Below are 55,861 nucleotides of genomic sequence, written 5' to 3'. Positions count from 1 at the left end.
AGGCAGCCGCCGCCTCGCGGGACGCGGGATGTTCAACGTCCCCCGCTCCACGGTCTACCGACACCTCGACCGCGAGAAGACCGTGCCCCGCCAGCCGAAGAAGACCGCCGCGGCAAAGCCCTGAAAGCTACCGGCGGGTTACTTGCTTCCTGGTGTCCGAGCTAGGACTACGGGGCCGACCGGGCCCGCGCCCGCCGGCCTTCGCCAGCACCCAGCCGGACGGGCGGCGCGGCCCCAGCGCCTGCTGGACGACCGTGGGCGGCTCCAGGTACTCGGTGGGCACGGCGTCGTACAAGACGCCGTCCACGGGCAGTACGTGCTCCGGCGCCCGCACCCAGACCGGTACTTGGCAGGCTCCACACTGTCCCCGGCCCCGTTGCGGTAGGCCGGGAGACCGACCTCGTACAGCCAGTCGTCGCGCAGCTGGCGCCGGGACCACAGGTGCGCAACGACCGCCTGGTCCCCGGGCAGCAGCACCCGGATGGGAACCGGCACCGGCTCGGGGGTGGAGGACGTCGTCATGCCTCCCACCGTACGGACGGACGCCGATGTGTCTTTGCACGGTAGTTGGCCAGCCGTCCGCCGAGCGGCACAGGTCTGAGTCGAAACGTTGACTGCTATCTGGCCAGAACGTTGATCGGTAGTTGGCCACTCGGGGCCCCGGACCGCGGGGTTTCCCACAGAAGACCGATGGAGTGACTGAGCGGTCGAGGTCGGCTGATGAATTGCTCCGCCTGGCGGGAGGGACGAGGAGCAGCCGGCCCGAGTGCGAAGGAGCCCTGACGGCTCGTGTAGGCCGTCAGGGCTTCGTGTCGTGTGCCGCCGGGGTGAGGCCGGCTGGGGCGTGGGGGTCAGGGTTGCGGTCGCAGGACCTTCCAGAAGGCGACGTCGGCGTTGGCGCGGTTGGAGTAGGCGCTGGTGTCCACGTCGTACCGGGCGCCGGTCGCGGTGCTGACGTCGTTGGTGTCCAGGAAACCGCCCCTGTTGTGGTAGGTGCTCCACAGCTGGACGGTGTCGTTGAAGCGGACGAGGCCGTCCAGGGGCGCGGAGGTAGTGTCGAAGATCTGCCAGCGGCTGCTGTTCTCGTCGCGGTCCTTGCCCCAGGCGGTGGTGACGTCGTAGATGCCGCCGGAGCTCTGTTGGGCAGCGCTGGCTGCGCCGTTGACGTCCAGGTAGCCGCCGTTACCGTCCCAGAGATTGCGCAGGTAGATGATGTCGCCGCTCTTGACCGGTGCGCCGGCGGCCTGGCAGGAACCGGAGACGATCTCCCAGGTACCGGTGCCCGGCGCGCGCGTGGCGGTGGGGGCTGTGGAAACTGCCAGCTTGGCCCCTGGCGCGCTGGAAGTGCCGTTGGTGTCGAGGTAGCCCCCGTCGCCCTGATAGAGGTTCTGCAGGTGCAGTCGGTCGCCGTAACGCAACTCGTTCGCCATCACTGGTTCCTCTCTTCGGTGGATCCGCGCTGAGCCGGTTCCCGCGCTGGTGAGCAGGCGGGGCCCGACACTTCGGATGGTGTCGGCGGCAGCGACGGCGCGCCCGGGCGATACATGCAAAGCACACCTTCAGATGAATTGCACTGATAGCGTGCGTACTGGGCGAACGGTCTTTTCAGGACAAAGGTGCGAGCGGGTGCATCCTCTTGTCGGCCGCGTGCGGACACGGAAGAGGTGGCGGATGGGACCCGCCCCGCGCCCTTCGGTGTATGTAGAACTGGCCAGCCAGAGGTCCAGGAACCGGAGTCATGTGTGGGATAGCGCGAGTTCATAGGCCCCCAATCAGCTCACCAACTGCGGTGCATAGCACCACAAGCAAGGCGCTACGCGTCAGCAGGCCGGCACCACCGGCTGCGGCCGGTGAACATCGGCTCCCGCCGCGGGCAGCGGGACACGGGCGGCCTGTTGAGGACGTCGCCTCAGCGAAGGTCGGGGAGATCCGGTGACCGCCAGAGACCCGTCTTTCGTCCTTCGGGTCTCCTTGAGTGTCAGTTGTGGAGAGGAGAAGAGCAGCGCACTGCTGTGGTACAGCTCGTACTGATACGACGTGGTCCGCTCCAGGTCGCGCCGCTGCATTCACCCCAAGGCGGCGGAGCGCTGGGCGGCTTTCGCCGGTGGGAGTTGGACCGACTACTTGGCCATCGTCCGAATGAAGGACTGTCAGGAGAAATCCGGGTCGTCCAGGTCGGAGGCATGAACCGGCACTCGTGTCGATCCCCCCTGGGCGGGACAGCACTTCCAGCCGAAATGCTCCGGGCCGAGCCGCTCCAGCTCTCCACCCCGCAAGGCGACAAGAAACGAAACATTGATTTACTGGCTTGTTTGGTAATAGAGCAAGCATGCACCCGCCTTATCAGCTCATCAAATCCTCGAAGATGGAAGCCAACACCGGTTCGATGAAGGGGATTTCGGCATGGCGGATTGGGTGAAGGTCGCAGGCAGTCTCACCGCGATTTCGGCGGGGTCCAGGACAACCGTGTGGGGTGTGAACGCGGCGAGCAGCATCTTCCGGTACACCAACTACGACGCCAACCCGTGGATCAACATCGTGGGGGCGCTGAGTGACATCGGCGCTGCGGCGGACGGCACCGTGTGGGGTGTCAACGGCGGCAACCAGATCTTCCGGTACGCCGGGGACCAGGGGGCTTCGAACCCGTGGGTGAACATCTCCGGCAGCCTGGTCCGCATCGACGCGGGATCCCGGACGAATGTGTGGGGGGTCGACTCCGCCAGCGCCATCTACCGGCACACCAACTACGACACCAGCCCGTGGATCAAGATCCCCGGGGCGCTGAGTGACATCGGCGCGGGCGCCGACGGCACCGTGTGGGGTGTCAACGGCGGGAACCAGATCTTCCGGTATACCGGGGACCAGGACAGTTCGAACCCGTGGGTGAACGTCTCCGGCAGCCTCAAGCGCATCGCGGTGGGCTCCCGGACGAATGTGTGGGGCGTCGATCCCGCCGGCAGCATCTACCGGTACACCAACAACGACGCCAGCGGCGTCAACCCGTGGATCAAGATCCCCGGCACCGCCACCGACATCGCCGCTGGTGCCGACGGCACCGTGTGGCACATCAACAGCGGCGCCGAGATCTACCGGTACACCGGAGACCAGCCGAGCTGATTCCCGCTCCGCCATCCTTGCGGGCCCCTGCGTCTCCAACCCCACCTCGGCACCGATCGAGGTGTCGGTCATGGCCAATCCACACATCGCCGAGGCGGCGCTTCCGTCCAAGTGGGAGTGGGATCCCCCACGGCCTGCCGCCAGGCCATGGGACGGCGGTGGGCCCCCGCAGTCAGCCAACCGCACCTTCACCGGGCACGTTCTCGGATCGAACCTGCTGATATCGGACAGCGACTCTTCGGGGGTGACGGCATTCGCGTTCCGCCCGCCGCCCACGTTCACTCGACATCGTCATGGAGGTGGGCGAGACCTCGTCGGGGAAGCCGCTGGAGGACGTCTCCGACGGCAAGAAGGTCGTGGACGCCTGCAACTCCACGCTGAGGGCTTTCGGAGCGACTTTCAGCACCGCCCGGGCCCTGGACGCGCTCGCGAGCGCTCCGGCCGACGAGCGGGCCACGGCCCTGCTCCACGCCTCGTTGTGGGGCAACCGTGCGGATCTCGGCTTCCGCGTCTCGGCGGGGGAGCCGGCGATCGGTGACGCCGCTGCCTCCGCGTTGGTGGCCGATGACAGCGCGGTGGTGTGGCAGCTCCTGCCCGCCGGAGCGTCCTCCACAGTCGCCGTTGTGGCGGACAACGCTGGACGAGAGCTCATCCCGGATCTGCTCCTCATCGACCACCTCCTTGAACACCGGCATGCCGAACGGGTCGTGCTTCACGTCAAGCCCTACCCCTACTACGTCTCCGACGCGATGACGGCTGACGTCGTCGACTGCCTCCATCGCCTCACCGAGGCGCCCGGCGAAGCCGGCCGGATCGGCGGCCGACTGTGGAAGGCCATGACGGCAGGAAGCCTGGAGGTCCGCACCCACCCTTTCTTCTGCGCTCCGCTGCCGTACAAGGAGATGCCCGAGGACCTTCGCGGCGAGTTGGCGAGCGTCACGCTCACCATCCTGAAGGGCGACCTCAACTACCGTCGCCTGGTGGGCGACCAGCTGTGGCACCCCACGGTGCCCTTGGCCGATCTCGCCGCGTACTTCCCGGGGGCCGTCGCGGCGCTGCGGACCCTGAAGTCCGACGTCATCGTCGGCCTTGAGCAGGGAACGCTGGACGCTCTCGAACGGTCCGGAGCTGCCTGGCGTACTAGTGGAACTCACGCGCTGATTCAGGTGCGACGGTAGGGGGAATGCCCGTGACGATAGAGGCCCAGACAGCAGTCGCCGCTGCCATCGTCGTTCAGGACGAGCGAGTCTTGCTCGTGCGGCGACGAGTCGCGGAAGGCGTACTCTCGTGGCAGTTCCCGGCAGGGAAGATCGAGCCTGGCGAAGCTCCCGAAGAGGCTGCAGTGCGTGAAACCCAGGAGGAGACGGGGCTCCTGGTGACCCCGACCAGTGTGCTGGGACAACGGGTTCACCCTGTGACGGGCCGGGAGATCCACTACATCGCATGCCGACCCCTCAGCGGCACGGCGTTTGTCGCGAGCGTCGAAGAGCTCGCCGAACTGGCGTGGGCCACTCACGGCCAAATCCCGCAGTACGTTCCGTATGGGCTATTCGAACCAGTGCAAAACTACCTCGACGAGGCTCTGCTCTCGTGAGCACCCATGGGTCAGCTCCCTTGAGCACACGAGAGCGCGTTGTCGTTGTGGGTGCTGGGGTGGCAGGGCTCACCACCGGCATCGTTCTTGCCGGGGCCGGGGAATCAGTGCACGTGATTGCCGAGCAGGTGCGGGGCGTCACGTCGCTGGCGGCCCGGGGCGATGTGGGGCCCGTACCTGCCTGGCGTGAGTACCCGCGACGCCGGGGAATCCGGCACACGATCCCGGAGAAGACCGACAGCCGGGCCGCCCGCCTGCGCAAAGGCTCACGCGGCGGACGGCCACCCTTCAAGAGCCGTCAGAAGCGGTCTGGGCATGCTGCTGGCCATCTGCCGGGGAGAGCCAGGTGGGGCGGATCCAGCGGGCCTTGAGGAGTGAGGTTCTGACAAGGGTTTCCCGAGGCGTGAATACTGGGGCCTCAGACCCGCAACCATGGTCGTGTTGCTCAAGTCCTTCGTTGTACACGGGAGATGGATCCTCGCACGGGCGAGATGACAGGAGGGGTGCGTGGTGGCGGCGTTCGCACCGTTGACTTCGGGGGACCCCGAACAGGTCGGCCGATACCGGCTGGCGGGACGGCTGGGCCAGGGAGGCATGGGCCGGGTGTACCTGGCCCGGTCGCCAAGCGGACGCATGGTCGCGGTGAAGGTGGTACGGGCCGCCTTGGCGGACGACCCGGGGTTCCGGCGGCGGTTCGTTCGGGAGGTGGCAGCGGCCCGCCGGGTATCGGGCTTCTTCACCGCCGCAGTGGTCGACGCCGCCCCGGAGGGCCGCCCGGCGTGGCTGGCCACCGAGTACGTCCCCGGACTGTCCCTGGCGGACGCTCTGGCCAAGCACGGGGTCTGGCCGGAGCAAGCAGTGCGAAAGTTGGGGGCTGCGCTGGCCGAGGCGCTGGGAGCCATCCACCGTGCAGGCGTGGTGCACCGGGATCTCAAACCGTCGAACGTGCTGCTGGCGGCGGACGGACCCCGGGTGATCGACTTCGGAATCTCGGTAGCGGCCGAGGACACCTTGCTCACAGAGGCGGGCGTGGTGATCGGCACCCCCGGGTTCATCCCGCCCGAACAACTGCGTGGCGAGAAGACCGGCCCGGCCGCTGACGTATTCGCTCTGGGTGCGGTGCTGGCGTATACGGCGACAGGCACGGGCCCGTTCGGAAACGGCGCGGGGCATGCGGTGAACTACCGGGTCATGCACGAGGAGCCCGACCTGGGCGGCCTGCCGTCCGGACTCGCCGAGGTGGCGGCCCGATGCCTGGCGAAGAACCCGGACAATCGGCCCGCAGTGCCAGAGCTGCTGAAAGAACTGGCGCAGGTCCCGGGCCACCGGCCCGACGGCCATTTCACGGAGGCCGACTGGCTGCCCGGACCAGTGGCCGATGCCATTGCCCACATCCAGGCCGCCCCGCTGCCGGACGCCGCCGCACCCGCCCAGGAGGAGAGGGCCGCCCTCAAGCTCGCTCCCGCGACCGCCCCGCCCGCGGCGGAGCCCGCTGACGCATCTGCCGCTGCGCCACCTGCCCCCAGCGGCCCGAGACGCCTGGCCCGGCGCCGCGTTCTGGCGGGCCTCGCCATCGCCGCGACCCTCGCCATCGTCACTACGACAGCACTCCTGAACGACTTCGGGCGTGGCGACGACGAGAAGTCTCCCAGCACACCGAAGGCGAAGGCGAAACAGCTATGGTCCCGCCCGTTGGACGGCAAGCTGACGCTGGATGCTGTGGCGGACGGCGCGGTCTACCTCAGCAGCGGAGACCAAGGCACCCTGCGGGCCCTGGACGCCAGGGACGGCAGCCGGCTGTGGCAACGGCAAGCGGAAGGGGACGACACGAGTGTCGTCTCCGCCTCCGGTGGGACGCTCTTCTACATCAGCGGCCGTGCCCTGTACGCCGCGGACGCGGACAGCGGCGAGACACGCTGGAAGGCCAAAAGCATCCTGACCTCCCCTGCCACCCTCGACGACGCGGCGTACTCCGTCATCGTCGGCTTCCTACTGGCCCAGGACCTCGGCACCGGCAAGATCCTGTGGACCTACCAGCTCGGCGCCGGGGCAGTAGAGGGGGATTTCGCCGTTGCCGGCAGCAGGGCCTACGCCCATGGCGACCAGGAGCTGTTCGCCGTGAACACCGGCACCGGCAAGAAGCAGTGGACGTTCGAGGCCGACAGTGCCCTGATCACGGCACCGGCCGCGGCGGGCAACACGGTCTACTGCGGTGGCCGGAACGGCACCCTGTACGCCGTCGACGCCCGAACCGGCCAGAAGGTGTGGCAGCGCGGCTTCAGCGGGAAGCTGTGGAACCCCCGGATCGCGAGCGGGGCGGACACCCCGGTCGTGGCCGATGGGGTCGTCTACTTCGAGAACGACGCCTACGTGTCGGCCTTCGACGCCGGCACCGGCAAGCCGCTGTGGCGCCACCGCCAGGACACGGATGAGATCGACACCTTGTCGGTGGCCGCCGGCACCGTCTACTTCACCGACGAGACCGGGACGCTGTACGCCCTGGACGCCCGCAGCGGTCGACCGAAGTGGCAGGAGAACCTGATGACCTCCAGCGGTCAGTGGCGCCCGTACATCGTCAACGGAACTGTCTACTTCGAGGACGGCGACCGACTGCGCGCCGTCTCGCTGGTGAACTAGCCCTCAATGAGCGAGGGTGCTGTGGAGCGACGTACCCAGTGATCTGGCACCGGTCGGAGCGCGCACCTGCGAGCCGTCGCCAAGTCGTCGGCGTACCAGCGAAATCGGACACGTCGATCCGTGCCGCGCACGGGACAGTGAGGGAGGACAGGTGGCGGCGTTCGCACCGCTGGAGGCAGGAGACCCCAGTCAGGCCGGCCCGTACAGGATCGTCGGCCGGCTTGGCTCGGGTGGCATGGGCCGGGTGTACCTGGCCCGGTCGCCGGGCGGCCGGACGGTCGCGGTGAAGGTCGTCCGGGAGGAGCTCGCGGACGACCCCGGGTTCCGGCGACGGTTCGCCCGCGAGGTCGAAGCCGCACAGCGCGTCACGGGCTTCTTCACCGCCGCCGTGGTCGACGCCGCGCCGGAGGCCGACCCGCCGTGGCTTGCCACTGCCTACGTGCCCGGCCTGTCCCTGACCGAAGCAGTCGCCGCACATGGCGCCTGGCCGGAGCAGCCGGTGCTGACGCTGGGCACCGCGCTGGCCGAGGCACTGGAGGCCATCCACAGCGCCGAGGTGGTGCACCGCGACCTGAAACCCTCGAACGTGCTGCTCGCCGACGACGGCCCACGCGTCATCGACTTCGGGATCTCGGTGGCCGCCGACGACACCAAACTCACCCTGACCGGCACTGCCGTCGGCACCCCCGGCTACATGCCGCCCGAGCAACTCGTCGGTAGAGACGTCGGGGCCGCCGGCGACGTGTTCGCCCTCGGCGCGGTCCTGGTGTACGCGGTGACCGGGAGCGGACCCTTCGCAGGCGGCGCCGCGCACGGCGTGGCCTATCGGGTCGTCCACGAGGAACCCAACCTCAGCCACGTACCGGTCCGACTCGCGGATGTCGTCGCCCGGTGCCTCGCCAAGGATCCAAAGCAACGCCCGTCGGTGCCGGAACTGGTCGACAAATTGGGCCAGTTGTCGGCGGCTCGCCCGACGGAAGGTGTGATCAGCGGTTCGGGCTGGCTTCCCGCGCCGGTGGCCACCGAGGTCACCCGCATTCAGGCGACGCCGCTGCCGGAGACGGCCACCGGCACCGTACCCCTCACAGCGCCTCCTGCCGGCGCCCCACCCGCCGCCGAACAGTCCCCAGCCGGTGGCGTGTCCCGAACCGCCGTCGACACCGCGGCAATCGGGCCCGCCCCGGCGGCCGGGCTCCTCGCGCCGCCTCCTCAGCCGGTTTCCGCCGGCCGACTGCTGGGCCTGCCCCGGCGCCACGCCCTGATCGGCCTCGCCGTCGCCGCGGTCCTGGCGGTCCTCGCGGCCACACTGCTCCTGCCCGACGGCCTCCCCGACGGGGACCAGAGCAACGCCCAGGGCAAGGAACCCACCGCTGCGGCAACGGAGCTGGCCTTCCAAGAGCTGTGGTCCTACGAGGAGGATCCCGCCGGCCCTCCGTTGATCGTCGACGGGAAGGTCTACTTCGGCGACCAGGGCGGCACCCTGCACGCCCTCGACACCGCCGGCGGCACTCAGATCTGGAAGTACGACGGGTTGCAGGGGGCACGCCCCGTCACCATTGCCGACGGGGCTGTCTATGCCTTCAGCGGAGCCACAGGCGCGCTGCACTCCGTGGACGCGGACACCGGTGACAGACGGTGGAGTTTCAAGATTGACGACGCCTCAACTGGCGCCGCTCCCAAGGGAACCGAATACGGGATCACCAATGTCGCTGCTGCCAAGGGAACCGTCTACCTACTCACCCTCCCCTGGCCGAAGGGGCAGCCCGCCCTCTACGCGCTGGACGCCGAGACCGGTGAGGAGCTGTGGAATCGCCCGGTCAGCCCCGGCCTGTCGACCGCGCTCACCGTGGCAGACGGAGTGATCTACTGCGGCCTCGGAGGAAAGGACTACGAGAACTACCTCTACGCCCTGGACGCGGACACCGGCGACCAGTTGTGGCGGATCAAGACCGGCGGCAGCAACAGAGGCAAGGTCACCTCACTCTCGGTCGCCGAAAGCACCGTCTACTTCGGCAGTGAGGAGGGCACGTTCTACGCCGCAGACGCCTCCAGCGGCGAAGTGCGCTGGAAGTACCAGTCGAAATCCAAGGACGCGGAATGGAACGGCCCGCCCCTCGTCGCCGACGGCGTCGCCTACGCCAGCGTCAAGGCCAGATTCAACACCGCCGACAGCGCCGGCCGCGTGTACGCGTTCACCGCCAGCTCCGGCAAACGGCTGTGGGAGTATGGAACGACCGGCGCGGCCTCACCACCTGTACTCACCGGCGGCGCGCTCCACTTCAGCGACGCCGGCACCTTGCGGGCCCTCGACCCCCGCACCGGAAAATCGCTGGGAGACGCCCCCCTGACCACCGGCACGGACCCGCTCCTCACCATCTCCGGTGACCGCGCCTACTTCGACGGCGGAGACGAACGCCTGCACGCGGGGAGGATCTCCCTGACCGAAAGCTGAGTACCCTCGCACCAGCTGAGTCAGTCTGCCGTCGCGCCGATGTCGTCGGGTTCTTCCCCGACCGGGGCGCGGTCCTCCGCCTGGTCACCGCGGTCCTGGCGGAGTAGACCGACGGATGGACCGGACAGCGCCATATCAGGCCGGACGTCCTCGCCGAGTGCCTCTCCGGCAAGTCAGCCGAGCGCGGCGCACCCGAGTCCGAGGGTCGGCCGCCCCGCCCTCGGGCATTGAGCGATGTGGGGGGATCGCCTCCAGCGGCCTTCACGTCCTCAGCCGTACACCACGTCCGTGGACGTGAACGACTTCGGCTGCCCCTGCCAAGCAACCGCGACCTAGCTGACATCGCCCGTTGGGGTAGCCGGCGATCGTCGAAGCTCACCCCGCACCCCGGAACTTCCCGCAGAGAACATGGAAGACGCGTCCTTCCTGAACCCCGACGGCCCTCGACACCAGGGCCCGCTACCGGCGGTGACTACCACTCAGAGCCTGGCAGGCGATTCTGCCCATGCTCAGCCGACGCGTGCGCTGCATCATCAGATGCGGATTCTGGTGTTTCCGCAGGAGTCCGTGCTCACGAAGTCGCGCTCCCTACAGCGGCGACGCCTGGCCTCGCTCGCGGACGCCGGCCCGGCCCCGTGATCGTCAACTGCGTCGGTCTCGGCGCCCACGAGCTGGTCCCGGTCCCGAACCTCTGGCCCATCCGCGGGCAGCACGTTGTCGTCACCCACCCGGGGCTGACCGAGTTCTTCTCCGAGGACACCGGCCTCCCTCCAGATCTGCTGTGCTTCTTTCCCCACGGCGACACCGTCGTCCTGGGCGGCACAGACATTGACGGCGAGGGTGGCCTCGCCCCCGATGACAAGGCGGCAGCCGGCATCCTTGCCCGCTGCTCCGAGCTCGAACCCCGCCTCGCCCAGGCCCGCGTCCTGAAACACCGGATCGGCGCCCGGCAGACCCGCGCCACGGTCCGCGTGGAGGCGGAGCGGCGGGAGGACAGCACCGTGGTCGTGCACAACTACGGGCACGGAAGGGGCGCCGGTCACGACCAGGGAGCCGTCGGCCGTCCTCCGGGTCCCACCGAGCATCAGGAACGGGGAGCGGTAGAGCAGCGCACCGTCGCAGTACAGCTCGTACTTATACCCCCGACTGCCCTCCAGATTGCGCCGCTGCTGTGGACCGGCGTCCGGCAGGGGCAGCTCGACGGGTCCGCGGCCCTCACGCAGGACGCCCTGGGAAGCGATGTGCCCTGTGAGGGTGCATCAAACGATGTCCTCGCAGTTGGGAAGGATTTCTGCCTGGGGCCGGACCTGGTCGAAGATCTCGGCATCGGCATGCATCACGTCGGTGTTGGCGTCGGCAGCAGCCGTGGCGGCGCCGAGGAATTCCCTGGCCCCGCGGAGTCTGATGCTCAGCCGACGTTGCGTGGCCTGGCTGTTGAGGCGTACGTCCAGGGCTCCCAGGAGGTGCGTGTCCGCGCGGCGGCCGGCGGGCAGTAGGGAGGGGTCGACGCCGTCGCGTCGGGCGATGAGCACGCCGAGTGCGTAGCGGCTGAGGGCATCGCATCCAGCCAGGTGGAAGACGCCGGCTGCGTCGGACACCGCAAGCTCCCACAGGGCAGCCGCCAGGTCGGCGACATGCACAGGGCAGCGGATGTCGTCCGTGAACAGGGCTCCCTCCCGCGCGCCGCCGGCTAGCTCGTGCACTACTCGTTCGTGCGCGGATCGGCCATCGCCGATGATCAGCGAGGTGCGGGCGACGACCGAGGCCGGGTGGAGGAGTCGCACGGCGGTCTCAGCGGCGGCCTTCGCGGCCCCGTAGGGGGTGATCGGATCGGGGAGAGCCGTCTCGTCGTAGTGCACGTGGGACCCGGAGAACACGGCGTCGCTGGAGACATGCACGAGGCCGATCCCCCGCCTCGCCGTCGCCTCGGCGAGGCGGACGGGGCCATCCGCAGTGACTGCCCAGTCGGCCTCCCCGCTGGACGCGTTGATCACCATGCTCGGTGCCACTGTGTCGATGATCTCGTCGAGTCGACGGGGATGCCGTAAGTCCAGGTGGTGCCACGAGGTGCCGGAGGCGTCGCCAGGGCGTGAGTTGAACGTCGCGGCCGTGACGCGACCTGCGGACGTCGCCTGGTGCACCAGCTCGGTCCCCAGAAACCCGCTGGCTCCGATGATCAGCACAGTCATGCCGGTACACGGTAGTTGCTGCCCCGCGGTGGAACGGGGAAGCACGCGAAGAGGCGACCTACCGGCATCCGTCACGTGGATCCGCAGAGGCATGGCCGGAGCGCCCGCGTAGCCAGCGGCGCTTCCCCCGGCGCGTGAGCGTCAAGGAAGTCGTCGAGGAGGACATCGTGGTCGCCAGCATCGGCCGCGTACGCCGGGACAGTTTCCGGTTCTGGGCGTGCGGGTTCAGGCTGGACCGCGGGTATGGCGAGCGGGGTTCGGGCTTCGGCGGCGGCGTGCTCGGCGTTGGTCATGGGCGCCGGGCCGGGGCGCATGTCGGCACTGTGGAACTTCTCGAAGGCGACCAGGGCTTGGGCGGGCGAGTCGAAGACGTCAGCGACCTGCCGCAGGTGGTTTTCGCCGTGGTAGACGCTCTTGCCGCTGCCGAGGTAGGTGCCGACTGCGACGGTGGTGTGGCTGTCCTTGGTGTGGGCGGGGATGAGGAGCTGGACGTGGCGGATGTCGTCGTGGATCTTCTGGGCCTCGTTGGAGACCTCGCGGATCTCGCTGCGGGTGCACCAGGGCATCGGGTAGTCGGCCCAGGTCCATTCCTCGTCCATGGCTTCCCCGGAGCCGGGGGGTGATCTCGACGGTGATCCCGTCAGCGGTCAGTTGCTGGGCTGCTTTCTTGACCCAGTAGGGCTCCTCGTGATCGATGCGGGCCTGGGAGCCGGTCAGCCTCGCCGTTTCACTTGGGTACGGCGGCTGGGGGGCGAAAACGCGAAGGTGCTGCGTCGGACCAGCTCGCGTGTTCAGGTCGAGAAGTACCGGCAGAGGACCTGGTGCAGGTAGTCCGCGCCTGAACCGAGGCACGCAGCCTGCTCGGCCGACGACACGAAGGCGATCTCGTCGAGCTCGGGTACGTTTCCACGCTCCGTCTCCGACACGGTGAGATCCGCGTGCCGGCGACGCACGAGAGCGCTGGGCACGGACGGGGCGAGGAAGTGGAAGCCAAGGCTGCCGAACCGTGCTCCTCGGGTGAGGTCCCACAGCCGCAGCTTCTCGTCGGCGGCGTGGATGCCGAGTTCCTCGGCCAGCTCGCGGGCGGCATGCCGACGGAGTGACGCCATGTCCAGGGGGCGGCCGGCCGCAGGCGGTTCCGCTGTGCCGCCGGGGAGGGTCCAGCGGCCGGGCGTCGCGGTGGTGGGGGAGCTGCGTCCGAGCGCGAGTCCGTCCTCGGTGGGCAACAGGACGGTGACGAAGACGGCCCCGGGGACTTCTTCGGTCGGCCGGAGCTGCCCCAGGGCCCGGTGCCGGTACGTCATCCTGGCCCACCGCACCACCAACGGGCCGGGCCCGGGCAGGTCGATGCCCAGGCTCGCGACGAGGGGGCCGTCGAAGGTGGTGGGGTTGTGGGCCTTCGTTTCCTCCCAGAGACGGTCGACTTTTCCCTGTTCCTGCGGTGACAGGGCGGGGGGAGGGTGCTCGATGAGGTTGATCTGGTGCGCGTCGAGGAACTCGACAGGGAGATGTCGGGGCTGCATTGGAGGTCCTTCCCGTCCGTCCGGGCGTTCGGCTCGGTCGAAAGTGGCCGGTACGCGCTCCTCGCTTCCTGAAGATTGCCAAGGCCGTCCCTACCGGCAGGTCCAGGTCATGGCCGGCGCGGGAATGGGACGGAAACCGAGTTGGGCGTAGAGGGGGAGCCCTTCGGGGGAGCGCGTTGAGGCGGACGGAGGAGCAGTCCTGGGAGGCGAGCCACTGCATGGGGGCGGTCACGACGGAGGCCGTAGCCGCGTCGGCGCCAGGCGGGGTTGGTGGCGACGGAGTGGATCTCGCCGTGGAACACGGAGCGTTGCTGGGTGGGGGCTGGGGAAGCGGGGGACGTAGGTGCCGACCGCGCAGGAGGCGAGACCGGCACCGTTGGGCGCGTTGACGACGAAGGCGACGAAGCGGGGTGCTCAGAGGAGGTCGGCGAAGGCCGCCTCACGGGGTGAGCCATTCGCCGTCCGGTGCGCGCCGCGTGGTGTCGAGCATGATGCGGCGCAGCCTGGTGAGCTGGGCTGCGTCATGGCGGTCGGCACGGCGGACATCCAAGGTGCTCCTCCTGCATCATGAATCGGGTTGACGACGGGGTGGTGGGCCGAGCGGTTCGCGGCCTGGCGCCGGGGCTACGGGGCGGTGAGGGCGTGGATGATGTCGTAGAGGTGGGTGCCGTGTGCCCATCTCTTGAGGTCCTCGCGGCCGATGGTGATGAGACGGTGGCGGGCGGCGAAGTCGAGCGCGGGCTGGGTGAATCCGTTGAGCCCGATAATGATGGCGTGGTCGGCGCCGTGCTCCGGACGGGCTGTGCCGTTGAACTGCTGCATCGCCGGTGAGTTGACGGGCCGGCTGAGCTGCTTGCACTGGACCACGACGGTGAGGCCGTTGGGGTCGCTGGCGATGACGTCGGCGCCGAGGTCGCCTGAGCCGCCCACTCGCCGGGAATGGAGGAAACCGTCCCGGGCGAGGAGTTCGGCGCAGGCGTGCTCGAACCCGGTCGGGCTCATGGCTTCGAGCTGCTTCATCCGGTAGGTGAGCAGGGTCGGCTCCGGCTCAACGGGTGTCGCATCCACGCTGACCGCGACGGCGCGTGTGGTGAGAAGGCCGAGGACGGCACCGGCGAGCCGGGCGAGGAGCAACAGTGTAGTGAGGGAGCCGAGCACGACGAGCGTGGTCCACCAGGGGTGCTCGGTGACCGCGCCCCACAGGTCCACGGTGATCCAGTCGATGACGGTGCCGGTCAGCCACTCCCAGAGCATCTTCCCGGCGGCCAGGACCAGCACGGCATACAGCAGGACCTTCAGGAAAGGGTCGAGGGAGCCGTCTTCATCGAACACCGTTCGTCCTCCCCTCTGAGGTTGTCCGTCCGTACGGAGCGGGGAACGGTTGCGTGCCGGGAAGCCGTCGGCGCACGAGGGTGGGCAGTCGCAGGATCTGATGGAGTGGCACGCCCAGCTCTGCCCACGAACGCAGTCGCTCGCGGTCGGCCCAGCCGATCGTATGCCGGTCTCCCCACTCCCTGGCGTCGCGGGTGAAGCTGCCGTTCGTCACGACCACTGCCGAGTTCGCCCGGTGGACGGGGCCGGCTGTCCCCTTCACCTGATACATGACCTGGGAGCCGACCTTCGCGGCGACCTTGGTGTGCTTGGCCTGGACGACAATCCGCCCGTACGTGGGGTGGCCGGCGATGACGTCGGCGGCCTGGTCGCCCTGCTGCCCGACCTGCCGAGCCGACCAGCCGTCCCGTATCAGCAGGTCCCGCAGCGCGAACTCGAACTGCCGGTCGTCCATCGCGTCGATCTCCGCCAGGGTGAACCGCAGCACGGACAGACGCTGTGCTCGTGCCGTGCGCTCGCGCGCGGCTGCCGCAGCGCGCCAGGCGCCAACCGCGATACCAAGCAGGGCGAGCACGGCCACGACGGGCCACCACCGTACGAGCACCTCGCCCACCCACACGAGCAGCCGCACCACCAAGGAGACCGCTGCGGCGGCGACCAGGGCCGCCGCCCCGTACTCGACCACGCCACGCGGCCGACGGATCGTAAAGCGTCGCCGGCTCATCAGCGGCCGGCCGACGGCGTCGCCGTCACCCCGGGCGTGGCGGGCTGTGCCGGCGCGGCCGCCTCGAACCCGAAGAACTGCCCCCACAGCACCACCACGGCGGCGATCCCGGCGATCAGCCACGGGCTCATCTTCTTCGCGGACCGCCGGGTCGGATTCCGGCGAATGTGGCCGCGCACCCGGTGATAGCCCTCAGGCGTCATGAACTGTCCCCTCCCGGAACTGACGGCCGCACCAGCGCGGCCCTTCTGACATGGATGTAGCAGCGACCACCGACACCAACTCGGCAGAACCGCACCGCGATCACTCCAAACCGGCCACCACCGTGCACGGCCTTCCATCCGCAGCCGAACGTGAGGTGAATGACCAGGTGACCATGGAGAACCGAGCGCCGCGACCGCTGAGTGCGCCCGACCAGGCACCGCACGGCAGCCGACGAAACCGCTGGTCGGAGCGGATCTGCCGGGTGGGCCGAAGTTGGCGAGAAAGACAGGGGGTGCGCTCCCGCGTATGCGCCCGTGCGCCCCCACGCGACGTCGCCCGGATGCGGCGCCGCGACGCTTCTCGACTACCCGCCGGACACAGCAGACCTCCGATACGGAAGAGTTCGGTGATCGGTCGGCGAGGGGAACGGGGCAGGCCGAGCCGGGCGCGTTCCTCGTGGAGGGCGCTGAGCTGGTTGGCCGCGCTGGGGCCCCAGTTGGACAACTCGGTGCCCGAGACCAGCCAGTCGGCACGGGCGGAACCCGCCCTTGTTCCTCTTCCCTCGAGGAGGAGCGGGGGCACCCTGCACCACTGTCCCAATCCCGTCCTACTGCCATGCGGTGGACACGGGTTAACTCAGAAGTTCGCCCGGAGCCGGGTGGGACAACCGAAGGGAAGGGCACAAGATGGCAGATAGGGCATCCACGCAGGCGGGGACCAGCCCCGAGCTTCTGATCGCCGTGGAGGAGCTGGCGACCGCGCACGACCGCAGCGAGTCCGAGCGGTCCGACGTCACCAGCTCGCAGAACAGCGCGGGCGATGACGGCGACAACCGCGATCTGAACCTCCCGAAGGAGTAAGGGGAACCCATGGAGCACCGGCTCGTCACCCACATCGAGAAGGCTCTCGGCTGGGACGGGCCGGGTTCCGTGGGGACCGCGTTCGCACGCGGCCGACTCACGGACCCGGAGCTGCCCGCCCGCCTGCTGACACCGCACAAACTGCTGGACCTGATCAAGCGCCGCCACCTGGCCAACCCGCAGCTGCGCTGCTACGCCGAGGGCGACGAAATTCATCCGTCCACGTTCCTGTCCACCAACGTCAACCGGCGCAGGCAGGCCGTGAGTCAGGCAGACATGGCGGCCCTTGGACGGATCCTCAACGACGACGGCACTGTGGTCCTGGACCACGTCGACTTCTTCGACCCGACGCTGGAAGTCGCCTGCCGGGCCCTGGGCTGGTGGTGTGGCGAACTGACCTCTGCCAACGCATACCTCGCGGTCGGTGACACCGACGGATTCCATCTGCATTGGGACGATCACGAGGTCATCGCCGTGCAGCTTTCGGGCGAGAAATCGTGGGAGGTGCGCGGACCGTCCCGGCCGGCGCCGATGTACCGCGACGCCGAACGCAACCGCACGCCCTCCGAAGATGTGCTGTGGAAGGGAACTATGCGGGCCGGGGACGTCATGCACATCCCGCGCGGCTTCTGGCACACCGCCACCCGCCTCGGCTCCGGTAGCGGCGGACACTCGCTGCATGTGACGTTCGGGTTCACCAAACGGACCGGCGTCACATGGGCCAACTTCCTCTCCGACGCCGCCCGCGCCGACGAAGCGTTCCGCCGCGACCTGGAGGGCGCCGAAGAAACCGCGCACAAGATGCTGACGGACAAGCTCAGCGCTCTGGCCGCCACCCACAGCCCCGAGCGGTACCTGGACGAACTGCGGTCCAACACCCCGCCCGCACGCCACATGCCGCATGTGGCTGCCTTCGGCCGCCCGGAGAAAGTCGCGGCCGTCACCGAGTTCGCTCCCTCCATCGTCCGCTCCGGCGCCACGGTCCAAGTCTGCGGCGGTGGCAAGCGGCTGACCTTCCACGAACGCGCAGAACCGGGCCTCCGCGCGCTCCTGTCGGGCCACCCGGTCTACCTCGACGGCGCCCCCGACGACATCACCACCCTGGCCGACCTGCTGATCACGGAGGGGCTGTGCGAACCACTGACGGAAATATCGTCCTCGGGCTATACCGGTCTGGTCACGCCCGTGACCTACTCGAAGCAGCCGCCGCTTTCGGCGTAGCACGCCTCGACACCGCGTCCAACTACCTCAGCCATCGCTCCCACGAGGTGCTGAAGACGACGGCCGGCGATCTCCTGCCGAAATTCTCGGTCTCCACCAAGGTCGGGTATTTCCCCGAGGGCCACAGCCTCGCTCCCACCCGGCTGCGCGCAGCCGCCGAGCAAGCCATCAAGGACCTCGGGCAGGAGCCGGATCTGGTACTCCTCCACAACCCGGAGCACTCGGCACCCGACGCCGAGACGCTGGCACAGGCATGCGCGGTCCTGGCCGACGCTGCACAGGCAGGGCTCTGCCACTCCTGGGGCGTCTCGACCTGGGATCCGCGCCCGCTCATGGACCTCGACGCTCCGCGCCCTGATGTCCTCATGGTCCGGGCGGGCCTGCTGGTCGGGGTCGACGTCCTCGAAGCCGCCGAGGCCCTGGCGAAGCGATGGTGTCCGTCGCAGGTATGGGGCATGAGCCCCTTCGGCGGAAGTACGGCCAAGGCAGTGTGGGAGCGCTTCGATCCGCGGGTATTCCTGCGGAATCCCCCATCAGCCACGAAGGTCCAGGCTGCGTTCCGCTCCTCCTACGGCCTGCCCCGGGTTGACGCGGTCGCGGTCGGCACCGACAACATCAATCACCTGCGGGAGCTGACCGAGGCCCTGACGTACGAGGTCGACGAGAAGGTAGTCCGGGAGTACCGACAGCTCCTCAAAGCCCGTCAGCTCGCCTGAAGCTCCCGCAGCAGCTGCTCCGCAGCCTTCCTCGCGGGGCCCAGGCGGGGGTCCTCGGGATCGGAGTAGGGGCCGAGGATCTTCGCGGCGACGAACAACGTCATCAGCTTGCCGTCCCGGCTCTCCAGATCCTCACGCCGCTCGCTGCGGACGCGATCGGCCAGAGCCGGGACGGCGAGGGAGGCCCCCCACAGGTTTGCCGCGTCCAGGCCGCACGGGGCCATGCCCCAGTCCTCCCAGTCGAACACGCAGAACTCCGGCGCCGTGATATTCGCCCAGTTGAAATCCGCATGGGCCGGACGCCATTCGGTCACGGACGTATCGACGCCGGGGAAGGTGCTGTGGACCGTTCCCGTGACCAGTTCCTGTGTGAGGGTCTCGGTGTCCGGTGTAGCGATGCGGTTGGTGTGCTGCGCGGCGAGGGCATCCAGGGACGCGTTCAGCGCGGCCCACCACTCATCGGACAGCTGCGGACCCTCCGCCACCACGGCGCTGCCCACCGGCGGCCCTGGCAGCAGCTCCGTCTCGTCCGCCCGCCACATCACCGCCTCCGTCTCGTCCCGCCATGCGACGCCGGCGAGCCAGGCCGGTTTCGCGATCCCGAGCAGGGCCTCGGCGGACGCGGTGCCGTCCCCGCCCTGGACCCCGATCCGGTCGAGTCCGCGACGCTCGATGCGCACCCATGTATCGCGGTCCGTACGCGCGCCCAGAGACCGGCGCTTACGCACCACCGTCCCCTGGTCCAGGCGCACCCCCAGCGACCGCTCCACACGGTTCAGTACGGCTTCCACGGGTTCCTTGCGTAGATCCACCGAACGCAGCGTCATACGCCTGAACGTACCAAGTCCCAGTTGCACTTTGAAGGAGATCTGGGGCAAGGCATAGCTCTCGCCGGGAGCGGGTCGGCAACCCGCTGTCAGAATTGTCGGTGCATGGGTCTTGACCGACGTGGAGGGTGCACGTTAAGGCTTCCGGGTGGTGCAGGCGAGCCGCCGAGGACTCCAGCCAGCCGTCGGCCGAGGCCGTGGTCATGTCGGCGTGTAGCTGGCGGACGCGCTCGACCCCGATGAAGACGGGCAGGAACTTGTGGGCGTCGACGCCTATCCCGGCGGCGAGCGGCGGGGCCTCGCTGAGCCCGCCAAGGGCTTCGGCGAATCGCGCTTTCGCCTCGTCCGGCGAGCGGGCCAGAGCGGTGTCGAGGACGGCCTGTGAATCGGGACGTGGGTAGTAACTCTCCCCGCTGGCACCCCACTTCGAGACTGTGCGGTCGCTGATGCCCAGGTGGGCGGCGAAGTCGGGGAGACTCATCTGCATCGCTTCGCGAAGCATCCGGGACTCCCGGCCCGACCGCCACTGCACCCTGACCGCCACCGAACCTCCGTCCGCCGTCTCGCGTGGATGCGCAACACCCGGCGTAGCTACGGATGTTCGGCAGTGATGCGGTGTTGGTGCAGCGCTTGTACGTCACGCACAGCACGTGCGGTCCACCATGCTGAGTCCGCAGGCCCGGAGTGCAGCCCCGCGAACTCGGAGGCGTTCCCCTCCCAGTGTCACGACCAAAAGGAGCAATCGGCATGACCGACATCGTCAAACGCAACGCTCGCGCGATCCTCCTCGACGGCGACGAGCTGGTCTTGATCAAGCGCACCAAGCCAGGCAGGGAGCCGTACTGGGTGTCGGTCGGCGGCGGCGTCGAGGACGACGACGCCACCATCGAGGCGGCCCTGCATCGCGAAGTGTTCGAAGAGCTCGGCGGCAAGTTGGAGCATGCCGAGCTCGTCCACCTGATCACCGACGAGTTGGAGGGCGGCATCGGCGTCCAGCACATCTTCGCCGCGCGCCTGGAGTCGATGGACCTGGCCGCCCGGACGGGCACAGAGTTCGCCAAGCCGGAGCGGGGCGGGTACGAGGTGGTCCGGGTGCCCTTTACGGCCGAGGCAGTCCGCGAGCTGAACCTGATGCCGCCGGAGCTGGCCGATTTCATCGCCGCCAACGCCGACGCGATCGTCTCCGTGCTCGACACCCCGATCCGCGAGGCGTGAGTGGCGATGCAGGGAAGGATGCCGGATTTCGTCAGCCTCAACGGCCCTAGGGTCGGTTTGGCTGTCCAGGGAGCGTAGCCTCGCTCAGGCTGCTCCATGCCAAGCGTCGGCGAGGGCACGCACGGAGGGAAACCTCGCCGGTGGATCTGCTGCCGTCGCTCGCCGGATCACGGACAGCTGGTGGGGGGTGCCGCGCCACTGGTCCTCCACGTCGCCGGCGTCGAGGAGGAGACGGAGGGCTCTGCTGAGGTTGAACACTGTTGTCCGGATGTCGATCACTGAACCGCGTACGAACTCCTCCGGCGCCATGTATCGCCGGGAGCCGGGAAGCCGGTCCGCCCCCAAAGTGAACGGACCTGGTCGGTACTCATCCAGGTCGCACAGCATCATCCGGTGATCTTCGAAGTCGTACAGCATGCAGCCGTCATAGAGGTCAACGGCAACGAACCCTGCCTGTTCCACGGTGAGGTGGGCGTCCAAGATGGCACCCAGGGCGGCGTGGATCAAAGGGAGAGGCAGCCGTCGGAAACATGCCATCGGGCTATCGGGCGCAGCCCGGCCTCCGTGATGGGACACGGTCGGGTGGTAGAGAACCTGGCCAGGGACCCATGGGTAGACGAGGACCAGTCCGTCCTGCGTCGAGAAACTGTGCAGCAGTGGCACGATGGTCGAGTGGGTGACGGCCTGGTGCACGGACTCAGCGCGGTGTAGCGACGACACGGCTTCCGGTGTTGAGGCCGTTTTCACGAACCAGCTCTGCCCGTCGACCAGTACTCCGTATGAGGTGCACCCGGAGTCCTGATCGGCGAACGTTCGGAAGATCGTTCCAATGTCTCCAACGTAGGTCTCGAACGCGGCCACGTGGGTGACGTCTAGGAGTGGGTGTGCCGTCATGCTCGGGATGGTGCCACTTCTGGGCCGACTCTGCGGGCCGATTGGGGACGTGATCGAGGGAGCCCCGGGACGTGTGGCTCGGAGGTATGGCCGGAGGCCCCCTGCGATTCCCCCACGGCCGACGTGGCCCTGGGTGTGGCTGACCATTCGGTCAGCAGGATGTCGGTAACTGCTTCCTCGTAGACGGCCCGGTCTTCCCTTTCCATGGCTTCGGCGAGCTCTGGGTCCCAGACGGTGGGTTGCTGCCGTCCGCTGAGGTGGACGTGATCGCTGTCTGCGCGAACTGCGCTGAGATAGTCCGAGGCGGTCATCCGCCAGGGTTCCGCCTGGTAGCGGATGCGGAGCTGGTTCGTCATCTCGATGCCGGGCCAGTCGAAGTCTCCGACGTTTCTCCGGGGCGCCGCGAGCGCGCGATTGGAGTTCACGCAGCTCAGAAGCGGTCGGGACGACCATAGCGGGTGCAACAGGTGTGGTGCACGGAACCTGGCGCAAGATTCACTCGGCGGGAGGTTGACCGGGGTCGGCTCGTGCTCAACGCTCAGGTGTTCGTGGATCGCGCGTCGTTCGACTTCTTCACGGGCGGGTGCCTGTCGATGGACCTCAAGGGGGCGGTGGACCTCGATGGCCTCACGCACGATGGCGCCAGGATGTCGGGCGGCATGCCTCGGCCTGGGTGGTGGCGGTGCCGGAGAACGAGCGCCGGCCGGTCGCACCACTGGTCCCGGCTGCGAAGCAACGGGCAGGGACCAGCGGTTGGCTGGATGTCAGCTGCTGCTACGGCCGCGGTGGACACACAGCAGGTGGTCCTGGGTGCCGTTCTTATCGCGGTACGCGATCAAGGCGGGCCCGGCACCGGTCAGATGGGTGCCGTTGAACTTGTCGTCCGGGGTCCAGGTGCTGCCGTCGAAGCGGGTCAGCCACAAAGGTTCAGGCACGGATTCCGTGAAGTGGATCAGGCCGCCTGAGGGTCCGTCACGGTCTGTGGTCGGCCCGATTCTTCCCCGGACGCCGAGACCGGGCGACTCGCGGTGAGAGAGAATGCTCGGCATGACGACTTGAAGAGCACCGGCCGGGCGACAGCATTGGCGAAAGGTCGGGGGCTGGGACACGATTCCCGACGGCGATCAACTGGTCTGCGCCGCCTGCCGAACGTCCGCCTGCTCGTACCAGTATCGCTTCCATCCGCCCGGGTCCTCCATGTTCGAGCGCTGCATCGGACTCGCCTGGTGTGCAGGTTGCAGGATCTACTCCGGCAACATGGTGTACGTCCCGCGGAAGCGAGTCCTGGTCGACCTCCTCGCCTCTCTTCCTCCTGAGCAGCGAGAGCGGCTTCTACGTTCGGAAACGCGAGTGATCGAGTTCCTGGACCGCCAGGCCCGAGGCGGCAGAGGTTAGGGTCGGCGGCTGGCCGCGATCAGGAGGAGCCGCTTGCGCAGCAGCGGTGGTTTCGCTCTGCCGAACATGCTGCGCTTGAGGGCTTTCAGGTCGTTGACGCGGCCCTCGACGGGCCCGGAGGACCAGTCGGTGCTCATGCCGTAGACGACGGCGTCGAGGTCGGGGATCAGTCCGGCGGCGAAGCCGGCCAGGCCGCACTGCTCGTCCGCGCAGACGTCGGCGATCCAGTGCCGCAGCCGGTCTCCTTCGCGGTTCGTCATGATGGTCGCGAAGGTGCGGACGTGACCTGCGGCGGCCGTGAGCTCGGGTGAGCGAGCCAGCAGGTTCTTGAGCTGCTGCTGGTCGTCTTGGCGTAGGTGGTCCGGGTGGCGCATGATCCAGCCGGTGGCCTCGCGGGGTGAGGGCGGCCTCGCGATCGGTGGTGGGCTCCCGGCAGCCCGACGGTCGGAACGTAGCGGCCGGACGTAGTCGCGCAGAGTGCTGTAACTGCAGCGTGCCCCGCGTTCTTGCAGCTCGCGATGGAGCCGGGACACGTTCGTGCAGCCCTCGGCGATGCGCTGATCGAGGTAGGGCTTGAAGGCGTCGAGCTTGCTGGTCCGGTTCTGCCACTGGCTGTGCAGCATCGCCTCTGGACTGGCCGCGCGGGCGTACTTGCGGACGGTGTTGCGCCCGAGACCGAGGCGTCTGGCGATCTCGCGCAGACTCAGGCCCTGCTCTACCTGGGCCCGGACGGCGGCGTGGGTGTCGCGGAGCCGGTCGAGGAACTTCCCCTGCGGGTAGGGCTCGGACGGTTCCTCGGCCGCTTTGACCGTCTCGACCTGTGCGGGCTCTGGTTCCGGTCGCTCGGGTTCAGGGGAGGTTTCGACCAGGTCGCGCAGTAGGGCGCGGTGGCGGGAGACGAGGCGTTCGACGGCCTCGGCGAGGTTGTGCCAGACGTGCCATTTGTCCGCGCAGTGCTGGGCGTTTGGGGCGCCTGTGCGGGCTCCGTCGGCGAAGACCTGCGCGCGGTCGCGGCAGATGATCTCGATGCCGGGGTGCTCGCCTAGCCAGGCGGCGACGCTGTCCGCGTCGCGGTCGGGCAGCAGGTCCAGGGGCTGGTGGGACTCGCAGTCGACCAGGATGGTGCCGTACCGGTGGCCCTTCCTGGTGGCGAACTCGTCGATGCCCAGCACGCGCGGGGTCGTCCAGGCCGGGTCCGGCAACGCCATGACCAGGCGCAGGACGGTCGTCCGGCTGACCACGATGCCGAGTAGCAGCGCCAGACGGGCCACGGCGCGGGCGGCCAGGACGACGCCCAGCGCGGCGAGCATCCGCTGCAGGACGGGCGTTCGCCGACCGTAGCGGCTGGTCAGCCCGTCTATCTGCTCGGCGAACGTCACCCGTCGGCACTCGCCGTTGTCGCAGAACAGCCGGCGCACCGACAGTTCAATCACCACGCCCCGCCCGCCGCACGGCGCGTCCGCCAGGCGCCGTCCGTACCGGCTGTGCACCCGGCCAGACGGTGCCTGGCAGCCCGGGCAGAGTACGGGGACGTCTTCCGGCGTCGACGCTTCGATCACCACGCGGCCGTCCCGCACCTCCATGCACTCGACCTGTATCCCGGCGAGATGCGGAAGCAGAAGGAAGAGTTCTTCACACGCGGCCAGCATCCGCCCGAAGATGACGGGGCGTCACCGGCGCACAGGAGCACGATCGACTTCACGGAATCCGTGCCTGAACCGGTGAACGGGAGCCACTGCATCGGCGAGTTTGGGAGCCACTTTGCTCCATCTGTGACGAGGATGGGCCCGACACAGGTCCATGATCGTCAACGGGTTCGGGAGCCACCCCTGTCGGGTGACATCACGCCTGTGGATGTGGAGTGTCCGCCGTGGTCCGGAGGTGTTTGGCGATAGTTTGGTTGCCCCGGGTCCTGCTGCTCCGTGTCCCTGACAGGCGCGGTTCGGCAGGGCCCGGCCTCGCGTTCGGCCGGCTATTGGTCGGCGGTGTGCTTAAGGACGTGCGCTCAGCCGTCTACGGGGATCGGCCGGTTCGGTGGGCCGTCGGTCAGCAAGGACGCCAATAGTTTCGGCAGCTCAGCCGGCCGCAGCACATCCGAGGTCGCGGCCAGTTCCGCTATGGTCCACCAGCGGTGCCCGGTGATCGCGGCCTTCTCGATCTCCTCGAAAGCCGAGGTATCGACCTGGAACGCAGGCGTCCGGGCCATGTAGTAGCGCTGGCGAACCTCATAAGCGACGCCGCCCCGGACCGCTGTCCACGGACGCCCTCGCCAAATCTCCGGACCCAGCGAGAGGTTCGTCAGCCCGGTTTCTTCTCGCAACTCCCGCAGGGCTGCCTGCTCGTGGCTTTCGCCTGGCTTGAGTCCGCCTCCAGGGGTGAACCACCGAACGGAACCGTCCCCCTTGTTCAGGGCAGAGAACAGCAGTAGCCGACTGGCGTCGTCCAGCAACACCACGCGCGCGCTCGGGCGCGGCACCAGGCTCCCCTCCGGTTTCATCACCTCGTCAGATTAGAACCGCGGGCACTGTCACGTTGACTGACCGGGTGGGATGATCTTCGGGTTGGTCATGCTGGGAGGGGGCGTCCGTGGACAGCGCACCGCCGTCGTACAAGGGGCACCGGTACCCGGTTGAGGTCATTGCGCACTGTGTGTGGCTGTATCACCGCTTCCCGCTGTCGTTCCGCGAGGTCGAGGAGCTGATGTTCGAGCGCGGTGTGATCGTCTCGTACGAGACGATCCGACGCTGGTGCGCCAAGTTTGGGCAGGCCTACGCCGGCGCCCTGCGCCGCCGGCAGCCCCGGCCCGGGGACAAATGGCACCTGGACGAGGTCTTCATCAAGATCAACGGAGAACGGAAGTACCTGTGGCGGGCCGTCGACGCCGACGGCACCGTCCTGGACATCCTCGTACAGTCCCGCCGGGACAAGGATGCGGCGCAGCGCTTCTTCCGCAGGCTACTGAAGACGACCCGCACGGTGCCACGGGTGATCGTCACGGACAAGCTCCGCTCCTACGGCGCCGCCCACCGCGAGGTCATGCCCTCCGTCGAGCACCGCTCACACAAGGGCCTGAACAACCGGGCCGAGAACAGTCATCAGCCGACGAGGCAGCGTGAACGTGCGATGAAAGGCTTCCGTAGTGTCGGCGGAGCCCAGCGGTTCCTGGCCGCGTTCAGCGGCATCTCACCCCACTTCCGGCCCCGCCGCCACCTGATGACCGCCCCCGGCTACCGCACCGAGATGACCATCCGCTTTGCGATCTGGGACCAGATCACCGGCGCCGCCGGCCAGCCCGCCGAGGTCTGAGCACCGGCCCGAAACCCGGCCCCCACCACGCCCCGAAGCGCCGTCAGAGACCCACGCACCCAATAATGTGACAGCGCCCTCGCCAGCGTTCGGGAGACTGATTGCGTTGCAGGCGCAGCATCGCGTTGCGCACCACGTCGTGGTAGAGGCAATGGCGCTGTCCGCTCCCGCCCACCCGTACCTGGCCCGCGACTGCGAGCGGGCCGTACGGGAAGCCGCAGGCATCACGCCACGCGAGGGCGGGATGCGCGAGGCACTTCAACAGCAGGTCGCCAAAGGGCTACTGATGTCCGTACTCACCGTCGGCCGCCAGACCATGGTCGAGCCCGAGGAATGGCCGGACGAACTGCCAGCCACGGTGCTCGGCGCAGTGCGGAACTCGAAGCGCATCAAGGCCGACCCGACCATGGCGAACCTGCGCGATTAAGGGCTCGCGCAGATAGGCGCGGTGGGGCACTCGGGAGTAGAGCAGGCACAGGGCCTAGTGATCATGGAGTTGCGACGCTCTGTGATCACCGGGAGACCTGTGCCTGCGCTGCCATCATGGCTGACCGAACTCCTCTGGGACCAATTCGCGGCGCTGCTGCCCCAGCGGCCGGTCTACGATCCGGCCCACCCACTGGGCTGCCACCGCCCGCGGATCAGCGACCGGATCATCTACGACAAGCTGCTCCAGCTCCTCCGCTTCGGCTGCTCCTACCAAGCCATAGCGGACACCACCTGCTCAGCCACCACGATCCGCAACTGCCGTGACGAGTGGATCCGGCTGGGCGTCTTCGCCCGGCTTCGGCACATAGCCCTGGAGGCATACGACCGAATCGTCGGCCTCGTCCTGGACCAGATCGCCATCGACGGCTCGATCGCCAAAGCACCCGGAGGCGGAGAAGCCGCCGGACGCTCACCGGTCGATCGAGGCAAACAGGGCCTCATACGCTCCGGAATGACAGACGGTTACGGAATCCCGCTGGGCCGGGTCCTGGCCGGAGCGAACTGCCATGACTCGCCACTGCTCGCCCCGACCCTGGACCTGGATGAGGGCTCCCGAACTGAAGAACGCCGCGACCGTGAGGAGCACCAAGAGCTTTGCTCAGTTCATGGCAAACAGGGTAGGGCGATCAGGTCTGCCAGAGGAACGCTGCCGCTCCCTATCGCACCCCAGGTCGTTACCCACCGGTGCCCGGCCCGGTACCGGAACGTGCACTTCTCGGCCTCCGCGATGGGTAGGATCACGCCGCACGCTGAGCGGGCGGGTCGAGCCGCGCCGCGCACGGCACAGACCGAAACATCGGGGGTGCACGGCATGAGTACGGACGGCAATGGTTACTGGGGTCCGACGGGCGGACCCGGACCCGGCCCCGGTGGACAGCCGGGCCCAGGTCCCGGCCATCAGCCCTACCCTGGGGCCGGACACCACCCGTACCCCGGCGGTCCCGCCGTGGGGCCCTACCCGCCGCAGCCCGCGCCCGTGCCGCCGCAGGGGTACCCGGGACATCCGCAGGGCTGGGGCCCGTACCCGCCACAGCCGCACGGCGGTGGCCCGCAGCCGCCGTTCCCGCGCCCGCCCCAGCCGCCGCTGACGCGCAGGCAGCGGATCCTCAAGTGCGTCTACAACCCGTTCTACGCCGCCCAGCGGGCCTTCCGCCCCTCGCGCCCGGGCGCCGTCGAGGACCTGACGGTGCGCAAGATCCAGATGTGGCGGACCGGGCTCGGCATCGCCGCCTGGCTCGTGCTGGTCATGTCGTACAAGCCGGTCAACACCGCCAAGGGCGTCGAGACCGTCGCGGGCGACAAGTTCGACCAGAGCTGGATCAGCACACTCGTCCTCGTGTGCGCCTTCCCCTTCGTGATCGCCCTGTTCGCGTTCGCCGCGCAGGGTGCGCTGCGCGGGCTCTACCTGCGTCGGTCCCTGAAGTCCTTCGGGTCGGTGGCGGCTCTGATGGGGTCCATGGCCACGTTCCCCCTCGCCGTCGCGCCCGATCCGGAGACCGCCGGCTTCCGTGACGCCATCGGGACCCCCGGCATGGTCGTCCTCATCACCCTCTGCGCGTGGTCGCTGGGCTTCGCCCTGTACGGGATCGCGCTCTGCCTCATGCACGTGTTCCGCACCGCCGACATCCACGAGGTGCTGCCGCCGATCCTCGCCACCTTGCTGGTGTGGGTGATGGCCGCCCTCGACGTGATCAACAACGAGAACGCCGAGGTTCCCGTCCTTGCCCAGATCGTGTTCCTGCTCGGCGCTCCGGTGTCGGTGACGGTGTTGTCATGCTGGGAACTGTACCGGCTGCGGAAGTACCACAACCTGACCGTGCGACAGGCCCTCGGCCGCTAGGTCATCTCCGCGTCGCTAAGAGGTGGCGCGGATAGGGGTGCGGTCATGGTCGGCGGTTCGGGCGTTCGTCCCAGCGGTGAGTTATCCAGGCCCGCCGGATCAGGCTGCGCACGGTGATGATCGTGTCGGTGAGGTCGAAGAATGCGTCGACGACGGTGGGCCGCGAGGCTGCCGCCGCCTTCATCGCCGTTATGAGCGCAAGCCGGAGCACTTCCTCGCGTTCGTCGGTATCGCTGCCGTCCTCATCGGCTACCGGCGACTTTGATGCAGACTCGGACCTAAAGATCCACGCACCGGGGCCGGGCGTCTTCTCGCCCGAACGCCAGTACTTGGACGAGCACGTCGCGCATCCGCTCGATGTCCTCGTCCGGCACATCGAGCTTTGCTTCGATTCTGGTGTCCTCCAAGCCCAGATTGTCCAGCGAAGCGGGGTCCAGTGACACGGTGAGCAACCCGTTCGACAGGGTCACTTCCCGGACACAGCCGTAGGCCGTCCCTTGGTCCTGCGTCACCAGGCAGTGGGTGTCGTGCCCCAGAGTCACGTCTTGACGGGACGGCTCGCCGATATTGCTCATGAAGAGCAGGAAGAAGCCATCGCCAGCCTCATCCTCGGCGACGCCCGCTTGGATCACGTCGTTGTCGAGGTCAACCCCTGCCGCTACTACACGAGCGGTGAATCTGTGTGTCATGGCCGGGTTCTAGCAGGTGCTCCAAGCCAGCCAGCAGGCAGGGCCCACGCCATAAGAAACGACGTCTAAGGATCAAGTGGAGCCAGGGGGCGGGTGACGGCTGCGGTCATAGGATGCGTCCGAGACGGCGGAGGGGGACCATGGACGCTGGTATTGCCTCATTGCTCAGTGGACTTGCTGGCGCAGTGGCCGGAACAGGCGGCACCCTCATCACAATCCGCGGCCTGAAGAGGCAGTCGGACCAGCAGCATCGTCGCGAGCGTATTGAGAAGCAGCGCGAGGCATATGGCGCTCTGAGCCGTGCAGCTCACGAGTTCGAGACCGCAGCCCTCAAGGTGTTATTGCAGCTCAGAGGCCTTCCGTCGATGCCCGACCCGGAGCCGGAGTTCATCATCGCCTATCGCGAAGCGTACTGGTCCATCGCTCACTGCATTGAAGACGTCGTCCTCGAAGGGCCTTCATGGCTGGTCCCCTATGCAGAAGCCATCCGTGAAGGGCGGGAGGAGATCCACTCGCTCACCTTCACTCCAGACCAGAAGCTCCGCTTTCCGGTCGATGAGCAGATGACCTCGCTGACTCTGCTGAGCAAGGTCGCTGTCATGTCGGCGAAGACACGTTCCTTCAATGAGGCCGCGAATAAGCACATAGAGACGGGTCAAGGCTGACCAGCGCGGAGTCGGCGATGCCAGATTGTGCCTACCCGTCCTGCTGTGGCGCCGCCGTCGCGGCCTGCGCTGCGGCGTTGAGATCCTCGGCCGCCCCAGAGGGCGAGCGCCACAGGACGTCGGGTCCGCCGAAAGACTTCATGACGATGGTTGCGATCCTCGGTCGTCCCGGAGGACGACCGCCATAGCCAGAAGCCGAATTCCTCCTGCTCGGCGTTGTCGTTACGATCCTCGGCCGCCCCGAAGGGCGACCGCCACCCCTGGGACATGAGTGCGGGAGTCGTCACCGACGTGGCGATCAAGCGCAAACTCCGCAACACCGTCGCCCTCATCAACGCCGGCAAGCCCGGATACGACATCTACGTCGAGGCTGGCGTCGTCTTGAACGCCCAGCACGAACGCGCTTACAACGAGGGCGGCGTCACCAACGAGACCGACGCCCGCACGTGGATGTGCCAGACCTTCTACGACGTGCGCATGTTCGGTGCGGTCATGACCACCGGAAGGGAAGCCAAGAAGGGCGAGGGCCGCAAGACCGCCGGGCGCGTGCAGGGCCCCATCCAGCTAACCTTCTCCCGCTCAGTCGACCCCATCACCCCGTTCGAAATCGGCATCACCTGCGTCACCCCAACCCGCATCGAGGACATCGAAGCCCTCAAGAACCCGACGGAGAAGAACCGCGGCAAGGAAACGGAGATGGGCAACAAGCACATCGTCCCGTACGGCCTGTACCGCGGCGAAGGACACTTCAGCGCCCCCCTCGCCGCCAAGACCGGGGCAACCTCGGAAGACCTGGCAGCATTCTGGCGAGCGTTCGCGATCATGCTCGACCACGACCACGCCTCCGCTCGCGGGGAGATGAGTCTCCGCGGGCTGTACGTCTTCACCCACGATGACCAGTACGGCCGCGCCCCCGCCAGACAGCTCCTCGACCTGGTCCACGTCAAACCCCTCGGGAACGCTGCGGCACGCGAGTTCAAGGACTACGCGGACGGCATCACGATCGATGAGGCCGCCATCCCCGACGGCATCACCCTGACCCGTCTCGTCGGCTGACCGGCATCGGTACAGGTCACTAGGCCAGCATTGCCCCCCGGCAGCGGCTCACTGGTTCGGCCGACCCGCCGCCCGGCCGTCGTACACAGGCCGGCGATGAGCGCGCAGATGCGCAGTGCGGCCACGGCAAGAGCGAAGCGTCGGCTCATCTCTTCACACGATCGGATGGATCTACCCAGACAGGCAGCACGACACCGGATCGAGTCGGACCGGCGCGATATTGGGGTCGGCTACTCGCGGCGCGCGAGCTCTTCCGGGGCGGGCCGGTGCCGGGTGACGTACGGGTGGCCGGCCACCGCCGACGAGACACGGACCCTGCACCTGCGCCCCGTCTCCCCCGCCCACCGCACCCCCAGCGGCACCCACGAGTCCGGCCTCGCTCCCCTCATCCGCAAAGCCGCCGACCGCCAGACCCAAACCCTCCGCCACCACCGCGAACCCGAGAAGAACTTCACCGAACCCGCCGCCCAAGCCGAACTCCTCCAGACCCAAGCCCAGCAGCGTCGTACCGAGCCCGACGGAACACTCGAAGACAGCATCCGCAACGACCTCGCCCATAGACGCCGGGGCGTTTTCTCGCACCCACAGCCACACCCCCGCTCTCCAGAGCTTCCTGACCATCACGCAGTCACGGCATAAGCCGGACTAGGTCGTGTTCCGGCGAATGCCGCCGCATTTGTCAGTGCCGGGCTGCACAATGCTGCGAAGTCATCCATCTGGAGCAAGGGAGCACCATGGACCGGCGCCTCATCCAGACTGCGGTTTTCGGAAGTTCGGACTCGGACGAGCCTGCTGTGTGCCCGGAGACCGTGGAGGAGCTGGAGGCTTTTCGGCGAACGCACGAGAACGACACCATCTGGTGCGGCACCAAGTTCGAGGGCGGCTGCGGGCGGCGGCTGACGACGCGGCTGTGCACCGACAAGATCTGTCATTTCGCGCATTACGCTTCCAACGGCTCGGTCGAGCGCTGCGGCCGGAAAGCGAAGGGCAAGGACAGTGCCAACCACTTGTTCGCCAAGGCTCACCTGGCGGCATGGCTGCACACGCAGGGCCTGACCGCCGAGTTCAGCTACCCCGAACCGCTGGGCTCCGCCGTGCTGGTACATCTGGAGGACGGGCGGATCCTCTTGGTCCACCTCGACCGCAACCGGCCCGTCAGCCGGGACGACAGCTCCTGGGAAGTCATCCTCGGGCCCGGCGTACGGATCGCTCCAGGCATCCTGGAGCAGCGCGGTTACGTGCAGCGCATCCGCTTCGAGGACCGGCCCGGCGGCGGCCGTGTCATGCGGCTGGGCACAGAACACCCGGGGGTGGGCACCACCTGGGACGGCCTGGAGGACGTCGAGCTGACGTCACGGGGCCTGAACACCTCGACCAGGCCCGACGCCGTCCGCGCGCCCATGGCCACGGGGCTGCGGCACAGTGAGTCCGGGGGGCGTTCGATCGTCAGTGTCGCGCCTTCCCGGTCGCGGGCGGCGAGCACCGCGCGTCAGGACGACCCGGTCAAACGCGCGCTGATGCATCTCGACCGCGCCATGCGTGATCAGCCGGACCGTTTATACAGCGCGGTGAGAACCATCCAGCAGCTCCTGGAGGCAGAGAAGGTCCCGGAGAACATCGCCCGGCTGCGCCTGGCTCTCGGCCGCGGTCAGACGCAGCTCGAAGAACGAGCCCGACAACGCCAGACCGTCCTGGCCCGGCTGCAGGAACAGCCCACATCCCTCCTCCTCACCAAGGCCACCCAGCTGATGAGGGATCTCGACGTGACGGCCGAGGAGCGGGAGGCGGTGCGTGTCGCACGGGTCCGGCACGACCAGGAGCAGGCCGCGCTCCGGCGTGAGCAGGAGGAGCAGCGCGCGGCCCGCCAGGCTCAGCGAGAAAAGGAATGGCGCGAGCAGACGGAGCAGCAACTGGCGGAGCAGCGTGAGCGCAACGAGGCCGCCCGACGGGAGCCGGCGGAGCGGGCGTTGGCCGTGCAGCGTGAACAAGAGGAAGCAGCGGAGCGCCAGGCACAGCGGAAACGCGCCGAGAGACTCGGCTACCTGGCGCCGTTCGTCATGGGGGCGCTGAAGAAGGCGGCCCGTGAGGAGCCGGTCACCACCTGGCGCGAGATGGGAGACAAGACCGGACAGCATGAGCTGAGCCGCCTCACCCACCAGGACAAACTGACACTGCTGGAGACAGCGGAGAACAAGACCCTCCCGGGCAGTCCCCTGTGGTCAGCTGTCCTGGCCGCCACCGGCAGCGATGACGCGCTGCGCCTGCACCGGGACCTGCTGCACCGCTTGCAGCGCCCCGCGCCCGCCGACGACACCGACCTCCTCGCCCAGATCACTGCGGAGTGCGTCCAGCTGCGCCGCCAGTGGTAAGAGCCTCAACGGCTTCTATAACTCCCGGCGCATCCAGAAGCGGCTCGGCTACCTCAGTCCGGTCGAGTTCGACGAGAAGCACTACGCCGACCAGGCAACGGCCAAACGGACGAACCTGAAACCCCGTCAACCCGCCCTGACCAGCTGATCAGCACCTCCCGCACGCCGGGGGAACCTCAAGGCGGGGAAGTCCGCGGGCATCGCCCGCCAGGAGATCCCGCCCGCGACCAGGTAACGGATCGCGTCCAGCATCTGGCGGTGGCAGTAGCCCTCGGGCTACCCGCCCTTCCCCTCCAGCCAGACCGGCACCGGCAACAACGGGCGCACCGCCGCCCACTCCACATCCGTCATGTCCGAGGGATACCGGCGTACCCGATCCGGATGATCAGCCGCATTCCCGTACACATGCGCGAGACAATCGCACGACACGACGGACGAGTTGAAGTCGAAGGGCGCGGGCGCGTACAACTGCGACAACAGGGCCTCCAGGAACCGCTCGGATGGGATCGCACCCCCGAACTACCGAGAGGCCCTACCTTCATGCGCCGACCGGCCGTAGATCACCCACGCGGGAAACTTGTTCGACCTGCACGTTCCAACATCGGTTGAGATACGGCTTGTCAGAACTGAGACTTCTGAAGGCGGATTGGAGTGAAGGGGTTACCCGGACCGTGGAGCACGTTCTGCACCACGGCTTCGAAGTCAGTACCAGAGGGGAGTACCACTGACTCATACTGATCAGCTTGGCCAGCCACTTCGTACGTGGGACCGTCCCCCAGAGTGATCGGGTACCAGCCATCCTTGCTTCCGCTGGTGACGTTTACCTCGACTCCGAATTTGCAGTCCTTCTTCCCTGCGAAGAAGTAGAGGTCGAACGACCTGGCGTCGGCTTGCTCTCCGCCGTCGAGATAGATCCCCTTCGAGAACGCGTTCCCCTTGATCTGCCACACTTCGTCGCTGTCTGCCGACTCTGAGATGACCCGGCCTGCGTTGATTCGCGGCCGCGGTACGGGCTCGGTGAGATCGAACGCGATGTCAACCGGAACCACTTCATCTCCGCCATCCCCGATGGGCGGAGGGACGACGGCAGTCCCTGCATACTTCGTGGGCTCACACTTCAGATTTGTGAGCCGCATGTTTTGGATTACTACGGTCCCCTTGTGCAGCGGGGATAGCGTGACACGCACCACCTCTACACCAACCTGAACTGCCCGATTCTTCGTGAACCAGTTCGTATAGGCAGCCGTTCCGTAGACTGCCTGCTCGCCTTCTCCGAGTTCGAGAGTTCGCTCGGGAAACGCGTAGCGGGTGCTGTAGAAGGCTGGGCTACCACCTGCGGCGCTTTGGATCGGCGGCCCAGCTTCCTTCGCGTCTTCCTCATCCTTTTCTGCCTGGTCACGCGCTTCCGCCTTCTGATCCGTCTTGGAGCCGTTCTGGCCTTGGATCGTCACGACAAGTCCCCAGACACTGACCACCGCGGCCACGACTGCACCGATGGCGATCATCCACGGGTTCAACCTCCGGAACCACTTGGGCTCCGCGTCTGGACTGTCACTGTTGGCGGCAGGCGTGGAGGGGGCCTGCCCGGGTGTCGGCTGAGTTGCGGGGGTGGTGCCTTGGGGTGGGTGCTTGGGGTGGCAGCCCTGTGCCTGGTTGAGCTGGTGCTTGAGGCGTCGATCCGGCTGTCTGCGATGGTGACACCCACCCCGAAGGGGGAGGTTGCGACGGAGGTCCAGCGCCAGGCGGCGGATTAGGTGGCGATGCAGACATGGGCCCCCCGTAGATCCTTCTTTGGTGGCGTTGGAAGCGTGTTTTAGCAGAACTGATGTCGGCCTTCAACTCGGCCTATGGACCTGAGTTGACTTTCAGTCACTACGGGCCCCGAGTTGGACAGTTCCGCCGCCGGTTCCCCTCCGCCTGATCTCTCTGGCCGCTCGTGGCCAGCTGCGGTAGCGAAAGAGCCCGGCCGGGCAGAAGCCGTCGCCTGGCCACGTCTGTGGTCGAGAGTCGACACCGTTGGCCCGAGAGGCTGGTCCCTCCCCGACGCGGACTGCCCGCGCGGCCGCCCGGTGCGGTATCCACCGGCTGGGCCTGTTTCACCACCGGTGATCAGCTTTTCACCCCAGCCCCCTGTACCCCGGATCAGCGCTCTGGCCCGGGGTACAGCCGTGTCTCCACCAGCAACGCCGCCTGGTTCGGCACTCTGTGCGCATGACCGACGTCTTTGACCACGCCCCGCAGGTATGGAACGCCGCGCAGCTCCGCGCAGCACTCAAGGACCTGCCCGACGACACCCCCATTCACATTGGTGTCGCCGAAGACCCCGGCGACTTCGGCGGGTACCGCGAATCCGTCCTCGTCGACGCCCACCACGTGGAGAACTGGTGGCCGGCCACTGGCACCACACCCGAACGGGCAGAGAAGGAGAAGGCGCTCACTCTCTTTGCCGACTGGACGCCCGGAGAGTACGACCTGCTCGACTGAACCCACGACGCCGCAGGCGAAGGACGTCGTGCCGTACGTGCAGTCCGACGAGGAAGGCGAGCGCCCCTAAAGCGTGTTGCACCTCAATCCCCGCATCGACGACCAGTTTCTCAACCTTCGGTAAGAATGCTCAGCCTTGTTGGGGCGACGGGTGACCTCTCGCAGCGAAGGTTGAGCGTTTCTCAGCGAAGATTGAGTGGGGTCCAGGGCTTCGGAGCGGAGGAGGTATAGCCGATTCGTGATTTTGAAGCGTCTGGGATGTGTGGCGGTGGGCGCCGTCGCGGAAGCTTCTTCTGAGAGGGGCAAGAAGAGGCTCGGTGAACACCCGACAAAAGCGGTGCGGAGAATGTCGGGTGATCGGGACCGGTGCCGCCGCACGATGGGGGCATGGATGACACGACCTTGGTATCCCGCTTCCTCCACGACGGCTTCGTGAAGTTGGAGGGCGCCGTCGCGCCGCGCGTGGCCGCGGACTGCGCGCGGCTGCTGTGGCGAGAGACGGGCTGCGACCCGGACGATCCAGCAACGTGGACGCAGCCCGTGCACTGGGTGGCCGGCATGGCACAGGGGCCGTTCGCCGCCGCACCCAACTCCCCGTCCCTGCAGCGCGCGTACGACCTGCTCGTCGGCGCGGAATGCTGGGAGCCGCGCTACTCGCTGGGCACGTTCCCGCTGCGCTTCCCGCACGAGGAGGAGCCGGACGACGCGGGCTGGCACATCGAGGGGAGCTATCTGCCGGAGGGCGAGAGCTGGTACTTCACAAATCTGCACTCCCGGGGCCGGGCGCTGCTGATGCTGTTCCTGTTCAGCGAGGTCGGTGAGGAGGACGCCCCGACCCGGATCCGGGTCGGCTCACACCTCGACGTGCCGAAGGTGCTGGAGAAGTACGGGGAGGACGGGGCGAGCGGGCTGACCCTTGCGCCCGATCTGGTGGCGGCGTCCGACCACAGGCCACTCGCCCTCGCCACCGGGTCCCCGGGCGACGTCTTCCTGTGCCATCCGTTCCTGGTGCACGCGGCGCAACCGCACCATGGCGTGCGGCCGCGCTTCATGGCCCAGCCGCCCCTGATGCCTGCCGCGCCATACGAACTGGAGCGGGCCGACGGCGCGTACTCACCCGTGGAGATCGCGATCCGTCGGGGCCTGGGACAGGACACCCCCGGTCCGGACGGGGACGGCACCGACCGCAGCGCCGGGTAGACATGCCTCATCCGTACCTAGAACAGGGCGGAGGACCAGTGCCCGGCAGCGGCACGTCCGGCAGCGCCGCGCCCCCGGCGCCTGACGCGGTGCGTCGGCGCAGTCCGGAGTCAAAGAAGTCCAGGTCGAAGGCGCCAAGCACAGGATCGCCGTACGCGAGAACCGGCTCCCCCACCGTCTCCCCAGACAGCCAGGCGTCAACGGCCACTCAACCTTCGCTGGGAATCGCTCAACCTTCACTGTGAGAGATCAACGGGGTGCGGGTCTGGGGCTGGGGTTTCGGCGCGCCATTCGCATTCAAAAATCGAACATGCATACCATTGTCGCGTGCCCACGTACGCCGACTTTCCTGAAGATCTCCGCGCAGCCCAGGTCGCTCTCCTCGAGACCCGCACCGCGTACGAGCAGTACGCCACCACCCTGCCGTGGTCAGCCGAGCCGATGCCCGGCTGGGAGAGCGACAAACAGCTGCACAGCACCTACGTGTCCGCGAAACCGGACAGCCCCGGGTACACGGAAGAGCAGGCCGCGGAAGTGTCGCGGTTCCAGGCAGAGCTGCGCCGGCTGAGTATCGAGGTGGTCACGCACCCGTACTGGCAGTCGTTGGCCGGCCCGGACCTGGTCGAGGCCCGCATGGTGCTGCGGCACGCCCACGAGTCCACCGAGGATGAGGCCGCGTAGCCATGTCTGTGCCCGGAGCCATATCGGACCTGGACAAGAACCGGGCCCTGGCCGACTGGCTGGAGTGGCAGCTTCGCCAGGTCAGGGGCCGGATCCGGGAGCTCGAAGCCAGGACGGAGCAGGAGCGGCGTGCCCGGGAGCGGGCACGTGCCGAGCAGTCGTGGAAGATCCAGCCCCGGCGTTCGGGCGAGATGGCGATGCTGCACCGCGGAGGGTGTGGCTTGTACAGCGCCCAGCTCGGGTTCCTCACCCGGGAGGAAGCGATGATCGCTTTGGCTGAGCCGGACATCGAGCCGTGCCAGATCTGTAACCCGCAGACGGGGTTGGAGCAGGCGTAGGCCGTACGGCCCGCTGCTGTAGCGCGATACCCCGCGGCCGCCACCCGGCTACTGGAGCGGGGCGGCTGGCGTGTCACCGGTCCTCTGGACGCAGACTCCACCGTCGTCGGACGGCCCTGTACACCGCGACTGTCGAGAAGGCCGGCGAGCAGCCGTCGGAGGTTAGGCGCTTCTGGGTTTTCGGCTGCTCGTCTTCTTCTTCGCCGGGGTCTTCTTGGGCGGGGCTGTTTTTGCCGCCTTCTTGCGGGGCTTCATCTCGTGGACGGTGGCGTGTTCACCTGTTTCTCCGCGGGATTCTCTGGCCTTCTGCACGCTGGCGTTCAGCAGGGGCATTGCGTGATTGGGATTGGTCCGGTTCGCCGGTCTCGTGAGTGACGTGGCGTCATGTCCGTTGTGCGGCAAGGGGGCCGGGAGAGCAGAGCAGGCACGGTGCTGGTGATCATGTGGTTGTCGAGACCCATGAGAACCGAGCGAGACCGTGCCTGCCCGAACATCATCGCCCATCCCATCCCTTCCGCACTGGAGCAGCTGGGCTCCCTGACTGATCCCCTTACCTCAAGCGATGTCGCTGACCTGCGGCGTTTCCTGATCCTGGTCGCCGATCCCCGCGATGCGCGAGGGCTGCGGTATCCGGCCCTCGCGTTGCTGTGCGCAGCCGTCTCGGCGGTGCTGACCGGGGCTCGCTCGCTCATCGCGATCAGCGAGTGGATCACGGATGCCCCGCAGCATGTGCTGGGCGTCCTCGGCTTCGCTGCCGATCCACTTACCGGTCTGCGGCCGGTGCCGCACGCCGCAACCGTGCGCGGCCTGCTGCAGCGTGTGGACGGTGACGCGCTGGACGCGGCGATCAGCGCGTATCTGCAGGCCAGAACGCCGCCCCCGGTCGAGCCGGAGGCGGAGATAGGGCCGGTGCGACGGGTGATCGCGGTCGACGGCAAGGTGGTCCGCGGATCGCGAACCGCAACGGCCGCGGCGATCCAGTTGCTGGCGGCGGTGGACCACTACGGCGTGGTCCTGGCCCAGCGGCAGGTCGCTTCCAAGAGCAACGAGATCCCCTCCTTCGCGCCGTTGCTGGACGGTCTCGAGCTGGAGAACACGGTGGTGACCGCCGACGCCCTGCACACCCAGCACGACCACGGGGCCTATCCGACCAGTCGCGGCGCGCACTACGTGGCCGTTGTGAAGAAGAACCATCCGGGCCTGTACGCCCAGGTCAGGAAGCTGCCCTGGCGGGACATCCCGCTCGGGCACCGCACTCGCGACCACGCCCACCACCGCGACGAGATCCGCCGGCTCAAGGTCGCCGCGTTCAGCCACCTCGACTGCCCCGGCGCCCGCTAGGCGATCCAAGTCGTACGGTGGCGACGCGACTTGAGCACCGGGAAGCTGACCATCGAGCGCGTCTACCTGATCACCAGCCTGAGCGTCTTCGACGCCACCTGCACCGAGCTCGCCACCTGGATCAGAGGCCACTGGGGTATCGAGAACCTCCTGCACCACGTGCGGGACCGCACGTTCCGCGAGGACGACTCCAAGGTCCGCACCGGCACCCTGCCCCGCGCCATGGCCTCCCTGCGCAACCTCGCCATCAGCGTCTTCCGCCAGGACGGCCAGACCAACATCGCCGCCGCCCTCCGTCACACCGGCCGCGACTACCACCGGCCCCTACGAGCCCTCGGTCTCACGTGACGAACCCAGACAGATCTCGATCATGCAATGACCCTGACTGGGCGGTGAAGACGACGGGTGGAAGCCGCCGCTTCGACCGCTCCAAGTGCTCCTTGAAGAGAAGGGGCTGAGGCAGGTTGGCGGGAAGAATCCAGGCCAGCGAGACAGCCACCTGCGCCATTCCGGCCGGGAGCGCCTCGCAGCGATGACTTCCGACATAGCTCTACAGGCCGTAGGCCACTCGGCTCTGCCTTCGCCGCCCCTCCCCTCCGGGCCGACTTCTTGCCGGGCGGCCGGACACCACTGCGGGCGCGTGGAGGTGGTGCAGGGCTTCGGCGTAGTCGCGTGACGTCCGGTTTGTGATTGTGGCTGAGTGCTTCACCTGGCGGCTGCGAGCCCTTCATCTGGCGCGTTCCTGTGCCGGGCATCGAGCGCGAATGCCTACTTCTGTCTCATCGAGCACCACGATCTTCGTGCCGTCGCAGGCGGCATCGGTTCCCTTGTCTCATTTCCCGAGCCCCGGGGTCGGCGCTGTGGCACGGTGCTCCGTCGGAGTGGTGCCGCGGAGGCGTTTGAAGGCGACGCTCAGCGCGAACGTGTTGGCGTAGCCGACCTTCCGGGCGATCGAGCCGACCGTGGCGTCCGTCTCGCGCAGCAGGTCGGCCGCCAAGTCGATGCGCCAGGAGGCGAGGTAGGTCATCGGCGGTTCGCCGACCTGTGCGGTGAAGCGGCGGGCGAGTGCAGCGCGGGACAGTCCCGATTGGGCCGCCAGGTCCGCCACGGTCCATGGGCGGGCCGGATCGTCGTGGAGCAGCCGCAGAGCGTGGCCCACCGCCGGGTCGTCCATCGCGCGGTACCACGTCGGTGCATGCGCCTCGGACTGGTCGAACCAGATCCGCAAGGTGGAGAGGAGCATCAGGTCCAGCAGTCGGTCGCGCATCACCTGCTGTCCGGGTTTGTCCCTGACGATTTCCTCGACCATTAGATCCAGCAGCGGGCGGTGATAGTCGGCGTCGGGGATCACTAGGACGTCGGGCAGCGCGTGGAGCAGCCGTTCGCTGATCTCGCCCCGGCCGGTGTAGGCGCCGCTGAGAAGGAGGGCTGAGCCGTCCGGACCTTCGCCGGTCTCGCCGTCGTAGGTGCCGCGAAGACAGTAATCGGTGTTGTTGACCACGACCTGCGGTGGGGTGGCCGGGTCGTCCGCGACCGTATACGGCGCCCGGCCGCGGATGATCGCGATGTCTCCGGTGCCGACCGGCACCGGCTCGCCCTCCGCGGGGACGATCCATGCCCGGCCGCGCAGCATCGTGGCCAGCGTCAGGGGTGAGCCGCTGGCGAACCGCAGGGACCACGGCCGGTTCATGACTGTCCGCCGGAACAGGGCACCCCGTGCCCTCACCCCGTCCAGCAGTTCGGAGAGCACATCCACACCCCTAGTGTAGACGCGTAGACATCGAAGTGAGCCTCCGAGCCATGGATCGTCTCGCGAGAAGCGTCTTGACTGGCCTCATGACCAAGCATCCGATTTTGGTAACTGGCGGCACGGGCAAGTCCGGCAGCCGGGTCGTGTCCCGACTGCGAGCGCAAGGGGCTCCGGTCCGCGTGGCATCGCGCTCCGGCGAGCCGCAATTCGACTGGCTCGACCGCGCCACATGGGACTCCGCACTGGAGGGCGTGAAGGCGGTGTACCTCGTGCCGATCGATGGGGAGCTTCTCACCCGCCCCCTCATCGAGCGCGCCGTCGAGCTCGGTGTCGAGCGCGTCGTACTGCTGTCGGGGCGCGGTGTGGATGTGCCGGGATACTCCGGCGAGGCCAGCATCGCCGGCGCCACACACGTGGACGGTGAGTGCGCGGTGCGCGACAGCGGTATCACGTGGACGATCCTGCGACCCGCCTGGTTTGCACAGAACTTCAGCGAGGGCATCTTCCTGGACGCGATCCTCGCCGGTGAGCTGAGGCTGCCGGCCGGGGACGGCGCGGCCTCCTTTATCGATGCCGAGGACATCGCCGCAGTCGCGGTCGCAGCACTCGCCGAGGACGGCCACGGCGGGCAGAGCTACGAACTCTCCGGGCCTCGGGCCCTGACCATCGCCGAAGCCATCGCCGAGATCTCCCAGGCCACCGGCCGTGACATCCGCTACGTCCCGCTGTCCCCCGAAGCGTTCGTCGCTGAACTCACCGGACAGGGATGGCCGGCCGCCGAGGCGGAGGACTACGCGGAGGCGGTGAGCCCGATCCGGCGCGGAATGGACAGCTACATCTCTGACGGAGTACAGCGCGCACTGGGCCGGCAGCCGCGTGACTTCTCCGACTACGTGAAAGCGTCCGTCGGAGCGTGGCGCGACTGAGCACCCCCGCGCCCCGATCCCGCCGCCGTCCCGGCGTCCCCGCGCCCAGCGCGGCCGCGCCCCGCCAGCCGGTCGACCGGGCGAAGGTCGGCCGCAGCTCGGTCCGCCGGTGCGCCACCGGCATGACCGCCACCGAGGCCGCGGCAGCGCTCGAGGACGCCCGGCTGCACCAGCACCTCGACCGCAACCGCGAGGACCTGGCCGACGACGAACGCGGCCCCGCCGAAGTCGCGGAGTGGGAACGCATCGCGCAGCTGCTCGCTACCACTGGCGGGACGTACGACCCGCAAGCCGACGCCGTCGTCCAGGACGAGCTCGCCGCCGAAGCCGAAGACGAACTCCGGGACCTGGAGCTGGAGCAGGAGCGCCAGGAGTGGCTGCACTCCAACGGACTGCCCGAACGCGCCGACATGCTGAGGGCCCTGGAGGGAGCCGGCCTGCTCGATGCGGCCGGGGCGTACGGCGCCGAAGGCCCGCTCGTGCTGCACGAGCCCGAGGACCACTTCGCGCTCGACCACATCAACGAGTACGGCGACTGGCGCCTGTTCGCCATCCTGGAGAGCCACGACCTGACCCCGCCGAAGGACATGGAGGCGGTCCCGGCGTCGGTGCGGGCACACAGCGCGCTGCTGCGGACCATGGCCCGGACCGGGAGGCTGGAAGGCTTCGACGCGGGCCACGCGGTGCGCCTGGCGCAGGCCGACCCGGACGCCGTCCTCGCGCTCGCCGCCTGGATCGACGGCCGCGGCCGGAGCGCCCAGTGAGCGCCGACGGCCCTGTGGTCGCCACGTGGGTGCAGTCGACGGGCTGCGGAACCCGGTACCGGGAACGGCGATGTGCCTTCAGAGGGGGCCAAACACGGCCGGAACAGGCAACCGTAGTACACACCGTGCCCCTGATCTTGCCCGGAGCCGCGTATCCGCAGGTCGCAGCAGCCCACTCGGCAGGCCGCCCGTGACACGCCTGTGACCGGAACTGTGGCCTACACCACAGCTCGGCGCTCGCACCCCTGATGGGGTGACCTGATGTGCAAAGTCACTTCTCTCCTTCCGGCCCTCGCCGCACTCCTGCTGCTCACGGCGTGCGGATCCGAACAGGCGGGCACCCCCGGCGCAGCCACCCCCGCGTCCGGGACCGCCGTCACCACCCAACCCGTGGACGGCGTCCGGATCACTTCGGTGACCATTCCCTCCGCCACGCCCACCCCCAACTCCGACGGGTTCTCCGTCCACGCCGACCCCCTCCCCACCGGTGACTCCGGGATCTCGGCCGCCTACGAAGTCACCAACAACGGCACCGAGGCGCTGACGTACACGATCCTGTTCGACTTCACCACGGACACCGGCGAGGTCATGGGCAACAGCCACGAGACCGTGCGCTCGGTCGGCCCCGGTGCGACCGAGCGCGGCACGGTCCGGCTGGGCGTGCTGGCCCCCGGAGCATCCCGGGTGACCCGCGTCAAGGTCTCCCGGGTGACCAAGGTGCCCGCCGCCGAGGCGCCGCCCGCGTCCGGCGAGTGTCCACCCTCCGGCATCCGCCTCACCACCGATGACGGCGACGCCGCGATGGGGCTGCGCGTGGTGGGCTTGCACCTGGAGAACTGCGGGAAGCGCGACTACTCACTTGACGGCTACCCGCTCCTGGAACTGCTGGACAAGGATCTGTCACCCGTCCAAGGCGTCCGGATCGTACATGGAAGCGGCGGCATCAGCACCGGTACCGGATTTGACGAGGCCCGCCCGCTGGTCCTGAAGTCGGGCGAGAGCGCCCTTTCGGGCCTCATGTGGCGCAACACCACCGAGTCCGGCGCCGCCGTCAACGTCCCGTACGTCAGGGTGCGGGCCGAGCAGGGCGCCGATCCGGTGACCGTGACGCCCCACCTCGATCTCGGCACCACCGGCAAGCTGGCCGTCCGTGCCTGGACGCGCCCGCCGAAGTAGGACCCCCGCACGGTCTCAGCGCCTCCGCTGCGGCCATCAGAGGGGGGTTGGTGGGAGCGGCGCCTGATCGTGGACGGGGGCCAAGGGGCAGGGGGCGGCCCCAAGGGCCCTACTGAGCTGCACCGACCAGATTGGTCGAAACGCCTGAACCGAACCACATCAACTGAGACGAGCAGCACGAGCAACGCGCATCTGACCAGATCAGCCGAGAATCCGGCTCCCGCCCCGTCTCAACCGATCTGGTCGCCGCTGGTCGGGCCACATGTCGTAAACCAGATCCGTTGAGATGGGACAACCCCCGTTCCAGGCCCGATCCGGCGTGACAGCGTGACAGCGTGACACCCCTGCCCGGCGGCCCAGCCGGGTGATCACGCTCCGTCCCCATCCGAGACCGGCGCCGACGCCCTCCTGGCGGTGTGGGAGCACCCTGGAAGGGTGCGCACGAAGGATGTCCGGATCGGGAAGACGTACCGCTGCGAAGTGCCGTTCGCGCTGCCGGCCGCTCGGTACCGGCCGGAGACGCTGGGCAGCTCGTGGTGGGCCCTGAGCTGGCTGCGCGGCACGTACTTCCCGATGACAGTCGTCGACGTCGACCTCCAGGCCCGGACAGCGGAGGGCCTGCGCGTAGCCGCCACCACGCGCATCACGGTCGGCCTCACCGACGACCAGGTCCAGGCCGTCGGCCTGCCGCCCGGCCACGGCTACCAGGTCATGGGCATGCTGCTCGACGTCGAAGGCGAGCCGGTGGAGCTGCCCCGGGTCGCCTCGCTCACCGTTCCGATTCGCTGGCTGCACCCGATGGACGAGCCGGTCTCTCCCAGCCACCACGACGCCTCCCTCCGCGGCGGCTGATTCCCGGCGGCCCGGTTCGCCCGTACCCGGCTCCAGCGTTCCGCCGCGGCGATACCGTGGTGGAACACGCCAGATGACAGCCCAGGAGCCCCGGATGAGCGAGCAGCCAGCCCTCGTGCCCGACCGCCAGCCCCTCGATGAGCACGCCGCCGCGTCCGCCCGCGCGTACGCGGCCGACCAGCGCGCGCGGGTCGACGTCCTCGCCTCGGTGCTGGAGGACATCGCCGCCCACGGCTACCCGTCCCCGGAGACGGGCGTGCTGTGGGAGGAAGCCCGCGACGCCCACCTGGATCACCTCGCCGGTGAACAGCCCCGTGTCGCCTGAGCACGCACCGCGCCGGTCCCAGGTCGTCCTGGTGGAGCCCGCGCTGAGCCAGCTGACAAAGCTCACGGCGAGCGAGACGCACCGCCTGGACCGCGCAATCGTCGCGATCAGCGTCAACCCCGAACTGGGCACCCCGGTGCCCAACACCCTGCTGCGCGACTACGTCGACGACGTCGACGGGGTCCGCGTCATCTACTACGTCACGGCCCTTCGACAGATCACCATCGTCGCGTACGTCGAGGCGTAGGAGCCTCCCGAGCACCCGTGCAGCGCCCCGGACCACTGGCTGGTCCGGGGCGCTGCTGTGTCTGCTGCCCCCTGCTGTGGGTGCGGCGATCGTTATCTAGGGTTGTCAAGCAACCTTGCTGGTAGCTGGGGAATAGCCTTGTAAGGCAAGTTGGGCACGTTCCTAAGCGACCGTGATCATGATCTTGCCCCGGATGCGCGCTGCCCGAGGGCAGCGCGCATCCCGAGGCTGCGGGCGGGCTGAGTGGTGCTCGCGGGGGAGGCGAATTCCAGGGCACTGCGCCTCTACGAGTCGCTGGGCTTCCGCGAGTACGGCCGCCTGCCCGCCTTCGTCGCCGTCGGCACGCTCCGCTTCGACAAGGGGTTCTGCATGCTGGGCCTCCGGCCAGAGCAGTAACCCACGCGCGAGCAAGGAGCCCGTCCTCTGCGTGCCGTAGGGGCAGCGGGGTGGGCTCTCTTACGGCCGTGCCTGCGAGGGCAGGGTGAGGATTTCGACTCCGTCGTCGGTGATGGCGATGGTGTGCTCGCTGTGTGCGGTCCGGCAGCCCGTCGCGCTGCGCAGCGTCCAGCCGTCGGCGTCGGTGACGAGCGTGGCGGTGTCGGCCATGACCCAGGGCTCCAGGGCGAGCAGCAGGCCGGGGCGCAGCTTGTATCCGCGGCCGGGCCGTCCGGTGTTCGCGACGTGCGGGTCCTGGTGCATGGTCGAGCCGATGCCATGGCCTCCGAACTCGGTGTTGATCGGGTAGCCCGCCTCACTGAGGACCGTGCCGATGGCGTGGGAGAGGTCGCCGATGCGCGCCCCCGGCTTTGCGGCGGCGATGCCGGCGGCGAGCGCCCGTTCGGTCGTCTCGATCATCGCGACGCTCTCCGCGGGCCTGGCCTTGCCCACCAGGAAGCTGATCGCGGCGTCCGCGGCCACCCTGCCCCTGGCGACGGCCAGGTCGAGGGTCAGCAGGTCCCCGTCGGCCAGCGTGTAGTTGTGGGGCCGCCCGTGGAGCACGCTGTCGTTGACGGCCGTGCAGATGTAGTGACCGAACGGGCCGCGCCCGAAGGGAGGCGCGTAGTCGACGTAGCAGGACTGCGCTCCTGCCTCGGTGATCATCTCTTTGGCCCACTGGTCGATGTCCAGCAGGTTCGTCCCGACCGTGCTGCGCTGCTTCAGCGTGTGCAGGATGTCTCCGACCAGGGTGCCGGTGCCCCTCGCCCGCTCAAGCTGCGCGGAGTTCAGGATCTCAATCATGGGGGCCTCTCACGTACGTCCAATAACTATCCCGGTCTAACTGTACCGGTATTAGAATGGGGGCATGGTCAGGTTGCCGCTCACCCCCGCCGAGGTAGAACGCGGACAGCGCCTCGGCGCCCTGCTCCGCCGAGCCCGGGGCTGCCGCTCGATGCTCGACGTGGCACTCGCTTCGCACATTTCGCCGGAGACTCTTCGGAAGATCGAATCCGGCCGTGTGGCCACCCCCGCCTTCCCGACCATCGCAGCGATCGCCGACACCCTGGGCCTGTCTCTCGACGCGGTCTGGGCCGAGATCAGCCAGCCGGAGCGCACCATCGAGGATCAGTCGGCCCTGTCTGTCGCACGGCATGCATCGCTGGTTTCGTAGGGCCGCGCTCAGAGGGGCAGCGGTTCACCCACCGCGCTGTGCCGGTACGCCTGCCCGCATGCTGATCACCTCGTCGACCAGCGAGCACGCGCCGGTGCAACACTTACCGCCCATCACCTGGTCGAGGCTGTGCCTGACACCCATCGGATATCCGTAAGGCACGGGGGTTCAGAGCTGCATGCCAAACATGCCTGACTATCAATTCGCACCCGAGATACCAGGGACGTGGTGGGCGGTGCTGCACGGGTGCCAGAGAGCGATGACACTCCGCGGCCGGCGCCCCAGGCGGCACACGGGTGCTGCTCGTGCAGCGGGGCTCGTGCGGTGCGGGTCGTGGACGGTGCGAGTCAGGGCAGGCAGCAGCGGGGGAGGGTGCCGCTGCCGCCGGAGGATCTGCGGGTCGTTCTGGCTCCGGTCGACCTGGTGTGGGCGCGGCTGGAGCGTCCGGCCGCCCGCCGCCTGGTGGAGGCCGCCGCCCGCAGCGAGCTGGCCCGGGTGATCGGGTTCGCCGGTCGAACGGATGCTCCGCAGGTCCTCGCCGACCGGCTCGCCCGGCGCCTGGCCGACCAGATGCGGCTGGCCGGGCCGATCAAGGACCCGGTGGGCTGGCTGATCGGCCTGGCCCTGCCCCAGCGCCAGCAGTGCGGCGACGTGCGGTGCGACGACCGCGTGCTGCTCGACTCCGGCCAGGACTGCCCGCGCTGCGAGGACCGGCAGGCCGACCGCCGTGCCCAGCGCCACGCGGTCGCGGCCGCCGTCGACGCCGCGATGCCCGGGGCCTCCGAGGCGGAGCGTCGCGCGGCCACCGACCGGCAGTTGCACGAGACCGTGACGGCCAGGGCGTGGGCGAAGGCGTACGAGTGGGAGCAGCACCGCGCCCGGCAGGCCGAAGCGAAGGCGGCCCGCGCAGAAGCCGCCGTCGCGCAGCCGGTCGCCGATGTTCCGGCCGTGCCGGTGGCCCCGGTCGTGCTGCGCGCGCCGTGCCCGGCCGCCGTCGTTCTCGCCCCGGAGCCGGAACCCGCCGACGTCGACGACCAGGAGCTGGTCCTCGAGGACCTGACCCGCGAGCAGGTACGCGACTGGCGGGTGCGGGCGATGAAGGACCACCAGGTGGTGTTCGACCACATCGACCGCTACGGCGAGCCGTTGGCCTGGCGCCTGTTCAGCAACCAGCTGGTCGACCAGGCGCAGCACCTCTCTCGGCTCGGGCACTTGGACCTCGGCTACGCCACCGGGGGGCAGTCGTGAGCGGCGGCGAGGTGTCCGGCGTCGACCTCGCGCGCCAGGCCCTGCTCGCGGCCCGGGAGGCGGCAAAGAAGAACGGCGCTTCCCGGAAGGAGAAGCCGAAGCGGCGCACCGGCGCGGCTCTACGCCGGGACGGCCGCGAACCGCTCGGACTCGGCAGCGCGATCATCCGGATGACGACCGAGCGCGGCATGGTCGCCCCGGCCGTCGGCGGAAGTATCCTCGCGCAGTTCGACGACATCCTCGCCGCGGCCGTGCCCGAGCTCGCCGGGCGGGCCCAGGCCGTGGCCTTCGACGTGGACACTGGCCGCCTGGACGTCGCCCCCGACGCCCCGGCCTGCGGCACCAAGCTGCGCTGAAGCGCGCCGAAGCTGATCGCGGCGGCCAACGAGAAGGTGCCCGGCGGATGCGTCCGCGCCCTGCGCGTCCTGGCGCCCGCACCCGTGAAGGCCGGCCCCGCCACAGCGGCCGCCGACCCGGACCCGCAGCAGGCCGCCCCCGCCGCGCCGGTGGAACGCCGGACGTCGCCGGACGGCTATCGCCGCGCGATCGAGGCGCACCGCCAGGCCGCGCCGCCGTCCCGAATCGACCCGGACATCACACAGGCGGTGGAGCGGCAGACCGCCGCGATGCGGGAGCTGTCCCGCCGCGCGTTCCCCGAGCCGCCCACAGTGCCGCACCCCGGGCAGGGATCCGGTTCCCCAGGAGAGACGCCAGGCCCGCCTACTCCTCTCGCCCGCGTGGGCGGCCCTCCCCGAACCTTTCTCGCTGGCTGGTGCGGAGGCTCCTATTCCGAAGATCGGATTCAGGTCAAATTTCCCCAGTAGTTACCAGCAGCATATGCAGCGTTTGTGTGCACGCATCGGTTAAAGGGCCAGATTGGTGCACCGTGATCGGTTTTGAGCCTTTGGAGGTCAACTCTTTTCGTGTGCACCGCACTTGCCTACGGTGATCACTGCGTCACGTTGGGGCCCCGGCTTAGACGTCACCAGGGCTTTGCATCAACCGGCGATCACGCCGCTGATGCCTCTCTGGTATGCCCTGTTTTCTTTCGACATCTTCATCTGAAGGAGTGCACACGAATGACGAGGACGAAGTTCATCGCTGCCGCGCTGCTCACTGTGTCGCTCGCGGTTCCTACGGCCACTGCCGTTGCCGCTGACGCCGTCGCCGTCGCCAAAGGCGCCCATGCCTGGTCTCCGGCTGACGGCGGTGACAGCGGGAAGATAGCCGTCAAGGACAACAGCAGTGATGGGGACCCGGTGAAGGCCGAGTACTACCGGGTGGACAGCTCGGAAACGAAGCGGACCCTGTGGAATCACAGCGGCCCGGGAACCACCGTCTATTCCGGTGACGGCTCCAGAATCTACAAGTTCAAGGCGTGCGACGAGAACTACGGCGCGCCGGACGACTGCTCGGGCTGGGTCATCCCGTAAGTCTGCTCTCCATGCCCAATATGCCGCGCCGGCCCGGTACGGGCCGGCGCGGTGTCCCCATTTTCTGACAAGAGGCAAAATTCTGTGAAGCAAAGCGATTCGCCGGGGCTCCGCGTGAGCGGCCTCTGCTACCGGGTCGAGGGACGGACTCTCCTCGACAGCGTGGAGTTGTCCGTGTCCGCCGGCGAGTCGGTCGCGGTGACCGGCCCCAGCGGGTCCGGCAAGTCGACGCTGCTCATGTGCATCCTCGGCCTGATAAAACCGCAGGCGGGCACCATCACCGCCGGGGGCCGGGAGATCACCGGGCTCAGGTCCACGCAGCTTGCGCAAGTACGGCGGGAGGCTCTGGGAATGGTGTTCCAGTTCGGTGAACTTCTTCCCGAGCTCAGTCCGGTAGAGAACGTCGCCCTGCCGGTTCTGCTCGACGGAGGCCGCCACCAGGACGCCTACCGACGCGCGGAGGAGCTCCTCGACGAGCTCGGCGTCCCCGTCGGCTCTACCCCGACCGGCATGCTCTCCGGCGGCGAGCGCCAGCGCACTGCCGTTGCCCGGGCTCTGATCACCGAGCCTGACGTCCTCCTCGCCGATGAGCCCACCGGCGCCTTGGACCCCGACGCCAAGGAGGAAGTCGCCCGGCTGCTGTTCACGACTGCCCGCGAGCGGGGCTGCGCACTGCTGCTGGTCACGCACGACCTGACGGTGGCTGCTCGGGCCGACCGCCGACACGAGCTCCTCGGCGGGATCCTGGCCGAAGCAGGAGCCCTCTGATGCAGGAAAGAGTCCGAACCACAGGAAAGTTGTTCAGGATCGGTCTCGCAGCGGGCCGCTCCACTCCCGGCGACCGTCTGCGCTGGTGGGGTCTGTTCTGCGCCGCGGCCGCGGTCGCCTTTGTCACCTTGGCGACCGTGGCCACCGTTGCGACGTATCACGGCCGTGAGACCAGAGCGGACGCCAGAGGGCCGGTGATCACTTTCAGCAAGGACGCCACGCTGCTGTACCGGGAGGGGATCGACTCTGTCGGCTCCAGGCCCGTATCCATCGTGTTCGTACACCCCCTCACACCCGAGGCTCCTCTTCCTGCTGGTGTGGCCCGCTGGCCGGATCCGGGCGAGGTCCTGCTTTCTCCCGAACTCGTCAGGACCGGGCGCGGCGAGGGAATCCTGAACCGGTACGGACGGTTCGCCGGAACCATCACCAACGATGGGCTGGTCACTCCTTCTGAGCGGATCGCGTATGTCCGGGTGGCGGACAGTCCGCCGAAGGGCGATCCCAGGTGGATGGGGGTGTCCGCCTTCGGAAGCGGCGGCGGAGCGACGGGAGAGATGGCCGATCAGCCCTCTGTGACCTCCCCCGTCCTCGCTCTCTGGGCGCTGACCGGGCTGCCCGCCCTCGCCCTGGCTGTGGTCGCTGCTCGGGTCGGCTCCCGCACCCGTGACCGGCGCAGCAGCCTGCTGCAGGCCCTGGGTGGGACATGGCGGCACCGGATGATCGTCAACATCGGTGAAGCCGCGATTCCTGCGGTACTGGGAACGCTCACCGCGTTCGTCCCGTATGCCGTGGCCTCCGTATGGGACACCCGCCTTGCGCCCACCGGATACATCCTCGACCACCGTGACGTGTGGGCGGCATGGCCGGCCGCCATGGCGTCGGCGGCTGTATCTCTGTTGGTCGTGCTGGGCATCGTGGTGGGTACGCACCGCATTGCCCGGGACGGTACGTCCACCCGCCCCGCCTCTTTCACCTCCCGTGTTCCCGCGTGGCGCCTGGTCGCCTGTGGTGTCGGCGTCGCGCTGGTCCTGACGAGCCAGTACGTGCCCCGGAAGGCCCAGCTCGTCGTGTTCACCTGCGGGACCGTCGTGATGTGGGCCTTTCTTTCCTCGGTCGTGGCACTCCTCACCCGCCACCTGGGCTCCTGGCTCGCCGCCAACGGGAAGCGCAGGGGGCATGCGGGCCGCATGATCGGCGGACGGTGGACGCACGCGCATCCCGGCGTGATCGTGCGCCTCGCTCTGGCCATGGTGATCGGTATCGGGATTGTCGCCCAGATGCAGGTGTGGACCAGCAGGCTCGGAGCGCATTCACAGGCGGCAGCCGCCACGCACCAGCGGATCAAGGACACGGTGATCGAGGTGACCGCGAGCGGCATGACCGCGCCGGAGACGGACCGGTTCCGCTCATCGCTTCCGGCCGGTTCGATACTGCTGAACCGGACTTTTTACGATCCGGGAGCGTCCAGAGACCCCTGGACGACCATCGGAGGATCCTGCCGCGACCTACGTAGGCTGCATGTGACCTGTGACGGTGACACGAGGGCAGTGACGGGAGGCAGTGCCCAGTTGGCCAAGGTGGAAGAGATGCGCCGCTGGTACGGCGACCTCAGATTCACGCAGGTCCCCCGGATCAGCGTGAAGCCGGACGGCACACAGTCCCTTCTCGTCGTGACCCCCGCACCGGGGCAGCTCGCAGCGGTGAAGCAGGCCGCGTTCACACTTCCCAATCCCTCGGTGCAAGTCGAGGCCCTGGGTGGAAACTGGCTGGGGTCCTCGCGTTCTCGCCTGCCGAACTGGATCCAGCTGTTCGGCGTCACTGGCATCCTGTTCATTCTCGTGGCCGGTTCGATGAGTGCGGCGGCCGAGTTCGTCCGGGTCCGCCACGCTCTCGCCCCGCTCTCCGTCCTGACCGGCCACCGCCGGGTATTCCGCTCCGTGACCTCATGGCATCTGACCGTCCCGTTGCTCATCTCCACCGTTGTCACCGGGGCCGTGACCGCATGGCATTCGGTGTTCTTCATCGCCCTGGTACAGGAAGGCTCCGTGTCCTGGACGATTCTCGGATACGGGATCACAGCGTGTGCTGCGGTTTCCCTGACCGTCGGGTTCCTCGGCGCACGAGCGGCAGCCCGGGAGGCCAACCAGTGGCGACCCACCGCCGACTGAACGAGAGCACACCGGGCTTTATAGACGTCGCTTCTTATGGCCTGGCCGCGTGAATGAGGGCAAGCGATCGGTTCGTCGTGCAATCGGCTGCTCGGGGCAGCGGGGCATGAAGATAGGTACTCACCCGTCGGGGACCAGGTCGACGGACCGGGGTAGCCATCGGCGTCCTCTCGTTGTCGGCCGTCACCGCACGCCTGCCGGATCTCTCGCCCCACCGCCCCGCTCGCCGCCACGCGAGCGGGGCGGCGAAAACCGACACGTTCCCGGCCCGCGTGCCACACCGATGCAGCCCCGCTGGCCCTGGCGCAAGCCGTGGACTGGCCGGTGGCTCACCCTGCTGCGATCGCCTGGCACGCGGTGAAGGCGGGAGAGCCGCTCACGGTCCTGTCGCTGGAACCCGAGCTGTACGCGGGTACCGGCGTCACTCCGCTGAACCCCACCTGACCTCGTATCTCGGGCGGGGCGCCGCGGTGGGTAGCGGTTCAGTCCAGACGGTCGTATGCGCCCGGCTCCCAGTCGGCGAACAGCGTCAGTGCCTCCGCTGTCTCGGTACGTTCCGGCGCCGTGACCGTGGCCGGCCACCAGTTCTCCACCTGATGCGCGTCCACGAGGACGAAGTCCCGGTATCCAACGAAGTCGCCGGGGTCGCCTGCTACGCCGATGTGGATGGGCGCGTCATCGGGCAGGTCTTTGAGCGCGTCGCGAAACTGCGCGGAATTCCAGACCTGCGGGGTGTGCTCGAAGACGTCGGTCATGGGCACAGAGTGCCGGACCGGACCGCGTTGCCGGTGGAGACACGGCTACGACGGGTGCCAGAGGTCGAGCTCGGGCCAGGCTGGTGACCGTACGGCGACGCCTTGGCGGACCGTGAGGTCAATACGCCTGTGACGGAACGAAGACGTCGCGGAGGACCGCCTGTGACTCGGTGCGAGATACAAATACTTCCGACCACATGCACCGCGCTACTCCTGGGGGAACACCGTGAAGTACACCCGCATCACTGCTCTCGCCGCCATCGGCGTCGCCGCCACCCTCTCGCTCACCGCTTGTGGCAGCGACGGCACCGGGAAGGACTCGTCCTCCAAGAGCTCCTCATCCTCGTCTTCTTCGTCCTCGGACAGTGGCTCGAAGTCGCAGGGCGGCTCAGGCTCCGGCGGCTCGGAGGCCAGCAACGCAAAGTCGGGCTCCGGTGAGGAAACCAAGGCAGAGGCAGCCGCAAACGGCGCGACGAAGACCGGCGGCAAGGTCACGTTCTGCAAGACGGAGGACCTGGCCATCGACGCCACGGACGCCGCGCCCGACGAGAACTCCGGCAGGATCGACATCACCATGATCAACCGGGGTTCGACCACCTGCTCGGCGACGGGCTTCGCGGGCGTCGACATCAAGGACGCCGACCACACCTCGAACCCCATCGAGCGCGGCCACGCCCAGCCGCGTATCACCACCCTGAAGCCCGGCGACGCCGCTGTCTTCAACCTCGCCTACGACATCGACAACAGCGGCAACAGCCTCGCGTCCCCGACCAACATCCTGGTGACGCCCCCGAACGAGACCCACACCGTGAGCCTGAAGTGGCCCGCGGGCGCAGGGGACATCAAGGGCGCCTACACCGACGTCGAGGTCTACCCCACACACACGACCAAGTAGGGGTGGTGCCCGCGGGCTGCTCCTGGCGGCGGGCCTGCTGAGGAATCACCGGCCCGGACTGCGCGGCAGGTGCCGCGCCGCGGTACGCGGCGGCCGCCGCCCGCTTCAGCGCCGCGCACCGTGCCGCCGCACGGCCGTCTCGGGTGGATCCGGGTATCGCGGCAGCGGTGGAACGGCAGACCGCCGCGATGCGGGAGCTGTCCCGCAACGCGTTCCCCGAGCCCAACGTCGTCGCGGACGATGCGCCGGCCCGTTCTAACCCTGCACTATTCAGTCGGGCCAGCAGGCGCCACTCGATGTCGCGCACTTGGACCGCAGGCGCGCGTCCTGTCGGTACGCACGATGCCCCGGGCTGCCTGAGCCTCACGCGCCCACGCGCCCGGCACGCCCCGGGGGGCGAGGGCCGGGGCGACGGCGGACTGAGGGCTGCGGCCGGGGGTACAGGTCGCGGTCGACGAGGTTACGAACCCTCCGTGAACGCGGTGGCGTGGTCGACGGCCCACTGGCGAAACGTTCGCGGAGCCGTCCCGAGGATGTCGGCCACCGCAGTGGTGATGTACGCAGGCTGTCCGACCGCCGCGCTCAACGCGGCGAGCAGCATGTCGACGACCGAGCTGGGCACCGTACCCTCCGACAGGCTCCGGAACTCGTCCGGCGTTATCTCCTCGAATGCGATCCGGCGCCCCAGGGCGTCACCGATGACGTCCACCTGCGCGGCTTGGGTCAGCGATTCGGGGCCCGTAAGGACGTAGTCGCCTCCGACGTATCCGCCCTGATAGAGCGTCCGCGCCGCGACGGCTGCGATGTCGCGGTCGTCGACCGGTGCCGACTCGGCAGCGCTGTAAGGCCACCGGACGACTTCGCCGGCCCGGATCGCGGGCGCCCACCAGGCCAGCGAGTTCGACGCGAACATCCCCGGCCGGATGATCGTCGACTCGAGTCCGGTGGCCGCGATGAGCCGCTCGATGTCGGCGTGCAGCACCGCCATGGCGGGGAGGAGAGGAAGACGACCCGCCGCACGTGGGCTGCCAGCCGCTCGACGACTGCCTCGGCGGTCTGAGGTGGGGCGGTCCAGACGAGGAAGACCGCACCGGCGCCATTCAATGCCGGGTCGAGCGACTCGGGCACAGTGAGGTCACCGGCGAAGACCTCGACCTTCGCCGGCAGCGTCGCCGCCGCCTCAGAGCGACGGGTGAGGGCACGGACCGGCACGCCCGCGTCGAGGAGTTGGTCGATGACGACGCGGCCGACCCGGCCCGTCGCCCCAGTGACGAGCACGGGAGAAATGTCTATCTGATTCATGCCGCCCATGAAAACGTTACTCGGTTAAAAACGCAACCCGGTCGTAAATGTTACGGTGGTCAGATGAGCGAGTTGACGGGACTGCGGGCCCGCAAGAAGGAGCGGATGCACGACGCCATTGGAGACGCGGCCGTCTCGCTGTTCCTGGAGCGCGGCTTCGACCGCGTCTCGGTCAACGACATCGCCGCGGCGGCCGAGGTCTCCAAGCCGACTCTCTTCCGGTACTTCCCCACCAAGGAAGACCTGGTGCTGTACCGGTTTGCGGACCACCAGGGCGAGGCAGCA

Annotated in this window: 56 protein-coding genes and 9 pseudogenes (1 of these 65 cut by a window edge); 43 read left to right on the top strand and 22 right to left on the bottom strand. The window is 68.4% G+C overall.

All coding sequences use genetic code 11. The features are described from left to right. Nucleotides 1–175 precede the first annotated feature (175 nt). Nucleotides 176–522, bottom strand: a pseudogene (locus NRF20_RS06340) (hypothetical protein); the annotation flags it as partial. A 329-nt stretch (nt 523–851) separates the two neighbouring features. Then, nucleotides 852–1,430 carry a hypothetical protein gene (locus NRF20_RS06335; RefSeq protein WP_398634620.1) on the bottom strand — a complete coding sequence of 193 codons (579 nt, stop codon included), beginning with the start codon at nt 1,428–1,430 and terminating at the stop codon, nt 852–854. Between the two features lie 973 nt (nt 1,431–2,403). Here NRF20_RS06335 and NRF20_RS06330 point away from each other — a divergent pair. From NRF20_RS06330 to NRF20_RS06295, 8 genes and pseudogenes are all read left to right on the top strand, one after another. After that, nucleotides 2,404–3,117: a tectonin domain-containing protein gene (locus NRF20_RS06330; protein WP_398634621.1), complete on the top strand. Its 714-nt coding sequence runs from the start codon at nt 2,404–2,406 to the stop codon at nt 3,115–3,117. 410 nt (nt 3,118–3,527) lie between these two features. Continuing rightward, a pseudogene (locus NRF20_RS06325) lies at nt 3,528–4,295 on the top strand (damage-control phosphatase ARMT1 family protein); the annotation flags it as partial. Nucleotides 4,296–4,300: 5 nt separating this feature from the next. Then, nucleotides 4,301–4,711, top strand: a complete 411-nt coding sequence (locus NRF20_RS06320) for an NUDIX hydrolase (RefSeq protein WP_413752186.1) — start codon at nt 4,301–4,303, stop codon at nt 4,709–4,711. 20 nt (nt 4,712–4,731) lie between these two features. Beyond that, nucleotides 4,732–4,891: pseudogene (locus tag NRF20_RS06315) on the top strand (FAD-binding protein); the annotation flags it as partial. Nucleotides 4,892–4,893: 2 nt separating this feature from the next. Beyond that, nucleotides 4,894–5,013 (top strand): annotated as a pseudogene (locus tag NRF20_RS06310) (IS5/IS1182 family transposase); the annotation flags it as partial. Between the two features lie 205 nt (nt 5,014–5,218). Then, nucleotides 5,219–7,348: a PQQ-binding-like beta-propeller repeat protein gene (locus NRF20_RS06305; protein WP_413752185.1), complete on the top strand. Its 2,130-nt coding sequence runs from the start codon at nt 5,219–5,221 to the stop codon at nt 7,346–7,348. Between the two features lie 151 nt (nt 7,349–7,499). Further along, nucleotides 7,500–9,800 carry a protein kinase domain-containing protein gene (locus tag NRF20_RS06300; RefSeq protein ID WP_398634623.1) on the top strand — a complete coding sequence of 767 codons (2,301 nt, stop codon included), beginning with the start codon at nt 7,500–7,502 and terminating at the stop codon, nt 9,798–9,800. Between the two features lie 591 nt (nt 9,801–10,391). Further along, nucleotides 10,392–10,840: pseudogene (locus tag NRF20_RS06295) on the top strand (FAD-dependent oxidoreductase); the annotation flags it as partial. 219 nt (nt 10,841–11,059) lie between these two features. Here the strand turns inward: NRF20_RS06295 and NRF20_RS06290 are convergent. From NRF20_RS06290 to NRF20_RS06265, 6 genes are all read right to left on the bottom strand, one after another. Continuing rightward, the gene (locus tag NRF20_RS06290; protein ID WP_413752184.1) at nt 11,060–11,989 is read right to left on the bottom strand and encodes an SDR family oxidoreductase; all 930 of its coding nucleotides are present in this window, start codon (nt 11,987–11,989) and stop codon (nt 11,060–11,062) included. Nucleotides 11,990–12,060: 71 nt separating this feature from the next. Beyond that, nucleotides 12,061–12,588 (bottom strand): hypothetical protein, encoded by a 528-nt coding sequence (locus NRF20_RS06285; protein ID WP_413752183.1) that lies wholly within the window; start codon nt 12,586–12,588, stop codon nt 12,061–12,063. A 192-nt stretch (nt 12,589–12,780) separates the two neighbouring features. Further along, nucleotides 12,781–13,512: an NUDIX hydrolase gene (locus tag NRF20_RS06280; RefSeq protein ID WP_413752182.1), complete on the bottom strand. Its 732-nt coding sequence runs from the start codon at nt 13,510–13,512 to the stop codon at nt 12,781–12,783. A gap of 624 nt (nt 13,513–14,136) precedes the next feature. Further along, nucleotides 14,137–14,844: a restriction endonuclease gene (locus NRF20_RS06275; RefSeq protein WP_413752181.1), complete on the bottom strand. Its 708-nt coding sequence runs from the start codon at nt 14,842–14,844 to the stop codon at nt 14,137–14,139. Then, a complete protein-coding gene (locus tag NRF20_RS06270; protein WP_413752180.1) occupies nt 14,834–15,568 on the bottom strand; it encodes a restriction endonuclease in 735 nt (244 codons plus the stop codon). Before NRF20_RS06270 ends, NRF20_RS06275 begins: the two co-directional genes overlap by 11 nt. After that, entirely contained in the window at nt 15,568–15,771 is a 204-nt protein-coding gene (locus NRF20_RS06265) for a hypothetical protein (RefSeq protein WP_259933728.1), read from the bottom strand. The genes NRF20_RS06270 and NRF20_RS06265 overlap by 1 nt, the downstream gene beginning before the upstream one ends. Nucleotides 15,772–16,458: 687 nt before the next feature. Between NRF20_RS06265 and NRF20_RS06260 the strand changes: the two genes are divergently transcribed. From NRF20_RS06260 to NRF20_RS06250, 3 genes are read left to right on the top strand one after another with little or no spacing between them, the layout of a single operon-like run. Continuing rightward, entirely contained in the window at nt 16,459–16,632 is a 174-nt protein-coding gene (locus NRF20_RS06260; RefSeq protein WP_259933727.1) for a hypothetical protein, read from the top strand. 9 nt (nt 16,633–16,641) lie between these two features. After that, entirely contained in the window at nt 16,642–17,853 is a 1,212-nt protein-coding gene (locus NRF20_RS06255) for a JmjC domain-containing protein (protein ID WP_413752178.1), read from the top strand. Next, a complete protein-coding gene (locus NRF20_RS06250) occupies nt 17,763–18,569 on the top strand; it encodes an aldo/keto reductase (protein ID WP_398634630.1) in 807 nt (268 codons plus the stop codon). The genes NRF20_RS06255 and NRF20_RS06250 overlap by 91 nt, the downstream gene beginning before the upstream one ends. Here NRF20_RS06250 and NRF20_RS06245 read toward each other — a convergent pair. Next, nucleotides 18,557–19,396, bottom strand: a complete 840-nt coding sequence (locus NRF20_RS06245) for a hypothetical protein (RefSeq protein WP_413752177.1) — start codon at nt 19,394–19,396, stop codon at nt 18,557–18,559. The genes NRF20_RS06250 and NRF20_RS06245 overlap by 13 nt on opposite strands. 259 nt (nt 19,397–19,655) lie before the next feature. Between NRF20_RS06245 and NRF20_RS06240 the strand changes: the two genes are divergently transcribed. Both NRF20_RS06240 and NRF20_RS06235 read left to right on the top strand, forming a co-directional pair. Beyond that, the gene (locus NRF20_RS06240; RefSeq protein ID WP_398634632.1) at nt 19,656–19,781 is read left to right on the top strand and encodes a hypothetical protein; all 126 of its coding nucleotides are present in this window, start codon (nt 19,656–19,658) and stop codon (nt 19,779–19,781) included. A 362-nt stretch (nt 19,782–20,143) separates the two neighbouring features. Next, nucleotides 20,144–20,611 carry an NUDIX domain-containing protein gene (locus NRF20_RS06235; protein WP_398634633.1) on the top strand — a complete coding sequence of 156 codons (468 nt, stop codon included), beginning with the start codon at nt 20,144–20,146 and terminating at the stop codon, nt 20,609–20,611. Nucleotides 20,612–20,695: 84 nt separating this feature from the next. Here the strand turns inward: NRF20_RS06235 and NRF20_RS06230 are convergent, their stop codons facing one another. The 5 genes from NRF20_RS06230 to NRF20_RS06210 form a co-directional block, all read right to left on the bottom strand. After that, nucleotides 20,696–21,505 (bottom strand): serine/threonine protein kinase, encoded by an 810-nt coding sequence (locus tag NRF20_RS06230; RefSeq protein WP_413752176.1) that lies wholly within the window; start codon nt 21,503–21,505, stop codon nt 20,696–20,698. Next, nucleotides 21,502–21,930 (bottom strand): DUF2399 domain-containing protein, encoded by a 429-nt coding sequence (locus NRF20_RS06225; protein ID WP_413754531.1) that lies wholly within the window; start codon nt 21,928–21,930, stop codon nt 21,502–21,504. Before NRF20_RS06225 ends, NRF20_RS06230 begins: the two co-directional genes overlap by 4 nt. 339 nt (nt 21,931–22,269) lie before the next feature. Then, complete coding sequence (locus NRF20_RS06220; protein ID WP_398634636.1) at nt 22,270–22,440, bottom strand: hypothetical protein; 171 nt, start codon at nt 22,438–22,440, stop codon at nt 22,270–22,272. 456 nt (nt 22,441–22,896) lie between these two features. Continuing rightward, a complete protein-coding gene (locus NRF20_RS06215; protein ID WP_413752175.1) occupies nt 22,897–24,549 on the bottom strand; it encodes an ISL3 family transposase in 1,653 nt (550 codons plus the stop codon). Nucleotides 24,550–24,905: 356 nt separating this feature from the next. Beyond that, nucleotides 24,906–25,397 (bottom strand): NUDIX hydrolase, encoded by a 492-nt coding sequence (locus NRF20_RS06210; protein ID WP_326771047.1) that lies wholly within the window; start codon nt 25,395–25,397, stop codon nt 24,906–24,908. Between the two features lie 89 nt (nt 25,398–25,486). Here NRF20_RS06210 and NRF20_RS06205 point away from each other — a divergent pair, with 89 nt between their 5' ends. The 3 genes and pseudogenes from NRF20_RS06205 to NRF20_RS06195 form a co-directional block, all read left to right on the top strand. Then, entirely contained in the window at nt 25,487–26,206 is a 720-nt protein-coding gene (locus NRF20_RS06205; protein WP_398634819.1) for an IS6 family transposase, read from the top strand. Between the two features lie 151 nt (nt 26,207–26,357). Further along, on the top strand, nt 26,358–26,633 hold the full coding sequence (locus tag NRF20_RS06200; RefSeq protein WP_398634818.1) for a hypothetical protein: 276 nt from the start codon (nt 26,358–26,360) through the stop codon (nt 26,631–26,633). A gap of 99 nt (nt 26,634–26,732) precedes the next feature. Then, nucleotides 26,733–27,233, top strand: a pseudogene (locus NRF20_RS06195) (transposase); the annotation flags it as partial. A gap of 1,345 nt (nt 27,234–28,578) precedes the next feature. On the opposite strand, the pseudogene NRF20_RS06190 reads toward NRF20_RS06195, so the two are convergent. After that, nucleotides 28,579–28,698 (bottom strand): annotated as a pseudogene (locus NRF20_RS06190) (IS5/IS1182 family transposase); the annotation flags it as partial. Between NRF20_RS06190 and NRF20_RS06185 the strand changes: the two are divergent. Continuing rightward, a pseudogene (locus tag NRF20_RS06185) lies at nt 28,699–28,800 on the top strand (IS5/IS1182 family transposase); the annotation flags it as partial. Between the two features lie 13 nt (nt 28,801–28,813). Here NRF20_RS06185 and NRF20_RS06180 read toward each other — a convergent pair. Continuing rightward, the gene (locus NRF20_RS06180; protein ID WP_398634817.1) at nt 28,814–29,224 is read right to left on the bottom strand and encodes an Imm10 family immunity protein; all 411 of its coding nucleotides are present in this window, start codon (nt 29,222–29,224) and stop codon (nt 28,814–28,816) included. Between the two features lie 140 nt (nt 29,225–29,364). On the opposite strand from NRF20_RS06180, the gene NRF20_RS06175 reads away from it, so the two are divergent. The 4 genes from NRF20_RS06175 (at nt 29,365) to NRF20_RS06160 (ending at nt 33,314) form a co-directional block, all read left to right on the top strand. Then, nucleotides 29,365–29,889, top strand: a complete 525-nt coding sequence (locus tag NRF20_RS06175; RefSeq protein ID WP_398634816.1) for a hypothetical protein — start codon at nt 29,365–29,367, stop codon at nt 29,887–29,889. A 267-nt stretch (nt 29,890–30,156) separates the two neighbouring features. After that, entirely contained in the window at nt 30,157–30,945 is a 789-nt protein-coding gene (gene cas7c, locus NRF20_RS06170) for a type I-C CRISPR-associated protein Cas7/Csd2 (RefSeq protein WP_398634815.1), read from the top strand. A gap of 165 nt (nt 30,946–31,110) precedes the next feature. After that, nucleotides 31,111–31,584 (top strand): hypothetical protein, encoded by a 474-nt coding sequence (locus NRF20_RS06165; RefSeq protein WP_398634814.1) that lies wholly within the window; start codon nt 31,111–31,113, stop codon nt 31,582–31,584. 95 nt (nt 31,585–31,679) lie between these two features. Beyond that, entirely contained in the window at nt 31,680–33,314 is a 1,635-nt protein-coding gene (locus NRF20_RS06160; RefSeq protein ID WP_413752174.1) for a hypothetical protein, read from the top strand. A 620-nt stretch (nt 33,315–33,934) separates the two neighbouring features. On the opposite strand, the gene NRF20_RS06155 is transcribed toward NRF20_RS06160, so the two are convergent. After that, nucleotides 33,935–34,819 (bottom strand): hypothetical protein, encoded by an 885-nt coding sequence (locus NRF20_RS06155; protein ID WP_398634812.1) that lies wholly within the window; start codon nt 34,817–34,819, stop codon nt 33,935–33,937. A 706-nt stretch (nt 34,820–35,525) separates the two neighbouring features. On the opposite strand from NRF20_RS06155, the gene NRF20_RS06150 reads away from it, so the two are divergent. The 6 genes from NRF20_RS06150 to NRF20_RS06125 all read left to right on the top strand — a co-directional run bounded on the left by NRF20_RS06150 (nt 35,526) and on the right by NRF20_RS06125 (nt 39,706). Further along, on the top strand, nt 35,526–35,798 hold the full coding sequence (locus NRF20_RS06150; RefSeq protein WP_266726666.1) for a DUF6225 family protein: 273 nt from the start codon (nt 35,526–35,528) through the stop codon (nt 35,796–35,798). Nucleotides 35,799–36,185: 387 nt separating this feature from the next. Continuing rightward, nucleotides 36,186–36,998, top strand: a complete 813-nt coding sequence (locus NRF20_RS06145; RefSeq protein WP_413752173.1) for a phytanoyl-CoA dioxygenase family protein — start codon at nt 36,186–36,188, stop codon at nt 36,996–36,998. 327 nt (nt 36,999–37,325) lie between these two features. After that, complete coding sequence (locus tag NRF20_RS06140; protein ID WP_413752172.1) at nt 37,326–37,679, top strand: hypothetical protein; 354 nt, start codon at nt 37,326–37,328, stop codon at nt 37,677–37,679. 2 nt (nt 37,680–37,681) lie between these two features. Then, nucleotides 37,682–38,017 carry a DUF6233 domain-containing protein gene (locus NRF20_RS06135; protein WP_413752171.1) on the top strand — a complete coding sequence of 112 codons (336 nt, stop codon included), beginning with the start codon at nt 37,682–37,684 and terminating at the stop codon, nt 38,015–38,017. 459 nt (nt 38,018–38,476) lie between these two features. Next, nucleotides 38,477–39,358, top strand: a complete 882-nt coding sequence (locus NRF20_RS06130; protein WP_413752169.1) for an ISAs1 family transposase — start codon at nt 38,477–38,479, stop codon at nt 39,356–39,358. Between the two features lie 30 nt (nt 39,359–39,388). Further along, entirely contained in the window at nt 39,389–39,706 is a 318-nt protein-coding gene (locus NRF20_RS06125) for a hypothetical protein (protein WP_398634806.1), read from the top strand. 484 nt (nt 39,707–40,190) lie between these two features. On the opposite strand, the gene NRF20_RS06120 is transcribed toward NRF20_RS06125, so the two are convergent. Continuing rightward, nucleotides 40,191–41,114, bottom strand: coding sequence for an AraC family transcriptional regulator (locus tag NRF20_RS06120; RefSeq protein ID WP_398634805.1), 924 nt, complete (start codon nt 41,112–41,114; stop codon nt 40,191–40,193). A 44-nt stretch (nt 41,115–41,158) separates the two neighbouring features. On the opposite strand from NRF20_RS06120, the gene NRF20_RS06115 reads away from it, so the two are divergent. The 7 genes from NRF20_RS06115 to NRF20_RS06085 all read left to right on the top strand — a co-directional run bounded on the left by NRF20_RS06115 (nt 41,159) and on the right by NRF20_RS06085 (nt 45,794). Beyond that, nucleotides 41,159–42,034, top strand: a complete 876-nt coding sequence (locus NRF20_RS06115; protein ID WP_398634804.1) for an NAD(P)H-binding protein — start codon at nt 41,159–41,161, stop codon at nt 42,032–42,034. Continuing rightward, entirely contained in the window at nt 42,022–42,798 is a 777-nt protein-coding gene (locus tag NRF20_RS06110) for a hypothetical protein (RefSeq protein ID WP_398634803.1), read from the top strand. Before NRF20_RS06115 ends, NRF20_RS06110 begins: the two co-directional genes overlap by 13 nt. 261 nt (nt 42,799–43,059) lie before the next feature. Continuing rightward, nucleotides 43,060–43,974 (top strand): DUF4232 domain-containing protein, encoded by a 915-nt coding sequence (locus NRF20_RS06105; protein ID WP_413752168.1) that lies wholly within the window; start codon nt 43,060–43,062, stop codon nt 43,972–43,974. A gap of 435 nt (nt 43,975–44,409) precedes the next feature. Then, nucleotides 44,410–44,826 (top strand): hypothetical protein, encoded by a 417-nt coding sequence (locus NRF20_RS06100; protein ID WP_398634983.1) that lies wholly within the window; start codon nt 44,410–44,412, stop codon nt 44,824–44,826. A gap of 94 nt (nt 44,827–44,920) precedes the next feature. Then, the gene (locus NRF20_RS06095) at nt 44,921–45,151 is read left to right on the top strand and encodes a hypothetical protein (protein WP_413752167.1); all 231 of its coding nucleotides are present in this window, start codon (nt 44,921–44,923) and stop codon (nt 45,149–45,151) included. Beyond that, nucleotides 45,129–45,398, top strand: coding sequence for a hypothetical protein (locus tag NRF20_RS06090; RefSeq protein ID WP_413752166.1), 270 nt, complete (start codon nt 45,129–45,131; stop codon nt 45,396–45,398). The genes NRF20_RS06095 and NRF20_RS06090 overlap by 23 nt, the downstream gene beginning before the upstream one ends. 243 nt (nt 45,399–45,641) lie before the next feature. Further along, the gene (locus tag NRF20_RS06085) at nt 45,642–45,794 is read left to right on the top strand and encodes a hypothetical protein (protein WP_413752165.1); all 153 of its coding nucleotides are present in this window, start codon (nt 45,642–45,644) and stop codon (nt 45,792–45,794) included. Between the two features lie 60 nt (nt 45,795–45,854). Here NRF20_RS06085 and map read toward each other — a convergent pair whose 3' ends face one another. Next, nucleotides 45,855–46,637 carry a type I methionyl aminopeptidase gene (gene map / locus NRF20_RS06080; RefSeq protein WP_398634980.1) on the bottom strand — a complete coding sequence of 261 codons (783 nt, stop codon included), beginning with the start codon at nt 46,635–46,637 and terminating at the stop codon, nt 45,855–45,857. 64 nt (nt 46,638–46,701) lie between these two features. Between map and NRF20_RS06075 the strand changes: the two genes are divergently transcribed. From NRF20_RS06075 to NRF20_RS06045, 7 genes are all read left to right on the top strand, one after another. After that, nucleotides 46,702–47,007, top strand: coding sequence for a helix-turn-helix domain-containing protein (locus tag NRF20_RS06075; protein WP_398634979.1), 306 nt, complete (start codon nt 46,702–46,704; stop codon nt 47,005–47,007). A gap of 333 nt (nt 47,008–47,340) precedes the next feature. Beyond that, nucleotides 47,341–48,255, top strand: coding sequence for a hypothetical protein (locus tag NRF20_RS06070; RefSeq protein WP_413752164.1), 915 nt, complete (start codon nt 47,341–47,343; stop codon nt 48,253–48,255). Beyond that, nucleotides 48,252–48,611, top strand: a complete 360-nt coding sequence (locus tag NRF20_RS06065) for a hypothetical protein (RefSeq protein ID WP_413752163.1) — start codon at nt 48,252–48,254, stop codon at nt 48,609–48,611. The genes NRF20_RS06070 and NRF20_RS06065 overlap by 4 nt, the downstream gene beginning before the upstream one ends. Before the next feature lie 36 nt (nt 48,612–48,647). Continuing rightward, nucleotides 48,648–49,079 carry a hypothetical protein gene (locus tag NRF20_RS06060; RefSeq protein ID WP_398634976.1) on the top strand — a complete coding sequence of 144 codons (432 nt, stop codon included), beginning with the start codon at nt 48,648–48,650 and terminating at the stop codon, nt 49,077–49,079. A gap of 255 nt (nt 49,080–49,334) precedes the next feature. Beyond that, nucleotides 49,335–49,688, top strand: a complete 354-nt coding sequence (locus NRF20_RS06055) for a hypothetical protein (protein ID WP_413752162.1) — start codon at nt 49,335–49,337, stop codon at nt 49,686–49,688. Between the two features lie 114 nt (nt 49,689–49,802). Further along, the gene (locus tag NRF20_RS06050) at nt 49,803–50,456 is read left to right on the top strand and encodes an ABC transporter ATP-binding protein (protein WP_398634974.1); all 654 of its coding nucleotides are present in this window, start codon (nt 49,803–49,805) and stop codon (nt 50,454–50,456) included. Next, the gene (locus NRF20_RS06045; RefSeq protein ID WP_413752161.1) at nt 50,456–52,624 is read left to right on the top strand and encodes a permease; all 2,169 of its coding nucleotides are present in this window, start codon (nt 50,456–50,458) and stop codon (nt 52,622–52,624) included. The genes NRF20_RS06050 and NRF20_RS06045 overlap by 1 nt, the downstream gene beginning before the upstream one ends. Nucleotides 52,625–53,106: 482 nt before the next feature. Here the strand turns inward: NRF20_RS06045 and NRF20_RS06040 are convergent, their stop codons facing one another. After that, the gene (locus tag NRF20_RS06040) at nt 53,107–53,379 is read right to left on the bottom strand and encodes a DUF6225 family protein (RefSeq protein ID WP_398634972.1); all 273 of its coding nucleotides are present in this window, start codon (nt 53,377–53,379) and stop codon (nt 53,107–53,109) included. Nucleotides 53,380–53,605: 226 nt separating this feature from the next. Between NRF20_RS06040 and NRF20_RS06035 the strand changes: the two genes are divergently transcribed. Further along, nucleotides 53,606–54,274 carry a DUF4232 domain-containing protein gene (locus NRF20_RS06035; RefSeq protein ID WP_398634971.1) on the top strand — a complete coding sequence of 223 codons (669 nt, stop codon included), beginning with the start codon at nt 53,606–53,608 and terminating at the stop codon, nt 54,272–54,274. Nucleotides 54,275–54,734: 460 nt separating this feature from the next. On the opposite strand, the gene NRF20_RS06030 is transcribed toward NRF20_RS06035, so the two are convergent. Continuing rightward, nucleotides 54,735–55,262, bottom strand: coding sequence for an NmrA family NAD(P)-binding protein (locus NRF20_RS06030; RefSeq protein WP_398634970.1), 528 nt, complete (start codon nt 55,260–55,262; stop codon nt 54,735–54,737). A gap of 62 nt (nt 55,263–55,324) precedes the next feature. Further along, nucleotides 55,325–55,576: pseudogene (locus tag NRF20_RS06025) on the bottom strand (SDR family oxidoreductase); the annotation flags it as partial. Between the two features lie 63 nt (nt 55,577–55,639). On the opposite strand from NRF20_RS06025, the gene NRF20_RS06020 reads away from it, so the two are divergent. Beyond that, nucleotides 55,640–55,861, top strand: partial view of a TetR/AcrR family transcriptional regulator gene (locus NRF20_RS06020; protein WP_413752160.1) — the 5' end (the start) only. It continues 375 nt past the right edge of the window; 222 of the gene's 597 nt are visible here — the first part of the coding sequence; its start codon is at nt 55,640–55,642; its stop codon lies beyond the right edge, outside the window.

Source organism: Streptomyces sp. R-74717, assembly GCF_047305335.1.
Lineage (GTDB): Bacteria > Actinomycetota > Actinomycetes > Streptomycetales > Streptomycetaceae > Streptomyces > Streptomyces atratus.
Note: the sequence above shows the minus strand (reverse complement) of the source record. Positions and strands in the feature narration are given on the sequence as shown.

Coding starts and splice junctions, on each gene's coding strand:
- NRF20_RS06335 (WP_398634620.1), bottom strand. CDS start 1,430: ATGGCGAACGAGTTGCGTTACGGCGACCGACTGCACCTGCAGAACCTC.
- NRF20_RS06330 (WP_398634621.1), top strand. CDS start 2,404: ATGGCGGATTGGGTGAAGGTCGCAGGCAGTCTCACCGCGATTTCGGCG.
- NRF20_RS06320 (WP_413752186.1), top strand. CDS start 4,301: ATGCCCGTGACGATAGAGGCCCAGACAGCAGTCGCCGCTGCCATCGTC.
- NRF20_RS06290 (WP_413752184.1), bottom strand. CDS start 11,989: ATGACTGTGCTGATCATCGGAGCCAGCGGGTTTCTGGGGACCGAGCTG.
- NRF20_RS06285 (WP_413752183.1), bottom strand. CDS start 12,588: ATGGACGAGGAATGGACCTGGGCCGACTACCCGATGCCCTGGTGCACC.
- NRF20_RS06280 (WP_413752182.1), bottom strand. CDS start 13,512: ATGCAGCCCCGACATCTCCCTGTCGAGTTCCTCGACGCGCACCAGATC.
- NRF20_RS06270 (WP_413752180.1), bottom strand. CDS start 15,568: ATGAGCCGGCGACGCTTTACGATCCGTCGGCCGCGTGGCGTGGTCGAG.
- NRF20_RS06265 (WP_259933728.1), bottom strand. CDS start 15,771: ATGACGCCTGAGGGCTATCACCGGGTGCGCGGCCACATTCGCCGGAAT.
- NRF20_RS06260 (WP_259933727.1), top strand. CDS start 16,459: ATGGCAGATAGGGCATCCACGCAGGCGGGGACCAGCCCCGAGCTTCTG.
- NRF20_RS06255 (WP_413752178.1), top strand. CDS start 16,642: ATGGAGCACCGGCTCGTCACCCACATCGAGAAGGCTCTCGGCTGGGAC.
- NRF20_RS06245 (WP_413752177.1), bottom strand. CDS start 19,396: ATGACGCTGCGTTCGGTGGATCTACGCAAGGAACCCGTGGAAGCCGTA.
- NRF20_RS06235 (WP_398634633.1), top strand. CDS start 20,144: ATGACCGACATCGTCAAACGCAACGCTCGCGCGATCCTCCTCGACGGC.
- NRF20_RS06230 (WP_413752176.1), bottom strand. CDS start 21,505: ATGACGGCACACCCACTCCTAGACGTCACCCACGTGGCCGCGTTCGAG.
- NRF20_RS06215 (WP_413752175.1), bottom strand. CDS start 24,549: ATGCTGGCCGCGTGTGAAGAACTCTTCCTTCTGCTTCCGCATCTCGCC.
- NRF20_RS06210 (WP_326771047.1), bottom strand. CDS start 25,397: ATGAAACCGGAGGGGAGCCTGGTGCCGCGCCCGAGCGCGCGCGTGGTG.
- NRF20_RS06200 (WP_398634818.1), top strand. CDS start 26,358: ATGGCGCTGTCCGCTCCCGCCCACCCGTACCTGGCCCGCGACTGCGAG.
- NRF20_RS06180 (WP_398634817.1), bottom strand. CDS start 29,224: ATGACACACAGATTCACCGCTCGTGTAGTAGCGGCAGGGGTTGACCTC.
- NRF20_RS06175 (WP_398634816.1), top strand. CDS start 29,365: ATGGACGCTGGTATTGCCTCATTGCTCAGTGGACTTGCTGGCGCAGTG.
- cas7c (WP_398634815.1), top strand. CDS start 30,157: ATGAGTGCGGGAGTCGTCACCGACGTGGCGATCAAGCGCAAACTCCGC.
- NRF20_RS06165 (WP_398634814.1), top strand. CDS start 31,111: ATGGATCTACCCAGACAGGCAGCACGACACCGGATCGAGTCGGACCGG.
- NRF20_RS06160 (WP_413752174.1), top strand. CDS start 31,680: ATGGACCGGCGCCTCATCCAGACTGCGGTTTTCGGAAGTTCGGACTCG.
- NRF20_RS06155 (WP_398634812.1), bottom strand. CDS start 34,819: ATGATCGCCATCGGTGCAGTCGTGGCCGCGGTGGTCAGTGTCTGGGGA.
- NRF20_RS06150 (WP_266726666.1), top strand. CDS start 35,526: ATGACCGACGTCTTTGACCACGCCCCGCAGGTATGGAACGCCGCGCAG.
- NRF20_RS06145 (WP_413752173.1), top strand. CDS start 36,186: ATGGATGACACGACCTTGGTATCCCGCTTCCTCCACGACGGCTTCGTG.
- NRF20_RS06135 (WP_413752171.1), top strand. CDS start 37,682: ATGTCTGTGCCCGGAGCCATATCGGACCTGGACAAGAACCGGGCCCTG.
- NRF20_RS06130 (WP_413752169.1), top strand. CDS start 38,477: ATGAGAACCGAGCGAGACCGTGCCTGCCCGAACATCATCGCCCATCCC.
- NRF20_RS06115 (WP_398634804.1), top strand. CDS start 41,159: ATGGATCGTCTCGCGAGAAGCGTCTTGACTGGCCTCATGACCAAGCAT.
- NRF20_RS06105 (WP_413752168.1), top strand. CDS start 43,060: ATGTGCAAAGTCACTTCTCTCCTTCCGGCCCTCGCCGCACTCCTGCTG.
- NRF20_RS06095 (WP_413752167.1), top strand. CDS start 44,921: ATGAGCGAGCAGCCAGCCCTCGTGCCCGACCGCCAGCCCCTCGATGAG.
- map (WP_398634980.1), bottom strand. CDS start 46,637: ATGATTGAGATCCTGAACTCCGCGCAGCTTGAGCGGGCGAGGGGCACC.
- NRF20_RS06075 (WP_398634979.1), top strand. CDS start 46,702: ATGGTCAGGTTGCCGCTCACCCCCGCCGAGGTAGAACGCGGACAGCGC.
- NRF20_RS06055 (WP_413752162.1), top strand. CDS start 49,335: ATGACGAGGACGAAGTTCATCGCTGCCGCGCTGCTCACTGTGTCGCTC.
- NRF20_RS06045 (WP_413752161.1), top strand. CDS start 50,456: ATGCAGGAAAGAGTCCGAACCACAGGAAAGTTGTTCAGGATCGGTCTC.
- NRF20_RS06040 (WP_398634972.1), bottom strand. CDS start 53,379: ATGACCGACGTCTTCGAGCACACCCCGCAGGTCTGGAATTCCGCGCAG.
- NRF20_RS06030 (WP_398634970.1), bottom strand. CDS start 55,262: ATGGCGGTGCTGCACGCCGACATCGAGCGGCTCATCGCGGCCACCGGA.